General features: G+C 72.3%; 57 protein-coding genes (2 of these 57 only partly in view). 26 read left to right on the top strand and 31 right to left on the bottom strand.

Annotated features, from left to right (window positions below; all coding sequences use genetic code 11):
• The 4 genes from meaB to AB0G59_RS11455 form a co-directional block, all read left to right on the top strand.
• Nucleotides 1–597 carry the 3' portion of a methylmalonyl Co-A mutase-associated GTPase MeaB gene (gene meaB / locus AB0G59_RS11470; protein WP_360910380.1) on the top strand. The gene continues 393 nt to the left of window position 1, outside the view, so 597 of the gene's 990 nt are visible here — the last part of the coding sequence; its start codon lies beyond the left edge, outside the window; the stop codon is at nt 595–597.
• A 110-nt stretch (nt 598–707) separates the two neighbouring features.
• A complete protein-coding gene (locus AB0G59_RS11465; protein ID WP_360910378.1) occupies nt 708–1,586 on the top strand; it encodes a hypothetical protein in 879 nt (292 codons plus the stop codon).
• A complete protein-coding gene (locus tag AB0G59_RS11460; RefSeq protein WP_360910376.1) occupies nt 1,583–2,410 on the top strand; it encodes an alpha-L-glutamate ligase in 828 nt (275 codons plus the stop codon). The genes AB0G59_RS11465 and AB0G59_RS11460 overlap by 4 nt, the downstream gene beginning before the upstream one ends.
• Nucleotides 2,411–2,510: 100 nt before the next feature.
• A complete protein-coding gene (locus tag AB0G59_RS11455; RefSeq protein WP_360910374.1) occupies nt 2,511–3,098 on the top strand; it encodes a glycoside hydrolase family 25 protein in 588 nt (195 codons plus the stop codon).
• 17 nt (nt 3,099–3,115) lie between these two features.
• Here AB0G59_RS11455 and AB0G59_RS11450 read toward each other — a convergent pair whose 3' ends face one another.
• The 4 genes from AB0G59_RS11450 to AB0G59_RS11435 all read right to left on the bottom strand — a co-directional run bounded on the left by AB0G59_RS11450 (nt 3,116) and on the right by AB0G59_RS11435 (nt 6,487).
• Nucleotides 3,116–3,805: an HAD-IA family hydrolase gene (locus AB0G59_RS11450; RefSeq protein WP_360910496.1), complete on the bottom strand. Its 690-nt coding sequence runs from the start codon at nt 3,803–3,805 to the stop codon at nt 3,116–3,118.
• 114 nt (nt 3,806–3,919) lie between these two features.
• Nucleotides 3,920–5,284: an MBL fold metallo-hydrolase gene (locus AB0G59_RS11445; protein WP_360910372.1), complete on the bottom strand. Its 1,365-nt coding sequence runs from the start codon at nt 5,282–5,284 to the stop codon at nt 3,920–3,922.
• Between the two features lie 31 nt (nt 5,285–5,315).
• The gene (locus AB0G59_RS11440; protein ID WP_360910370.1) at nt 5,316–5,813 is read right to left on the bottom strand and encodes a DUF1772 domain-containing protein; all 498 of its coding nucleotides are present in this window, start codon (nt 5,811–5,813) and stop codon (nt 5,316–5,318) included.
• A 5-nt stretch (nt 5,814–5,818) separates the two neighbouring features.
• Complete coding sequence (locus tag AB0G59_RS11435) at nt 5,819–6,487, bottom strand: maleylpyruvate isomerase family mycothiol-dependent enzyme (RefSeq protein ID WP_360910368.1); 669 nt, start codon at nt 6,485–6,487, stop codon at nt 5,819–5,821.
• Between the two features lie 72 nt (nt 6,488–6,559).
• Between AB0G59_RS11435 and AB0G59_RS11430 the strand changes: the two genes are divergently transcribed.
• Entirely contained in the window at nt 6,560–7,486 is a 927-nt protein-coding gene (locus AB0G59_RS11430) for a LysR family transcriptional regulator (protein ID WP_360910366.1), read from the top strand.
• On the opposite strand, the gene AB0G59_RS11425 is transcribed toward AB0G59_RS11430, so the two are convergent.
• The 5 genes from AB0G59_RS11425 to AB0G59_RS11405 all read right to left on the bottom strand — a co-directional run bounded on the left by AB0G59_RS11425 (nt 7,483) and on the right by AB0G59_RS11405 (nt 10,412).
• Nucleotides 7,483–7,860, bottom strand: a complete 378-nt coding sequence (locus AB0G59_RS11425) for a hypothetical protein (protein ID WP_360910494.1) — start codon at nt 7,858–7,860, stop codon at nt 7,483–7,485. The genes AB0G59_RS11430 and AB0G59_RS11425 overlap by 4 nt on opposite strands.
• Nucleotides 7,861–7,865: 5 nt before the next feature.
• Nucleotides 7,866–8,441: an RNA polymerase sigma factor gene (locus AB0G59_RS11420; protein WP_360910364.1), complete on the bottom strand. Its 576-nt coding sequence runs from the start codon at nt 8,439–8,441 to the stop codon at nt 7,866–7,868.
• Between the two features lie 276 nt (nt 8,442–8,717).
• Nucleotides 8,718–9,284, bottom strand: coding sequence for a hypothetical protein (locus tag AB0G59_RS11415; RefSeq protein ID WP_360910362.1), 567 nt, complete (start codon nt 9,282–9,284; stop codon nt 8,718–8,720).
• A 160-nt stretch (nt 9,285–9,444) separates the two neighbouring features.
• Nucleotides 9,445–10,011 carry a hypothetical protein gene (locus AB0G59_RS11410; protein WP_360910360.1) on the bottom strand — a complete coding sequence of 189 codons (567 nt, stop codon included), beginning with the start codon at nt 10,009–10,011 and terminating at the stop codon, nt 9,445–9,447.
• Nucleotides 10,008–10,412 (bottom strand): hypothetical protein, encoded by a 405-nt coding sequence (locus tag AB0G59_RS11405; RefSeq protein WP_360910358.1) that lies wholly within the window; start codon nt 10,410–10,412, stop codon nt 10,008–10,010. Before AB0G59_RS11405 ends, AB0G59_RS11410 begins: the two co-directional genes overlap by 4 nt.
• Nucleotides 10,413–10,642: 230 nt before the next feature.
• On the opposite strand from AB0G59_RS11405, the gene AB0G59_RS11400 reads away from it, so the two are divergent.
• Nucleotides 10,643–11,608 (top strand): pirin family protein, encoded by a 966-nt coding sequence (locus AB0G59_RS11400; protein ID WP_360910356.1) that lies wholly within the window; start codon nt 10,643–10,645, stop codon nt 11,606–11,608.
• An 88-nt stretch (nt 11,609–11,696) separates the two neighbouring features.
• Here the strand turns inward: AB0G59_RS11400 and AB0G59_RS11395 are convergent, their stop codons facing one another.
• The 3 genes from AB0G59_RS11395 to AB0G59_RS11385 all read right to left on the bottom strand — a co-directional run bounded on the left by AB0G59_RS11395 (nt 11,697) and on the right by AB0G59_RS11385 (nt 13,920).
• Entirely contained in the window at nt 11,697–12,635 is a 939-nt protein-coding gene (locus AB0G59_RS11395; RefSeq protein ID WP_360910354.1) for a M56 family metallopeptidase, read from the bottom strand.
• Nucleotides 12,636–12,717: 82 nt separating this feature from the next.
• Nucleotides 12,718–13,323, bottom strand: coding sequence for a DUF5134 domain-containing protein (locus AB0G59_RS11390; RefSeq protein ID WP_360910352.1), 606 nt, complete (start codon nt 13,321–13,323; stop codon nt 12,718–12,720).
• Nucleotides 13,324–13,527: 204 nt separating this feature from the next.
• Nucleotides 13,528–13,920, bottom strand: a complete 393-nt coding sequence (locus AB0G59_RS11385; protein ID WP_360910350.1) for a VOC family protein — start codon at nt 13,918–13,920, stop codon at nt 13,528–13,530.
• Between the two features lie 86 nt (nt 13,921–14,006).
• On the opposite strand from AB0G59_RS11385, the gene AB0G59_RS11380 reads away from it, so the two are divergent.
• Nucleotides 14,007–14,555, top strand: a complete 549-nt coding sequence (locus AB0G59_RS11380) for a GNAT family N-acetyltransferase (protein ID WP_360910348.1) — start codon at nt 14,007–14,009, stop codon at nt 14,553–14,555.
• Nucleotides 14,556–14,570: 15 nt separating this feature from the next.
• Here the strand turns inward: AB0G59_RS11380 and AB0G59_RS11375 are convergent, their stop codons facing one another.
• The 3 genes from AB0G59_RS11375 to AB0G59_RS11365 are packed head-to-tail and all read right to left on the bottom strand — an operon-like array spanning nt 14,571 to nt 17,157.
• Nucleotides 14,571–15,332: an amino acid ABC transporter ATP-binding protein gene (locus AB0G59_RS11375; RefSeq protein ID WP_360910346.1), complete on the bottom strand. Its 762-nt coding sequence runs from the start codon at nt 15,330–15,332 to the stop codon at nt 14,571–14,573.
• Nucleotides 15,329–16,258: an amino acid ABC transporter permease gene (locus AB0G59_RS11370; RefSeq protein WP_360910344.1), complete on the bottom strand. Its 930-nt coding sequence runs from the start codon at nt 16,256–16,258 to the stop codon at nt 15,329–15,331. Before AB0G59_RS11370 ends, AB0G59_RS11375 begins: the two co-directional genes overlap by 4 nt.
• A complete protein-coding gene (locus AB0G59_RS11365) occupies nt 16,255–17,157 on the bottom strand; it encodes an ABC transporter substrate-binding protein (RefSeq protein WP_360910342.1) in 903 nt (300 codons plus the stop codon). Before AB0G59_RS11365 ends, AB0G59_RS11370 begins: the two co-directional genes overlap by 4 nt.
• A gap of 383 nt (nt 17,158–17,540) precedes the next feature.
• Between AB0G59_RS11365 and AB0G59_RS11360 the strand changes: the two genes are divergently transcribed.
• From AB0G59_RS11360 to AB0G59_RS11350, 3 genes are read left to right on the top strand one after another with little or no spacing between them, the layout of a single operon-like run.
• Entirely contained in the window at nt 17,541–18,938 is a 1,398-nt protein-coding gene (locus AB0G59_RS11360) for a DUF6421 family protein (RefSeq protein ID WP_360910340.1), read from the top strand.
• A gap of 38 nt (nt 18,939–18,976) precedes the next feature.
• Nucleotides 18,977–19,738, top strand: coding sequence for an SDR family NAD(P)-dependent oxidoreductase (locus AB0G59_RS11355; RefSeq protein WP_360910338.1), 762 nt, complete (start codon nt 18,977–18,979; stop codon nt 19,736–19,738).
• A gap of 20 nt (nt 19,739–19,758) precedes the next feature.
• Nucleotides 19,759–20,826, top strand: a complete 1,068-nt coding sequence (locus tag AB0G59_RS11350) for a low specificity L-threonine aldolase (RefSeq protein ID WP_071963240.1) — start codon at nt 19,759–19,761, stop codon at nt 20,824–20,826.
• A gap of 101 nt (nt 20,827–20,927) precedes the next feature.
• On the opposite strand, the gene AB0G59_RS11345 is transcribed toward AB0G59_RS11350, so the two are convergent.
• A complete protein-coding gene (locus AB0G59_RS11345) occupies nt 20,928–21,656 on the bottom strand; it encodes a lysophospholipid acyltransferase family protein (RefSeq protein WP_071963190.1) in 729 nt (242 codons plus the stop codon).
• A 242-nt stretch (nt 21,657–21,898) separates the two neighbouring features.
• Between AB0G59_RS11345 and AB0G59_RS11340 the strand changes: the two genes are divergently transcribed.
• From AB0G59_RS11340 to AB0G59_RS11310, 7 genes are all read left to right on the top strand, one after another.
• Nucleotides 21,899–22,240 carry a thioredoxin family protein gene (locus tag AB0G59_RS11340; RefSeq protein WP_360910492.1) on the top strand — a complete coding sequence of 114 codons (342 nt, stop codon included), beginning with the start codon at nt 21,899–21,901 and terminating at the stop codon, nt 22,238–22,240.
• 233 nt (nt 22,241–22,473) lie between these two features.
• Nucleotides 22,474–22,980 carry a flavin reductase family protein gene (locus AB0G59_RS11335; RefSeq protein ID WP_360910336.1) on the top strand — a complete coding sequence of 169 codons (507 nt, stop codon included), beginning with the start codon at nt 22,474–22,476 and terminating at the stop codon, nt 22,978–22,980.
• Between the two features lie 188 nt (nt 22,981–23,168).
• Nucleotides 23,169–23,957, top strand: a complete 789-nt coding sequence (locus tag AB0G59_RS11330; RefSeq protein WP_360910334.1) for an electron transfer flavoprotein subunit beta/FixA family protein — start codon at nt 23,169–23,171, stop codon at nt 23,955–23,957.
• A gap of 56 nt (nt 23,958–24,013) precedes the next feature.
• Nucleotides 24,014–24,976, top strand: coding sequence for an electron transfer flavoprotein subunit alpha/FixB family protein (locus AB0G59_RS11325; RefSeq protein ID WP_360910332.1), 963 nt, complete (start codon nt 24,014–24,016; stop codon nt 24,974–24,976).
• A gap of 195 nt (nt 24,977–25,171) precedes the next feature.
• Nucleotides 25,172–25,393 (top strand): hypothetical protein, encoded by a 222-nt coding sequence (locus AB0G59_RS11320; RefSeq protein WP_360910330.1) that lies wholly within the window; start codon nt 25,172–25,174, stop codon nt 25,391–25,393.
• Nucleotides 25,394–25,517: 124 nt separating this feature from the next.
• On the top strand, nt 25,518–26,804 hold the full coding sequence (locus AB0G59_RS11315) for an aldolase/citrate lyase family protein (RefSeq protein WP_360910327.1): 1,287 nt from the start codon (nt 25,518–25,520) through the stop codon (nt 26,802–26,804).
• A gap of 121 nt (nt 26,805–26,925) precedes the next feature.
• A complete protein-coding gene (locus AB0G59_RS11310) occupies nt 26,926–28,452 on the top strand; it encodes an RICIN domain-containing protein (RefSeq protein ID WP_360910325.1) in 1,527 nt (508 codons plus the stop codon).
• Nucleotides 28,453–28,503: 51 nt separating this feature from the next.
• Here the strand turns inward: AB0G59_RS11310 and AB0G59_RS11305 are convergent, their stop codons facing one another.
• Both AB0G59_RS11305 and AB0G59_RS11300 read right to left on the bottom strand, forming a co-directional pair.
• On the bottom strand, nt 28,504–29,007 hold the full coding sequence (locus AB0G59_RS11305) for a hypothetical protein (protein ID WP_360910323.1): 504 nt from the start codon (nt 29,005–29,007) through the stop codon (nt 28,504–28,506).
• Nucleotides 29,008–29,037: 30 nt separating this feature from the next.
• The gene (locus tag AB0G59_RS11300) at nt 29,038–30,135 is read right to left on the bottom strand and encodes a hypothetical protein (protein WP_360910321.1); all 1,098 of its coding nucleotides are present in this window, start codon (nt 30,133–30,135) and stop codon (nt 29,038–29,040) included.
• Between the two features lie 325 nt (nt 30,136–30,460).
• On the opposite strand from AB0G59_RS11300, the gene AB0G59_RS11295 reads away from it, so the two are divergent.
• Together AB0G59_RS11295 and AB0G59_RS11290 are read left to right on the top strand one after the other, a co-directional pair.
• Entirely contained in the window at nt 30,461–31,180 is a 720-nt protein-coding gene (locus tag AB0G59_RS11295) for a hypothetical protein (protein ID WP_360910319.1), read from the top strand.
• 67 nt (nt 31,181–31,247) lie between these two features.
• Nucleotides 31,248–33,080, top strand: a complete 1,833-nt coding sequence (locus AB0G59_RS11290) for an FG-GAP-like repeat-containing protein (protein WP_360910317.1) — start codon at nt 31,248–31,250, stop codon at nt 33,078–33,080.
• Nucleotides 33,081–33,175: 95 nt separating this feature from the next.
• On the opposite strand, the gene AB0G59_RS11285 is transcribed toward AB0G59_RS11290, so the two are convergent.
• Entirely contained in the window at nt 33,176–34,165 is a 990-nt protein-coding gene (locus AB0G59_RS11285) for a LacI family DNA-binding transcriptional regulator (protein ID WP_360910490.1), read from the bottom strand.
• A 235-nt stretch (nt 34,166–34,400) separates the two neighbouring features.
• On the opposite strand from AB0G59_RS11285, the gene AB0G59_RS11280 reads away from it, so the two are divergent.
• Together AB0G59_RS11280 and AB0G59_RS11275 are read left to right on the top strand one after the other, a co-directional pair.
• Nucleotides 34,401–35,363 carry an ROK family protein gene (locus AB0G59_RS11280; RefSeq protein ID WP_360910315.1) on the top strand — a complete coding sequence of 321 codons (963 nt, stop codon included), beginning with the start codon at nt 34,401–34,403 and terminating at the stop codon, nt 35,361–35,363.
• Between the two features lie 122 nt (nt 35,364–35,485).
• A complete protein-coding gene (locus AB0G59_RS11275) occupies nt 35,486–36,523 on the top strand; it encodes an NUDIX domain-containing protein (protein ID WP_360910313.1) in 1,038 nt (345 codons plus the stop codon).
• A gap of 70 nt (nt 36,524–36,593) precedes the next feature.
• Here the strand turns inward: AB0G59_RS11275 and AB0G59_RS11270 are convergent, their stop codons facing one another.
• Nucleotides 36,594–37,979: a dipeptidase gene (locus AB0G59_RS11270; protein ID WP_360910311.1), complete on the bottom strand. Its 1,386-nt coding sequence runs from the start codon at nt 37,977–37,979 to the stop codon at nt 36,594–36,596.
• Between the two features lie 268 nt (nt 37,980–38,247).
• On the opposite strand from AB0G59_RS11270, the gene AB0G59_RS11265 reads away from it, so the two are divergent.
• Nucleotides 38,248–39,477: a geranylgeranyl reductase family protein gene (locus AB0G59_RS11265; RefSeq protein ID WP_360910309.1), complete on the top strand. Its 1,230-nt coding sequence runs from the start codon at nt 38,248–38,250 to the stop codon at nt 39,475–39,477.
• Nucleotides 39,478–39,690: 213 nt separating this feature from the next.
• On the opposite strand, the gene AB0G59_RS11260 is transcribed toward AB0G59_RS11265, so the two are convergent.
• Together AB0G59_RS11260 and AB0G59_RS11255 are read right to left on the bottom strand one after the other, a co-directional pair.
• Nucleotides 39,691–40,596 (bottom strand): DUF2797 domain-containing protein, encoded by a 906-nt coding sequence (locus AB0G59_RS11260; protein WP_360910307.1) that lies wholly within the window; start codon nt 40,594–40,596, stop codon nt 39,691–39,693.
• A 59-nt stretch (nt 40,597–40,655) separates the two neighbouring features.
• On the bottom strand, nt 40,656–41,885 hold the full coding sequence (locus AB0G59_RS11255) for an MFS transporter (RefSeq protein ID WP_360910305.1): 1,230 nt from the start codon (nt 41,883–41,885) through the stop codon (nt 40,656–40,658).
• Nucleotides 41,886–41,902: 17 nt separating this feature from the next.
• On the opposite strand from AB0G59_RS11255, the gene AB0G59_RS11250 reads away from it, so the two are divergent.
• Nucleotides 41,903–43,126, top strand: coding sequence for an ROK family protein (locus AB0G59_RS11250; RefSeq protein ID WP_360910303.1), 1,224 nt, complete (start codon nt 41,903–41,905; stop codon nt 43,124–43,126).
• A 74-nt stretch (nt 43,127–43,200) separates the two neighbouring features.
• Here the strand turns inward: AB0G59_RS11250 and AB0G59_RS11245 are convergent, their stop codons facing one another.
• Nucleotides 43,201–43,776, bottom strand: coding sequence for an ATP-binding protein (locus AB0G59_RS11245; protein WP_360910301.1), 576 nt, complete (start codon nt 43,774–43,776; stop codon nt 43,201–43,203).
• 241 nt (nt 43,777–44,017) lie between these two features.
• The gene (locus tag AB0G59_RS11240) at nt 44,018–44,347 is read right to left on the bottom strand and encodes a hypothetical protein (RefSeq protein WP_071963214.1); all 330 of its coding nucleotides are present in this window, start codon (nt 44,345–44,347) and stop codon (nt 44,018–44,020) included.
• A 237-nt stretch (nt 44,348–44,584) separates the two neighbouring features.
• Here AB0G59_RS11240 and AB0G59_RS11235 point away from each other — a divergent pair, with 237 nt between their 5' ends.
• Nucleotides 44,585–45,667 (top strand): PLP-dependent cysteine synthase family protein, encoded by a 1,083-nt coding sequence (locus tag AB0G59_RS11235; RefSeq protein WP_360910488.1) that lies wholly within the window; start codon nt 44,585–44,587, stop codon nt 45,665–45,667.
• An 11-nt stretch (nt 45,668–45,678) separates the two neighbouring features.
• Here AB0G59_RS11235 and AB0G59_RS11230 read toward each other — a convergent pair whose 3' ends face one another.
• From AB0G59_RS11230 to AB0G59_RS11205, 6 genes are all read right to left on the bottom strand, one after another.
• Nucleotides 45,679–46,539 carry a DeoR/GlpR family DNA-binding transcription regulator gene (locus AB0G59_RS11230; protein WP_360910299.1) on the bottom strand — a complete coding sequence of 287 codons (861 nt, stop codon included), beginning with the start codon at nt 46,537–46,539 and terminating at the stop codon, nt 45,679–45,681.
• A gap of 78 nt (nt 46,540–46,617) precedes the next feature.
• Nucleotides 46,618–49,023 carry a right-handed parallel beta-helix repeat-containing protein gene (locus AB0G59_RS11225; protein ID WP_360910297.1) on the bottom strand — a complete coding sequence of 802 codons (2,406 nt, stop codon included), beginning with the start codon at nt 49,021–49,023 and terminating at the stop codon, nt 46,618–46,620.
• A 277-nt stretch (nt 49,024–49,300) separates the two neighbouring features.
• Nucleotides 49,301–49,699 (bottom strand): hypothetical protein, encoded by a 399-nt coding sequence (locus tag AB0G59_RS11220; protein ID WP_360910295.1) that lies wholly within the window; start codon nt 49,697–49,699, stop codon nt 49,301–49,303.
• Between the two features lie 145 nt (nt 49,700–49,844).
• A complete protein-coding gene (locus AB0G59_RS11215) occupies nt 49,845–50,447 on the bottom strand; it encodes a hypothetical protein (RefSeq protein WP_360910293.1) in 603 nt (200 codons plus the stop codon).
• Between the two features lie 142 nt (nt 50,448–50,589).
• Complete coding sequence (locus AB0G59_RS11210; RefSeq protein ID WP_360910291.1) at nt 50,590–51,423, bottom strand: MOSC N-terminal beta barrel domain-containing protein; 834 nt, start codon at nt 51,421–51,423, stop codon at nt 50,590–50,592.
• Nucleotides 51,424–51,503: 80 nt separating this feature from the next.
• On the bottom strand, nt 51,504–51,959 hold the full coding sequence (locus AB0G59_RS11205; protein ID WP_360910289.1) for a DUF6643 family protein: 456 nt from the start codon (nt 51,957–51,959) through the stop codon (nt 51,504–51,506).
• A 176-nt stretch (nt 51,960–52,135) separates the two neighbouring features.
• Here AB0G59_RS11205 and AB0G59_RS11200 point away from each other — a divergent pair, with 176 nt between their 5' ends.
• Entirely contained in the window at nt 52,136–53,443 is a 1,308-nt protein-coding gene (locus AB0G59_RS11200) for a TerD family protein (protein ID WP_360910287.1), read from the top strand.
• A gap of 22 nt (nt 53,444–53,465) precedes the next feature.
• On the opposite strand, the gene AB0G59_RS11195 is transcribed toward AB0G59_RS11200, so the two are convergent.
• Nucleotides 53,466–54,626: a glycosyltransferase gene (locus tag AB0G59_RS11195; RefSeq protein ID WP_360910486.1), complete on the bottom strand. Its 1,161-nt coding sequence runs from the start codon at nt 54,624–54,626 to the stop codon at nt 53,466–53,468.
• A 167-nt stretch (nt 54,627–54,793) separates the two neighbouring features.
• Here AB0G59_RS11195 and AB0G59_RS11190 point away from each other — a divergent pair, with 167 nt between their 5' ends.
• Nucleotides 54,794–55,257: the 5' portion of an aspartate/glutamate racemase family protein gene (locus tag AB0G59_RS11190; RefSeq protein WP_360910285.1), read on the top strand. Its footprint extends 325 nt past the window's final position; the window shows 464 of its 789 coding nt (coding positions 1–464); its start codon is at nt 54,794–54,796; its stop codon lies off the right edge, out of view.

Raw genomic sequence — 55,257 nt, 5'->3', positions numbered from 1 at the left:
GCCAAGGCGACCCGCGAGACCATCGTGGTGATGGAGGCCGCGGGCTACGACGTGGTCCTGGTGGAGACCGTCGGCGTCGGCCAGTCCGAGACGGCCGTCGCCAACATGGTCGACACCTTCCTGCTGCTCACCCTGGCCCGCACCGGCGACCAGCTGCAGGGCATCAAGAAGGGCGTCCTGGAGCTGGCCGACCTCGTCGCCGTCAACAAGGCGGACGGCCCCCACGAACGCGATGCCAAGGCCGCCGCCCGGGAGCTGTCCGGCGCCCTGCGCCTGCTGCAGTCCCCGGACGCCGCCTGGAACCCGCCTGTCCTGACCTGCAGCGCCCGCGAGAACACTGGCCTCGACACCCTGTGGGAGCGGGTGGAAGCGCACCGCAGTGTCCTCGGGGCCACCGGCGAACTCGCCGGCCGCCGTCGCGAGCAGCAGGTCGACTGGACCTGGACGATGGTCCGCGAACAACTCCTGACGGAGCTGCTCCGGCACCCCGAGGTGCGCCGCCTGGGGCCGGGCCTCGAACAACAGGTGCGGGAGGGCACCCTGACGGCGAGCCTGGCCGCCGAGCGGCTCCTGGAGGCCTTCCGCTCGCCCGGCTAGGGCCGACGGGCTCCGTGTGCGGGGGGCGGGGGTTCCCATGACATCCTGAGGCGTCACACTTCTGCCGGGCGGATCGGCGGATGTCCGGGATTTCGAGGGTGATGCGGCACATGAGACTCTGCTTCCTGGTGGAGGAGCAGTACCGGTACGACGGCATGCCGGTGGACGTGATCCGCCAACTGACCGCCTGGGGTCACCGGGTGGACGTGCTGCGGCCGGGCAGTTCGCTGATGCGCCTCTCCGAGGTGGTGCGCGCCGGGCAGCACGACGCCTGGGTGCTCAAGACCGTCTCCGGCGGCCCGGGGCTGACGCTCCTCGAGGCCGCCGCGTCCGTCGGGCTCACCACCGTCAACGACGCCCGCGCCATCCGTGGGGTGCGGGACAAGGCGCTGGCCGCCGTGATCGCCGAAGCCCGTGGGCTGCCCGTGCCGGTCACCTACGCGGCCGCGCGGGCCGAGGAGTTCGCCCAGCTGCCGGCGAGCGCGTACCCGCTGGTGGTCAAGCCCGCCGACGGCAGTTCCGGGCGCGCGGTACGGCTCGTACCGGACCCAGGTCGACTGGCCCCGCAGGACGGTGCGGAGGGCGGCGGCGGAATGCTGATAGCCCAGCCCTATGTGCCCAATTCGGGCATCGACCTCAAGGTGTACAGCGTCGACGGCGAGCTGTACGCCACCGAGCGCCGCAGTCCCCTCCACCCCGATCAGCCGGCCCGCGAGCGCCACGTGCCCCTGACGCCCGAGGTCGCGGCGATCGCCGCCGAGGTCGGCGCCGCCTACGGGCTCGACCTGTACGGCGTCGACATCGTCTTCGGCCCCGACGGCCCGGTGGTCGTCGACGTCAACGACTTCCCCAGCTTCCGTCAGGTGCCCGACGCCGTCGCCCGGGTGGCCTCGGCGATCCTGCGGCTCGCGGGGGCCGGCCACGGCTCGGTGCCCTCCCCGCGGCCGCCGCTGACGGCACAGGCCCCGCTCGCCGGCGGCGGCGCATGAGGATCTGCCTGCTGACGCCCGCCCCCGACCACCCACTGCTCGCCGAGACCACCGCCCTGCTCACGCCCCGGCACGACGTGGAGTGGCTGGATCCGGGGACGGCGCGGCTTCCGGACCCCGGCGCGCTGGCCGACGTCTATCTGCTCAAGACCCGCACCCCGCGGGCGCTGGCCTACGCCCGTTTCCTGGAGGAGCACGGGGCACCGGTGATCAACACCGCCGCGGCCACCGAGCTGTGCCAGGACCGCACCGCCATGGCGGAGGTCGCCCTGCGGGCCGGGCTGCCGTTCGTCGCCACCCGCACGGAGGCCTCGCTCGGGCGGCTCGTCGAGGCCGGGGCGGAACTGCCGGATCCGGTGGTGGTCAAGAGCCGGCACAGCCGCCGCCACGACCTGGTCGCCCGCGTCGACGACGCCGAGCGGTTGCGGTCGCTGGCGCGGCAGTGGCCCGACGAGCCGGTCGTGATACAGCCGTTCGCGCCCAACGACGGCTGGGACCACAAGCTCTGGGCGGTCGCCGACGAGATCTTCGCCGGCCTGCGCCGGTCCGAGCTGGCCACGGCCGTCCCCGACAAGCGCACCCGCACCCTGGGAACCGGCGAGCTGCCCCCGCGCTGGCTCGACGTCGTCCGGCGCGTGGGCGAGGTGTTCGCGCTGGACGTGTACGGCGTCGACCTGCTCGACGCCGGGGGAGAGCCCGTGATCGTCGACATCAACGCCTTTCCGGGCATACGGGGACAGGCCGGCGCCCCCGAGGCCCTGGCCGCGCTGGCCCTGCGCACGGCGGCGGGCAGCCGCCCGCCACGCGTCACGGTAGGTCCCTAGCGGGGTCCCACAGAAGAACTGTGGCCAAAACCCTCGCTCTCGCGCCCGTTCCCCTCGATACTGCGGACGCCTGTCGTGCGCAGTTTCGAAGGAGGCCGGCATGCTTCACGGCATCGATGTCAGCAGCCACAACAGCGAGAACTACGCCCTCCAGGGCCTGGACTTCGTCTTCGTCAAGGTGACCGAGGGGACCTCCTACACCAACCCCAAATGGGTCGTCCAGCGCGACCGGGCCCGGCGGGCCGGGCTCGTCGTCGGCTACTACCACTACGTCTCACCGGGCTCGATGTCCGCGCAGGGCAACTACTTCCTCGGCAAGATCGCGTTACGCGCCGGGGACGTCCTGGCCCTCGACTGGGAGCACCCCGACGTGTGGTGCGCGGACAAGGACCGCTGGCTGGCCCACGTACGGGCCAAGGCCCAAGGGCACCGGGTGGTCCTCTACTGCAACCGCGACTACTGGTTCAACCGGGACACCACGAACAACGCGGGCGACGGCCTGTGGATAGCCGACCCCGCCCACGCCGCGGGCCACCCGGCCGTACAGCACCCGTGGACCTTCCACCAGTACAGCTGGGCCGGCGGACTGGACCGCAACGTCGCGCGGTTCGACACCCGGGCCGCGCTGCGGTCCTGGGCCGGCGCCTCCAGGGAAGCCGAAGCCCCGGAACCGGCGGAACCGGAGTAGACCCGCCGGGGCCGCGGTCAGCCGACCAGGTCCAGCACGGGCAGCAGCCCCCGCGGTCGCTCCCGGACGGGCAGATGCTCCACCAGCCGCACCGCACAACCGATCCCGGCCGCCCCCGCGTCCGCACGCGGGTCGTCGCCGACCATCAGCGCCTGGCCGGGCGGCACGCCGAGCGCCTCGCACGCCGCCCGGAACAGCTGCGGATCGGGCTTCTGCACCCCGTGCTCGTAGGACAGGACGTACGCGTCCACCAGCTCGTCCAGGCCGTGCTCGCGGAAGACCGGACGCAGGTCCCAGCCGATGTTGCTCACCACGGCGGTCCGTATGCCACGCCGCCGCAGCTCACCGAGGACCTCGGCGGCATCGGCGTACGGCCGCCACGCGGCGGGCTCCATGTGCCGGGCGTACAGCACGTCGTACAGCGCCGGGTCCGGCAGCGGAACCTGCCGGGCCACGCCCACGTAGGCGGCCCGGTGCTGCTCCCGGCTGGCGTCGCGCCCGGCCCACGCCTCCGCCAGCTGCGGCGGCACGGCCCGCGGCGCCACCCCACCGGGCAGCGCACCGGCCTCCTCCAGCCGCCGCACCAGCTCCGCGAACTCCCCCTCCGGCAGCCGGATGCCGGACCGCTCGAGCGCGGCCCGCAGCCAGGAGGCGGTGGACTCGACGCGGAAGAGGGTGCCGGAGAAGTCGAACAGCACGCCCTTGATGCTCTGACGGTCGGTGGTGCGCGGCTCTGTCGTTTCTGTCGTCTTTGTCGTCGTCACAGGTCAGGAGCCTAGGGGCGGGGGTGGGTTTCGTACATGCGGACCGCTCGGGGATGTTCAGGAGTTGCCCTCGAGGGTGCGGCCGGTGGCCTCGGCCCAGTCGTGGGCGCCGCCGACCAGGACGGCGAGCCCGTCGGCGCCGGCGCGGGCGAGGAGGCTGGCCGCGGTCATGGCGCGTTCGCCGTGCCCGCACGTCACCACCGTTCCGTCCACCGTGGCGGGGAGGTCGGCGGGAAAGGTGCCGAGCTCGGCGTGGGCGGCGCCGGGGATGTGGCCGCCGGTGAACTCGGAGGCCTGCCGCACGTCGAGGACGGGCCGGTCGCCGATCCGACCGGCGGTGACCAGGGAGATGGTGGCCACCGGCTGATGGTCGGAGCGCCAGGCGTCCATGCCGCCGGCCAGCTGTCCGGCGAGCCGGTCGTAGCCGATCTTCGCGGCCTGCCAGGCGAGTTCGGCCGCATCCTGGCCGGGGCCGAGGACGAGGACCAGCGGGACGTCGTCGGGCAGCAGCCAGCCGAGCCAGGTCGCGAACGCCGGCCGCAGCGCATTGGACACGGCGCCGGGGATGTGCCCGGCGGCGAACTCCTTTACGGGGCGGGCATCGACGAGGTACGCGCCGGAGGCGAGCAGGGAGCGGACGACGGCCGGGGTGAGCGGCTCCAGGTCGGGGGCGGCGGCGAGGAGGGCCGGGCCCCGGCGGTTGATCTCGGCGAGACGGTCGAAGTACGCCGGGTACGAGCCGAGCGAACCGAGCAGGCGGGCCACGAAGGCATCCTCGTCCGGCGCCGCCAGCAGCTCGTTGGCGGCCTTCTGCGCGCCGATGGTGGTGGTCCGCTCGACACCGGGCGGGGCCGAGCAGAACGACCCCGCGCCGTGGGTGGGCCACACCGCGGTCTCGTCGGGCAGCTCGGTCAGCCGCCGCAGCGAACGGTACTGGGCGCGGGCCAGCTCCTCCGCCCGGTCGGCCCCCTGCAGGTCGGTGCGGGCGGCGGAGCCGACGATCAGGGAACCGCCGGTGAACACGCCGAGCCCGCGACCGCCGTCCAGGAGCAGGAAGGACAGGTGCTCGTCGGTGTGACCGGGGGTGGCCAGCGCCCGTAGCGTCAGCCCGCCGAGGTCGACCTCGCCGCCGTCCGCGAGCGGGGTGTGGGGGAAGGCGCGACGGCCGGCGGCGGAGGCCAGCACGGTGGCGCGGTCGTCGGCGGCGAGCTGGAGCGCGCCGGTCAGGAAGTCGGCGTGCAGGTGGGTGTCGGCCGCGAACGCCACGCGCAGACCGCGCTCCCCGGCGGCTGCCCGCAGGGCGCGCAGATCACGGCTCGCGTCCACGGCCAGGGCGCGGCCGTCGCCGAGGTCGACGAGATAGGCGCTGTTGCCCAGCCCCACGTCCACCAGGGGAATCAGGTGCTCGTCGGTGAAGCTCACGGCGTCCTCCACTGACCAGCATGCGGGGTGCCTATGGCGACGGCAAGCGGCTGGAAGTGGTGGACCTTCTCTCGCCTGTCTGCCGCAGGGCAAGAGAGATCAGGACGGCGAACGCGGCTATGGCAGTGAGGGTACGGGCATCGTTGAACAGCTCCCAGCGGCGCAGGATCTCCGCATGGTCGGCCGGCGGCGTAGTGGCGGCCCACTGCTTGATGCGGCCGTTGATCGGGACGTTTCCGAACCGGGTGATCAGGAAGGACACGACCGTCAGGAGCCCCGCCACGCCTGCGAGGACCCGGGCCCGTCCGCGGGTCAGGGCGGCCAGGGCGAGGGCACTGAGAGCTGAGACCGCCATTGCCCCCTGCATGGTGATGCCGTTCATCTTCATCAGCTCGGTGTGGAAGTCGAGTCTCATGTCGAGCGGCACGGAGTTGAAGGTCGGGACGAGGTTGGCGGCGCCGTAGCCGAAGGCTCCGGCGAGCAGGCCGGTGGACAGCAGGGCCATGCCCAGGAGGAGCCGGGTGCGCATACGGTTCATGCCGCGTCGGCGGGCCGGGTGAAACGGCTGCTCGGTTCTCCTCGGAGCCGGCCGTGCGGAAGCCTGCGACCGTAGGCCAGCAGCAGGAGGTCCTGGGCGGCGCCGTACACGGGCGAGCCGGAGCCGGAGCCGTACGACCAGTCGAGGTCCTCGGCGCACAGCCGCACTCCGTCGAGGTCGGCGCCGAAGAACTTCAGGCCGCTGGGCCGGATCTGGTCGAGCAGGATGCGCAGCCGGTCCTCGGGGACGCGCCGGTCGAGGCCGAGGGCGACGGTGATGTCCAGCCCGTGCACCACGTCGTGGCCGAGCGCCGCCGCGAACCCGCCGACCGGTGGTGTCCAGGGGTGGTGGGCGTTGTCCCGCAGGAAGGCGGCGAGTGCGGCGGTGGAATGGGCGGTCGCGTCCCTGCGCGCGACCCGATCGGTCATGCGGTGAAGGTTCCCGCCCGCCTTGACCAACTCGCCGAGCGTCATGGGCAAGGAGAGCCGGAACCCCATCGACATGTGCGCCGCGACCTCGCGAACGCGCCATCCCGCGCAGAGGCTCTGCTCGTTCCACTGCTCGGTTCGCAGAGTGTCGAACAGGTCGGCCAGTTCTCGGCGTTCCGCCGCGATCGCGGCCCTGACCTCGGTGCTCTTCCCCTTGCGGGCTGTCGCGTTTCCCATGTGATCAAGTCTGCGGCCTGAAGGAGCGATAGCGCCAATAGATGGTTTTGCTGCTCCCTAGAATCATTGGTTATGGAGCTTCGTCAGCTGCGCTACTTCGTCTGTGTCGTCGAGGAAGGCGGTTTCACCCGGGCCGCCGCCCGGCTGCATCTGGCCCAGCCCGGCCTCAGCGCCCAGATCCGCCAGTTGGAGAAGGAGGTGGGGCAGTCCCTGCTCGACCGCTCCGGCCGGTCGGTGACCTTGACCGAGGTGGGCCGGGCGGTCCTGCCCCACGCCCGCGCCGCACTGGCCGCCGCGGACGCGGTGCGGCAGACGGTGGACGCGTACACGGGGCTGCTGCGCGGCCGGGTCACGCTCGGGCTGGTCTCCGGCGCCACCGGCCACGCCTTCGACATCGCCGCTCTCCTCTCGGACTTCCACGACGCCCACCCCTCGGTGGAGGTGGCACTCACCGAGGACACCACGGAACGGATGCAGGCCGCGCTCCTGGCCGGCGAGCTCGACATCGCCGTCCTCGGGACGGCAGAGGAGACGCCCCCGCCCGGAGCGGCCTTCCAGATGCTGATCGACGTTCCGCTGGTCGCCGCTGTCGCGCCCGGCGATCCGCTTCTCGACCGCGTCGACCGAGTCGACGGCGCGAGCGTCCCGCTTGCCGATCTCCGCGATCGGCCGCTGATCTGCCTGCCGCGCGGCACCGGGGTGCGCGCGGCGCTCGAACGCGGCTGTGCGCAGGCGGGATTCCGGCCCCGCGTCACCTTCGAGGCGGCGGCCCCGCACGTGCTCGTACAGCTCGCCGCGCGGGGCTTGGGCGTTGCCGTGCTCCCCGCCGGCGAGGACGAGTCCACCCTCGACGGGCAGCTGCGCACCCTGCGGATCGTCCGGCCCGAGATGCGCGCCCGCATCGCGCTCGCCTGGCAGGCCACCGGCCCCTCGAGCCCCGCGGCCCGGGCGCTCCTCGACCGCCTGCGCGAGGCCTTCCCGAAGCCGTCCGGTCCCTAACGGGCTGTCGGCTCGTCCGTGGCCTTCGCCGCCGGGTGCGCCTTGGTGAGGGTGCACACGCCGTCCACACACTGGCGCTCCAGACGGCCGCGGGAGATGGTCTGCGCCAGGCCGACCATCCAGCAGGTAGGGCAGCCGCGGAAGGCGATCAGGGCCAATGGGGCCGCCAGCAGGGCGGCCGGGCCGGCGGCGGGCACCAGGGCGATCGAGCCGATGATCAGGCCGAAGCCGATGGCGCCGCGCGCCAGATGGCGCGGGACGGACTTGCTGGCGAAGTTCCTCCCGGGCGCGGCGGACTGTGCGGCGGCCCGGTCCTTCGCGCCCTGCGCGGGCTTCATTGTGTTCGCGACGTTCATGGTCTTCACGGTGTTCATGGTGTTCACGGTCGTGAGACTCCTCCGACTGGTTGGTCTGGCACTGCCAGAGAGTGACGTAGTGCCGCGCGTGCTCTGTGCAGCCGCGACTTCATCGCGGCGCTGCTCAGACCGAGCGAATGGGCGACGGTCCTGCCGGGCAGGCCCTGTACGTCCCGCATGATCAGGACCTGCCGCTGGTCACGGGGAAGGGCGCTGACCGCAGCCGCGATGCGCTCCGCCTCCAGCCTGCGCAGCACCGCGTCCTCGGCGGACGGTTCCGCGGTCGCCTCCGGTTCGGCTGTCGCCTCGTCGCTCCGCGAGACAAGCAGCCGTACCTGCCGGAGGCATTCGTTGCGCACGATCCGGAACATCCATGAGGCGAGCGCGCCAGTGGCCCGCAAGGTGCCGATCTTCCGATAGAGGATGATCAGCGCCTCCTGCGCCGCGTCCTCCGCGTCCTGCGGTGAGGAACACAGCGATATGGCGAACCTGCGCACATGAGGCTGCGATTCCATGACGACGGTGGTGAGCGAAGTGACGTCGCCGTCCTGAGCGGCCTTGATCAGCCGATCGTCCGGCCAAGTGAAGCGTTGGTTCATCTGGGACTCCTACCCGGAAGGCGCCCTACGGGCAGGTGCTGGTCAGCTTCGGCTCTTGTAGCGCCGCATCAGGTGCCAGCTGCACGCGCCCACGAGCAGGGCTCCGATCACTACGAGGCTGGTGACCATCATCGGTGGGTTCCTCCCGGTTCTGCCGGCCCGTTCGGCCGGTACACAGACAAGAGGCGGGGAGATCCGAAAAGGATTCGCCTCCAGCCGAAGTCTTTTTGAACCCCGCTCCCACCGTCACGGCATGCGCCCCGCCACGTCGCCGAGCTATGGAGCCGGCATGGCCGACTCTCGGGTCGCGTAGATGTCCCGGAGCCGGGCGGACAGGGCTTCGTACGCGGCATTGGCCCGCGCGCCCAGGGCGCCGGGGTCGACCGGTTCGTCGAGCAGGACGGCCGCCGCGGCCAACGTCAGGTCCTTCTCCGCGGTGTCGGCGAGCGCCCGGACGTCGTCCGCCAGGATGAAGCCGATCTGGGACCGCAGGGCGTCGAGGGCGGCGTCCGACGCGGCGGACGCGTCCAGCATCGGCTGCCGGTGGGTCTCCGGCGGAGCGGACGGGTCCTCCCGCAGGCGCGACCGGTAGTGCCGCCTGGCCGTAACGAAGGCGTGGAGCGCCATCATGGCGTTCCGCAGCAGGGTGTTCACCTCGACGAGCTGGGCCAGCTCGAACGTCTCACGGCGTTCCGCGGTCACTTTGTACCGCTCGGCCGCCCTGGCCTGCGCTTCCCGCCTGGCCTGGGAGCGGTTGTTGACGAAACCCATCGTCACGACCGTGGCCTGGCCGATCAGGATCGACACGACAGTGGTGAACCATCCCCAGCCCCCCGAAGCCATGCCAGCAGTCTAGATATCCGGCGCGGGAACACAGAAGCGCCGACCGTGCCCCTCCCGGGGCACCAGCGGTCCGGCCAAGCGCCTGCCACGGCCCGGTGCACGCCTCGACCACACCACCGCTTCCGCCGGTCGTCCGCCGTCCACGAGTTCGTCCGCCCGGCTATCCGGGAGTGGTGATGAAGAGCGTGCCGGCGACCGTCATGGACTTCAGCCCGCCGGGGGCCGCGCAGTCCGCGAGGCTGATGTCGGAGCGCTGCGGGTCGAGCGTCGCGGTCCAGGTGCCGCCCTTGTACCGGCCCTCGGTGATGCCCCCGCTCAGCGGGGTCGTGACGCTCAGCAGGTCGGCGACCGGCCGCATCGACCAGCTGTAATTCATCGCGTGCTCACCGCTCTTGGCGTCCCAGGCAACGCGATTGGCCGCTCCGGGGCGATCGCCGTACGTACCGGCCGCACAGGTCACGTCGGTGCCGACGCCCTGGGTCACGAAGCTCGCCCGGGAGATGGCCGCGTCGCCGGTGCAGCCGCGCAGCGCGCCGTCGGGAGAACCGACCTTCGCCGTCACCTGGGACTGGGGCGTGAGCGTCAGAGCGGGCTCGAAGGTCATCGTCCATGTGTGATCACAGGCGATGACCTGCGCCGCTCTGGCCGAGGAGACGTCGCGGAGGAAGAACGCGCCGAACAGCGCGGCGGCCGTCACGGCGCAGGTGAGATGCCAGGGGATTCTCATGTCCCTATCCCTTTCGGAGATATCGCTGATATCGCTTCGCGAGGTGACCGGGCGATCAGGGCGATCAGAGCCGGCAGACAGCCGACGGCCAGTACGGGCAAGGAGCCGGTCCGGTGCCCCCGGACCAGCACGGCGACCGGCCGCTCGGCACGCGAGCCCGTCGTGACCAGCGCCTCGAAGGGCCGCGTCCCGGCGATCCGTACGCGCGCCCACAGCCCGGCCGCCACCAGCGGCCCCGAGAACAGGAATGGCACCCGCCAGCCCCAGGCCAGGAACTCGCCCGGCGTCATCAGGCCCGACACGGCCGCCACCACCCCGAAGGCCAGCAGATTGCCGCCGGTGCCCCGATCTGCGCCCAGCTCGACACCCACCCGCGGCGTTCCGGAGGCGTGGCCTCCCACGACATTTCGTACCAGACCAAGGTGGTGCCGATGAGGCCGACGACGATCGAGCGACGATCGGCCCCCTCGACGGTGGCGGGGCACCGACACCGGACACGGTGTCGTTTTAGCGACATATGGTGATAGTGATCCGTACGGGGCCTCCCTGCTATCCGAGACCCCGCACATGACCGCCATCCGGTCGAACTGTTAGGTGCTGTCAGGCACCCCGCACGGCATACGTTGTCGCCATGAGCAACCTTGATCGTCAGGCCACACTCTCCGTCTGCGGCGGCCGTGGATTCGTCCCCGGCGAACCAGTACACGAACTGCTCAGCCCACGCCACGTGAAACTCGGCGAATCGACTCATGTACGCCGGCTGCTCCCGAACCTCGGCCGCCGCATGGTGGGTGGTTGGGCATTTGTCGATCATTACGGACGCGATGACATCGCCGACGAACCCGGCATGCAAGTGCCGCCGCACCCGCACATGGGGCTGCAGACCGTCAGCTGGCTGCATGAGGGCGAAGTGCTGCACCGCGACAGCCTCGGAAGCCTGCAGACTGTCCGTCCGCGAGAGCTCGGCCTGATGACGTCCGGCCGGGCCATCTCCCACTCCGAAGAAAGCCCGAAGCCTCACGCTCGCTATCTGCACGGCGCGCAACTCTGGGTCGCTCTCCCCGAAGCCCACCGGAACGTGGAGCCGCACTTCGAGCACTACCCGGACCTGCCGGTGATCACCGCGCCCGGCCTGACCGCGACCGTCATTCTTGGCGAGCTCGACGGCGCGCTCTCGCCCGGCACCACGTACACCCCGATCGTCGGAGCGGACCTGGCGCTCGCCCGTGACGCGACCGCGAGCCTGCCGCTCGACCCCGACTTCGAGTACGCGGTGCTCTCCATGTCGGGCGAGGCCCATGTCGACGGCGTGCCGGTTCTGCCGGGTTCCATGCTCTACCTCGGGTGCGGCCGCACCGAGCTGCCGTTGCGGGCCGAGTCGGAGGCCGGTCTGATGCTGCTGGGTGGCGAGCCTTTCGAGGAAGAGATCGTGATGTGGTGGAACTTCATCGGCCGTACGGGGGAGGAGATCGCACAGGCCCGTGAGGCGTGGATGACCGGCGACCGCTTCGGTAACGTCCATGGGTACGACGGCGGCCGACTGAGGGCGCCCGAGCTGCCGCCGGTGCCGCTCAAGCCGCGTGGCCGAGTGCGCTGAGTGGCCTGCGTTTGAAGCTGTGGCTGGTGAAGTGTGCGAGTGGGGGACAAGCTCCCCCTTGAGTCGGCGGGGTGGAAACCCCGCGCCGTCAGCCCCCCAGCGCGCTCAGGCCCGGCACGAACGTCACCAGCAGCGGCACGAACGGCACCAGCGACGCCACGGCCGTCAGTCGCAGGCGGCGGGCCGCCGTCAGGCGGGGAGCGGGGGCCAGCAGGCGTTCGACGCGGTCCGGGACCTGGGAGAGGGAGGGGCAGGGGCCGAACACGCCGCGGTCCTCGTTGAGTTCGACCAGGGCGAGGGCGGTGGTCAGGCGGCCGAAGCGGCGGGAGGCGGAGTCGTCGGCGGCCAACTCCACCAGATGGTGCACCTGGTCGCGGAAGGCCGCGAACACGGGCACCTGGGGGAAGCCGTTCGCCAGTGCCGAAGAGCAGTGCAGCAGCCAGTCGTGGCGGGCCCGCGCGTGGCCCTGCTCGTGCGCCAGCACCGCGTCCAGCTGGGAACCCTTCAGCCGGCGCAGCGCGGAGGTGGTGATGACCAGCTGGGGCGCGGCCCCGGCCCGCAGCAGCCAGGCCTCGGGCCGCTCGCCCTCCAGGACCACCAGCCGCTCCCCGCCGCGCTCCTCGCCGGGCAGGCGGGGGGAGCGTACGAGCAGGTCGGCGCGGCGATGGCGGCGGCGGGTCCGGGCGTCGCGGACCTCGCGGGTGAGCATTGCCGCCGTCCACAGGGCTCCGGCGGCGAGGGAGACGGCCAGAGGGGCCGCCCAGGAACCGTAGGCGGCGAACGCGTAGGCCTCCACGACGCCGTGCGGCGCGGGGGCGAAGACGTTGCCGCGCACGGCCTCCCAGGCGGCGGAGGCGCTCAGCGACATCGCGAGCGCACAGCACAGGAGCACGCCGGCCACGACGCACTGCCACACCCACAGGGCCAGTACGGGCTCGCGGCGGGGCCAGTCGGCACGGGTCAGCACGCGCGGCGCGATCGCCGCGGCCAGGCCGCCGAGGGCCAGCAGCGCGAGCGGGACCATCATGGTCAGCAGCCTATGAGTGCGGCGCCGCGGCGGGTACGTTCCCGGCGGGGAAGTGACGCAGGACACGGCGGCCCGGCGTCGCTCACATGGTGAGCAGCATCGCCAGCATCCCGATGCCCATGGACAGCCGGCACGCGTGGGTCAGCTCCCGCCCGCCCGGCGCCCGGCCCGGCCCGCCGGCCTCGGACGGCGCGCCCGCCGGGACGGGGACCATCTGGGCCGCGCCGCGGACGACGTACACCGCGAAGTACACCAGCAGCAGGCCGGTGAGCAGCGGCGTGCCCGCCGGCTCGTGCGCGGCCGCCGCGTGCCCGGCATGGGCGGCGCCCGCGGATGCCCGGGCAGCCGTGGCCGCCGGGGTCCCGGCCATCGCCAGGGCCATGTAGACCATGGCGAACGCGCCCACCGCGTGGTGCAGGTGGTGCGCCTCGGGCTCCCTGCGGGCCCGTATCAGCGTGTGCAGCCCGGCCGCCCCGAACACCACGGCGAACAGGGCGTACCCCCAGGGCCGGGTGTGCAGCACGGCGGCCGGCACGGCCATCGCGGCCATGCCGAGCCCCATGAGTGCGTCGCCTCCCGCGGCCCGGCGCTCCCCCGCCGCGCCGGCCCGCGTACTGACGAGGCCGTACGCGCCCGTGGCGGTGCAGAGCACGACCAGCAACCACCCGACCAGCGGTGGTCCGTGCACGGCACACCTCCCCGGGACGCGCGTCCACCCCCGGAGAATGCCCGCCGGGGCCGCCTCACACGGGAGCGCACAGGCGCACAGGGGGAGCGCAAGCGGCCCGGTTCGTGCCCCGGCGCAGCGCGGGCACAGGCGGCGTCGGCGCCGGGGCGCTCCGGAGCACGCGACGTGGCGCGACACGGGCCCGACCCTCGGCGGGCGGACCCGTCAGATGCCCGGCCGGTACCGCAGCGGGTGTCCCTCGGGCACCTCCACCACCGCGATGCGCACCCCGTCCGGGTCCGCGATCCACATCTCGATCAGGCCCCACGGCTTCGTCTCCGGCGGCTCCAGCACCTCCACCCCGCGGCTGACGAACTCCTCGTGCGCCCGCGCCGCGTCCGCGACCTGCAACCACAGCTCGATCCCCGGCCCCGGCGGCGCCTGCGACCGGCCCGAGACCTCCAGGAAGCCGCCGCCCAGGAAGTAGACGACCCCGCGCTCGGGGCCCGTGCCGAACTCGCGGTAGACCGCGAGGCCCAGGGCCCCGCCGTAGAAGGCCCGGGTCCGCTCCGGATCGGTCGGCCTCAGCAACACCCTGCTGCTCAGTACGTGCACCATGCCCGCGACTGTACGCATTCCCCTCCTGTTACGTCCGTTAGGGTCGTACATGCGCCCGAAACCGCACGGAGAGGACCTCGCAGCACATGGAGACCACCACGACCCGTACCTCGGAGCCGGTCTTCCGGACCGCTGCCGTCGCCGACGTGCCCGTCCTGGTCGAGCTGGTCGAGTCGGCCTACCGGGGCGACGCCAGCCGCGCGGGATGGACGACCGAGGCCGATCTCCTGGAGGGGCAGCGCACGGACCCCGAGGGCGTCCTGGCGGTGGTCACCGACGCGAACAGCCGGCTGCTGGTGGCCGAGCAGGACGGCGAGACGGTGGCCTGCTGCCACCTCGAACACCGCGGCGACCACGTCTACTTCGGTATGTTCGCGGTCCGCCCGACGGCCCAGGGCGGCGGCCTCGGCAAGCTCGTCATGTCCGAGGCCGAGCGCCTGGCGCGCGCCGAGTGGGACGCCGCGGCGATGCACATGACGGTGATCCGGCAGCGCACCGAGCTGATCGCCTGGTACGAGCGCCGCGGCTACCGGCGCACGGGGCGGATGAGCCCCTTCCCGTACGGCGACGAGCGCTTCGGCATCCCGCAGCGCGACGACCTCGAGTTCGAGCTGCTGGTCAAGGAACTGGACTGACGCGGGGGCCGGCCCTCACAGCCGGCCCGCCTCGACGAGCCGTCGCAGGAAGCGCCGGGTCCGCTCCTGCCGCGGCTCGCCGAAGACCTCGCCCGGGGTGCCGCGCTCCAGCACCACGCCGCCGTCCAGGAAGCACACCTGGTCGGCGACGTCCCGGGCGAAGCCCATCTCGTGCGTGGCCAGGACCATGGTCATGCCCTCGTCCTTGAGGTCGCGCACGACGCCCAGCACCTCGCCGACCAGCTCCGGGTCGAGGGCCGCGGTGATCTCGTCGAGCAGCAGCAGCCGGGGACGGGCCGCCAACGCGCGGACGATCGCCACCCGTTGCTGCTGGCCGCCGCTGAGCCGGTCCGGGTACTCGTCCGCCTTGCCGCCCAGGCCGAGCCGCGCCAGCAGCTCGCGCGCCCGCTCCTCCGCCTCCGCGCGCGGCACGCCGTGCACCCGGCGCGGGGCGAGGGTGATGTTCTCCAGCACGCTCATGTGCGGGAAGAGGTTGTACGCCTGGAAGACCACGCCGATGCGGCGGCGCACGGTGTCGGGGTCCACGCGCGGATCGGTGATCTCCTCGCCGTCGAGGAAGATCGCGCCGTCGTCGATCTCCTCCAGCAGGTTCGCGCACCGCAGCAGCGTCGACTTGCCCGAACCCGATGCGCCGATCAGCGCGGTGACGGTGTGCGGGGCGACCTCCAGGTCCACGTCCCGCAGGACGACCGTGCTCCCGAAGGTCTTGCGCACCGCTTCCAGGCGCAGCACCGGCTCGTCCGGACGCTCGCTCATACGATCCCTCCCTGGGCCCGGCGGCGGTCCATCCGGGCGGTGACGGAGTCGGTGAACCGGGTCATCGGAATGGTGAGCGCCACGAAGATCAGCCCGGCGACGACGTAGGGGGTGTAGTTGAAGCTCTTGCTCGCCGTGATCTGCGCCGCGTACACGGCGTCGACCGCGCCCGCGATGGAGACCAGGCCGGTGTCCTTCTGCAGCGAGACCAGGTCGTTGAGCAGGGGCGGCACGACGCGCCGCACGGCCTGGGGCAGGACCACGAAGCGCAGCGTCTGCCCGCTGCCGAGCCCCAGCGAACGGGCGGCGGCGCGCTGGCTGGGGTGGACGGACTCGATGCCGGCGCGGAACACCTCGGCCACGTAGGCGGAGTACGTCAGCACCAGCGCCGTCCCGCCCAGCAGCACCGGATCGGTGGTGACGCCCTGCAGCCGCAGCGCCGGGATGCCGAAGACCACCATGAGCAGGCAGATGATCAGCGGCAGCCCGCGGAAGAAGTCCGTGTAGGCGGTGGCGAGGGCGCGCAGCGGGAAGAACACCGGGCCGCGCAGGGTACGGGCGACCGCGATCAGCATGCCCAGGACGAGCACCGCCGCCCCGCAGACGAGCAGCAGCCGGAAGTTGAGCCAGAGCCCGTCGAGGATCTCCGGCAGGGCCTCGCGTGCGTAGTGGGCGCTGAAGAACGTCTCGCGGGTGCGCGGCCAGCCGGGGGAGTTGACGATGACGAGGAAGAGCACGACGCCGGTGACCAGCGTGCTGACCGCCGCGACGGCGGTGGCCCGGCGGGTCCGCGCCCGCTTGAACCGCTCCCGCTCCAGGCGGCGCGCGGACGGTACGTACCCGTCCTCGGTCACCGGCGGCGCGTCCTGTGTCTTGCGCGGCTCCTGTGCCCCCTGCTGCGTGGGCACCGCGTCCCCGGCCGTCATGAGAGCACCGGCGCGCCGACGGTCGCGGACAGCCACTGCTTCTCCAGCCGGGCGAGCGTGCCGTCCTTGCGCAGCGCGTCGACGGCGTTGCTGACGCAGCCGGTGAGGGGGCTGCCCTTGTCGAGGACGAGCCCGAACTGCTCCTGCCGCCCGTTCGCGGCGCCCTTGGCGTCCTTCGGGTCGAACTGACCGACGATCTTCGCCTCGGGCACCTCGGCGGAGGTGATGAAGAAGGCGGTGGGCAGGTCGACGACGATGGCGTCGACCTGGCCGTTCTTGAGCGCGGTCTTGGCGTAGTCGTTCTTCTGGAAGACGGCGGGCTTGTGGTCCGGCTTGATGACCTCGTCGACGATGTCCAGGCTGGTGGTGCCCACCTGGGCGCCGAGCCTGGCGTGCCTCAGGCCGTCGATCGTGGTGGCCTTGGCCGCGTCCGAGGTCTTCAGGGCGATGACGGCCTGCCGTACGTCGTAGTAGCCGGAGGAGAAGTCCACGGCCCGGCGGCGCTCGTCGCTGACGGAGATCTGGTTGATGTCGAAGTCGAACTTCTTGGCCCCGGGCGCGACGGAGGTGTTGAAGGGCACGGTCTGCCAGAGGACCTCGGAGCGGCCGTAGCCGAGCTTGTCGGCGACCGCGTAGGCGACGGCCGACTCGAAGCCCTTGCCGTTGGCAGGGTCGTCGTCGACGAACCAGGGGGCGTAGGCGGGCTTGTCCGTCCCCACGGTGAGCTTCCCGGCGGCCCGGGTCGCCAGCCGTTCCTTGGCGCACGCGGCCGCCTGCGCGGCGGGGGAGCCGGGGGGCTTCGCCGCGCCGGTCTCCTCCTGCGGGGCGCAGCCGGTGGCCGCGGCGAGGAGGACGAGGAGGGCTGCGGCCAGGCGTCTGGGCTGGGTGGCGACGGACATGGCGTGAGACTGGCAGCGCGCGCTGTGATCTGTCCAGGTCAAGGCCATGAACCGTCCGAATGGCGGACGGTTGTTTCCGGATCATGAACGCGCGGCCGACGGACGTACGCGCTCCCGACCGAAGAACGGCCGAAGACCGACCGGAGACCGACCGAAGGCCGGTCGAAGCAAGAGATGGCCGGAAACAGTCGGTGCGACGGGCGGGTCTGCGGTGTTGCGAGTGAGGATTGAGCGCCCACGATGCCCTGAACGGCCGAGGTCGACAGGAAAAAAGGCTGTACGACGGGGGCTCGACAGGATAATTTATGGCTCAACCCCTTGAGTCGAAGAACCGCGCATGGATACGGTGTCTTAACGCCAGGTTCTCCCGAGGAGGGGTAGTCGTGACGGAAATTCTTGCGTCGACAGCCGCAAAATCCGACATTTTGTCTGTTGATCGCGTCGTGGAGCACCCGGCTTGGGCCGAGCTCAAGGCCGCTGTGGAGACGATTCGGCCGTGGCAGTCCGCCGACGGCTCCATCGACCTCGCGACCGAGGACGCACCACCGGGCGCGACGGTCCGCGCCCAGGTCGACACGGTCATAGCCGCGGTCGAGCAGCTCTCGCCGCTCCTCCCGCACGACGCCGCGTACCACGCGGCACTCGTGGCGGACCTGCGCCGCTGGGCCGACACGGGCTTCGGCGTGCCGGACTTCCTCGACTCGCTGCTGGCCTTCCAGCCGGCCGCCCGCCGCGAGGACGGCCGCCAGCACCTGGTTGTCTTCCCGATGTACACCCAGAACGGCAACCCCAACCGCAACTTCGAGGCCGTCGTCCTGCGCATGGTCTGGCCCGAGTGGCTCTCCGAGCTGGAGCGCACCCGCTACGACAACCCGCTCTTCCTCGGCATCACCTTCGAGGACTTCACCGCGGGCTACGACACCAACTCCGCGGTCCTCTTCCCCGAGACCATCGCCGTCCGCGAGGCCCCCGAGCGCTTCACCTGGGGCGGCATCTTCTGCGACCGCGAGGCCGCCCGCTTCCGCCGCATCACCGAGTCCGCCGTCGAGACGCTGCGCCTCGACCTGCCGGCCGACATCGCCGAGATGGTCGGCGACCAGGACCGCTGCGAGCAGGCCTTCGTCCTGTGGGACATGGTCCACGACCGCACCCACAGCCACGGCGACCTGCCGTTCGACCCCTTCATGATCAAGCAGCGGCAGCCGTTCTGGATGTACGGCCTGGAGGAGCTGCGCTGCGACCTCACGGCCTTCAAGGAGGCCGTGAAGCTCGAGGCCGACGGCTACACCCAGGCCCGTGACGTGCAGTTCGCCGTCCTCTTCGACCGGATGTTCCGCTTCCCGATCACCGGCGAGCGCGTCCGCAACTACGACGGTCTGGGCGGCCAGCTGCTCTTCGCCTACCTCCACAAGCACGACGTCGTACGCTGGACGGACAACACACTGCACATCGACTGGGAGCGTGCTCCGCAGGTCACCAACCAGCTCTGCGGCGAGATCGAGAAGCTCTACCGCGACGGTATCGACCGCCCCAAGCTGGTCCACTGGTTCGCCGCCTACGAACTCGTCTCGACCTACCTCGCCCCGCACCCCGGATCCGTGTGGGCCAAGGGCCCCGACGCCCTCGACCTCTCCCTTCCGCCGCGCAAGCTGGTGGACGACGTGCTTCCGGACGAGTTCCCGCTCAGCATGTTCTACGAGGCCCTTGCCAAGAAGCTGCGTGGCGTGATCGCCTCGACCAAGGGGATCACTGCTGCGGACATGGCGCAGGTGGCCGCGTGAGCGAGAACGAGACCGGGCAACAGGAGGAGGCGACCAGCATGAGCACTGCGACCAACGGCAACGGCCCGCTGGAGGGTGCCGTCGTGGCGGTGGCGGGAGCGGCCGGCCCGGCGGGCCGGGCGACCCTGCTGCGCCTGGCGGAGGCCGGGGCGACCGTGGTCGCCTCCGACGCGGACGCGGCCCGCCTCGCCGAGGCCGTGGACGCCGCCCGCTACGCCCACGGCGGCGCCACCGTCACCGGTGACACCGTCGACCTGCTCGACCTCGACGCCGCCCGCGCCTGGGCCGACCGCACCGAGAAGGAATTCGGCCGCGTCGACGGCCTGATCCACCTCGTGGGCGGCTGGCGCGGCTCGGCGACCTTCGCCGAGACCGACCTGGCCGACTGGGAGCTGCTGGAAAGGCTCCTCATCCGCACCGTCCAGCACACCTCGCTGGCCTTCGAGGGTCCCCTGGCCCGCAGTGGCAACGGCCGGTACGTGCTCGTCAGCGCCGCCGGCGCCAGCAAGCCCACCGCCGGCAACGCCGCCTACTCCGCCTCCAAGGCCGCCGCCGAGGCCTGGACGCTCGCCCTCGCGGACTCCTTCCGCAAGGCCGGCGGCGACCAGGAGCCGCCCGCCGCGGCCGCCATCGTGGTGGTCAAGGCGCTGGTGCACGACGCCATGCGGGCCGAACGACCCACCGCCAAGTTCGCGGGCTTCACCGACGTCAAGGACCTCGCCGAGGCCATCGCCGGCCTCTGGGACAAGCCCGCCCAGGAAGTGAACGGAACCCGTCAGTGGCTCACCCCGCACGTCTGACCGACAACCCCGGCACCGCCCTGCCGGCCACCGACGCGATACGCCGCCACGACCCCGCGGTGCGCGGCTTCGCCAGCGACAACTACGCCGGCGCGCACCCCGAGGTCCTCGCGGCGCTCGCCCTCGCCAACGGCGGCCACCAGGTCGCCTACGGCGAGGACGACTACACCGCGCACCTGCAGGACGTCATGCGGGCCCACTTCGGGCCCACGGCCGAGGCCTTCCCGGTCTTCAACGGCACGGGCGCCAACGTCGTCGCCCTCCAGGCCGCCACCGAGCGCTGGGGCGCGGTGATCTGCGCCTCCTCCGCGCACATCAACGTCGACGAGTGCGGTGCGCCCGAGCGCGTCGGCGGCCTGAAGCTGCTCCACGTGCCGACCGAGCACGGCAAGCTCACCCCCGAGCTGATCGACCGCGAGGCGTGGGGCTGGGACGACGAGCACCGGGCCCAGCCGCAGGTCGTCTCGATCACCCAGACGACCGAGCTGGGCACCTGCTACACGCCCGAGGAGATCCGCGAGATCTGCGATCACGCCCACGAGCGGGGCATGAAGGTCCACCTCGACGGCTCCCGCATCGCGAACGCGGCGGCCACCCTCGGGGTGCCGCTGCGGGCCTTCACCACCGACGCCGGCGTGGACCTGCTCTCCTTCGGCGGCACCAAGAACGGCATGGTCTTCGGCGAGTGCGTCGTCGTCCTCAACCCGGACGCGGTGCGGGCGATGAAGCACCTGCGCAAGCTGTCGATGCAGCTCGCCTCGAAGATGCGCTTCGTCTCCGTCCAGTTCGAGGCGCTGCTCTCGGGCGACCTGTGGCTGCGCAGCGCCTCCCACGCCAACGCCATGGCGGCGCGCCTGGCCGAGGGCGTACGGGACGTGGAGGGCGTCGAGGTGCTGCACCCGGTGCAGTCCAACGCCGTCTTCGCCCGGCTCCCGCACGACGTGAGCGAGCGCCTGCAGAAGCGCTACCGCTTCTACTTCTGGGACGAGACGGCCGGCGACGTGCGCTGGATGTGCTCCTTCGACACCACCGAGGCCGATGTGGACGCCTTCACCGCGGCCGTCGCCGAGGAGATGGCCAAGCAGTAGCAGCGCGTAGCAGCCCTCCCCACGGTGACGTACGACCGTGGAGACGCCGGAGCCCCCGGCCGCTCATCGAGCGGCCGGGGGCTCCTGGGCGTTTGCGCGTACTAGCGCCGGTCCGTGCCCGCGGCCTGGGCCGGGGTCGGGGCCGTGCCGCCGAGGTGGGCCGGGATCCACCAGCTGTCGCCCGGGCCCTCGGTCCGCACCGGATAGGCCCGCTGAGCCGACTCCAGCAGGCCCTGGACACGGGAACGCACGCGCTCGGTGACGGTGTCGGCGGACTCCTCCGCGCCGGCGGTCACCGGCTCGCCCACCCTTATGGCCACCGGGATGTGGTCACGGCCCAGATTGCGCTTCTGGCCCTTGGTCCACAGCCGCTGGGTGCCCCACAGCGCCATCGGCACCAGCGGCACCCCGGCCTCCTGCGCCAGCCGCGCCGCGCCGGACTTGAAGTTCTTGAGCGTGAAGGACGTGGAGATCGTCGCCTCCGGGAACACGCCGATGATCTCACCCGAACGCAGGGCGGTCAGCGCGTGCCGGTAGGCCTCCAGGCCCGCCGCGCGGTCGACGGGGATGTGCTTCATCGCCCGCATGAGCGGCCCGGACACCTTGTGCCGGAACACCGAATCCTTCGCCATGAAGCGCACCAGCCGCTTGGCGGGGCGCGCCGCCAGACCGCAGAAGACGAAGTCGAGGTACCCGATGTGGTTGCTCACCAGCACCGCCCCGCCGCGCTGCGGAATGTGCTCGGTGCCCTGGATGTCGAAGCGCAGATCGAGCGCCTTGAACATGGTGCGGGCCACTCCGATCACCGGGGGGTAGACGAGCTCTGCCATATCGGGAAGTTCCTTCCGGGCCTGGGGAGGGTGCTCCCACGGAAATGGTGAAGGGGTGCGGTTCTCAAGTTACGCGGCCGTAGGGTGTCGGCTTCCGGCAGATCGTGCCTGAATGCCCGGCCCGCGGGCCAGCGGGGAGGCCCCATGGGCCGGGAGATCCTCGTCACGTCGCGAAATTTTCCCGGTTCGGACGGTGCTGGAGGAAGGGAGTCGGACACGGAAGAAGGAGGACGCGCGTGCCCGTGCGGTACGAGGACGCCCGCGAGGGGGACGGGGCCCGGTGGCTCGGCGCCGACGGGATCGGTGCGGAGCTCGGGCGGCGCGCCACGCTCGTACAGTTCTCCAGCGCCTTCTGCCGGCCCTGCGCGGCGACCCGGCGCGTCCTCGCGGACGTCGCCGCCATGGTCGAGGGCGTCACGCACGTCGAGGTCGACGCGGAGGCGCACCTGGAGCTGGTGCGCGCCCTGGACATCGGCGCCACCCCCACCACGCTCGTCCTCGACGCCGCCGGCCGCGAGGTGCGGCGCGCCGTCGGCCAGCCGCGCAAGGCGGACGTCATCGCGGCACTGGGCGCGGCGGTCTGACGGGCCGTGATCCACCTCCCAGATCGCAGGCGTCCCTTGACGTCGCACGCCCTGAATCGTCACTGTGACGCTATGTGGCCTGGGCTCCTTCTCCATGGACGCGCGTACGTGGATCTCCTGCGGACCGCGAGCGCGCGCTGTCCGAGTCCGTGAGCACCCGCACCGCAGCGCCCCCGGCGCCGCTCCCGGCTCGATCCCCCGGCAGCCCCGACCTCCCGGCAGAAGGACCCCTCATGACGGCCTCGCCCGACCTCGGCACGCACCGCACCGCCACTCCCGAACTGCTGCGCTCGGTCTTCCGCAGGCATGCGGCCGGCGTCGCCGTGATCACGGCCCGGGGCGCCCGCCCGGCCGGCTTCACCGCCACGTCGCTGACCTCGGTGGCGGCCGAGCCCCCGCTGATCTCCTTCGGCGTCGGCACCGGCTCCTCCAGCTGGCCCGTCCTGGCCGAGGCGGAACACGTCGGCGTGCACATACTCGGCGAGCACCAGCAGGAGCTGGCCGCCACCTTCGCGCGCAGCGGCGCCGACCGCTTCGCCGCCCCCACCCGCTGGTACTCGGGCCCCCACGGGGTGCCGGTGCTGGAGGACGTCCTGGCCTGGATGGTCTGCCGTGTGGTGGCCCGGGTGCCCGCCGGCGACCACCGCCTGGTGCTGGCCGAGGCGGTGGCCGGCGACCCCACCGGGGACGGCCGCCCGCTCCTCTACCACCAGGGCCGCTTCAACGGATTGCGGGACTGATACATCCCCCTCCGCCGCGTTGGGCAGATCACAGTCGAGCGGCCTTGCGTTCGGCGCACACCCTCGATGTACTGACGAGTAACATTCCGGTGGGAGCGGGGCCCGCACCCGACCGGGGTCCGCCCCCAAGGCGCCTATGCTGCCTGCCAAGGCAGCTTTGATAGAGACGATGCAGTAGGAGAGCCGGCGTGAGCTTGAGGATCGTTGTCACTGTGAAGTACGTGCCCGACGCCACCGGCGACCGGCACTTCGCCGAGGACCTGACCGTCGACCGTGACGACGTGGACGGTCTGCTCTCGGAGCTCGACGAGTACGCGGTCGAGCAGGCGCTGCAGATCAAGGAGGCGAACGACGACGAGGCGGAGATCACCGTCCTGACCGTCGGCCCCGAGGACGCCAAGGACGCCCTGCGCAAGGCGCTGTCCATGGGCGCCGACAAGGCCGTCCACGTCGAGGACGACGACCTGCACGGCACCGACGCGCTGGGCACCTCGCTGGTGCTGGCCAAGGCCCTCGAGCACGTCGGCTACGACCTCGTCATCTCCGGCATGGCCTCCACCGACGGCGGCATGGGCGTCGTCCCGGCGATGCTCGCCGAGCGCCTGGGCGTCCCGCAGGTGACCCTGCTCTCCGAGGTCGCGGTCGAGGGCGGCAAGGTGACCGGCCGCCGTGACGGCGACGCCGCCAGCGAGCAGCTGGAGGCCTCCCTCCCGGCCGTCGTGTCCGTCACCGACCAGTCCGGCGAGGCCCGCTACCCGTCCTTCAAGGGCATCATGGCCGCCAAGAAGAAGCCGGTGGAGTCCCTGGACCTCTCCGACCTCGGCCTCGAGGCCGAAGAGGTCGGCCTCGAGGGCGCCTGGACCACGGTCGACGAGGCCACCGAGCGCCCGGCCCGCACGGCCGGCACGATCGTCAAGGACGAGGGCGAGGGCGGCAAGCAGCTCGCCGAGTTCCTCGCGGGCCAGAAGTTCATCTGAGCTCCTGACACCCGATCCCTCAACCGCCCTCGCAATTCCCGCAGGAGTGCAGATCCATGGCTGAAGTCCTCGTCTACGTCGACCACGTGGACGGTGCCGTCCGCAAGCCCACCCTCGAGCTGCTGACCCTCGCCCGCCGCATCGGCGAGCCCGTCGCCGTGCACCTGGGTGCGGGTGCGGACACCGCCGCCGCGACGCTCGCCGAGTACGGCGCGGTCAAGGTCCTCACCGCCGACGCCGCCGAGTTCGCCGACTACCTCGTCGTACCGAAGGTGGACGCGCTCGAGGCCGCGTACAACGCCGTCTCCCCGGCCGCCGTGCTCGTCCCCTCCTCCGCGGAGGGCAAGGAGATCGCGGCCCGCCTCGCGGTCCGCATCGGCTCCGGCATCATCACCGACGCCGTCGACCTGGAGGTCGGCGACGAGGGCCCGGTGGCCACGCAGTCCGTCTTCGCGGCCTCGTACTCCACCAAGTCCCGCGTCACCAAGGGCACCCCGGTCATCACCGTCAAGCCCAACTCCGCCGCCCCGGAGGCCGCCCCGGCCGCCGGCACGGTCGAGCAGCTGGCCGTCTCCTTCGGCGAGAAGGCCACCGGCACCAAGGTCGTCTCCCGCACCCCGCGCGAGTCCACCGGCCGCCCCGAGCTGACCGAGGCCGCGATCGTGGTCTCCGGCGGCCGCGGCGTCAACGGCGCCGAGAACTTCCCCGTCATCGAGGCCCTGGCCGACTCCCTCGGTGCGGCCGTCGGCGCCTCCCGCGCCGCCGTCGACGCCGGCTGGTACCCGCACACCAACCAGGTCGGCCAGACCGGCAAGTCCGTCTCGCCGCAGCTCTACATCGCGGCCGGCATCTCCGGTGCCATCCAGCACCGCGCCGGTATGCAGACGTCGAAGACCATCGTCGCCGTCAACAAGGACGCCGAGGCCCCGATCTTCGACCTCGTCGACTACGGCGTCGTCGGCGACCTCTTCCAGGTCGTCCCGCAGCTCACCGAGGAGATCACCGCCCGCAAGGGCTGATCCCGCACGGCACGCGTGTCGCCCCGCCGCCCCCGGCCACCGGCCGGGGGCGGCTGCGTCGTGCCGCACGTCCGCCGCGTCCGTTCGGGTGACCTTGGCCGGTACGGGGGTGTCCGGCCGAGCCGGTCGCTGGAAGAGATGACCGTGGACCACCGGAATCTGCGCACGGCGCCGCACGGACGACGAGGAAGCCCCATGCCCAGTGAACAGACCGACACCGTGGCGCGGTTTCTCCACGCCCTGAGCCCCGCCAGCCGGGAGGACGTCCAACAGCTCTCCCGCGAACAGCAGGAGAAGCTGGCGCAGGAGTGGGAGAAACACCTGCGCGACGACACCGATCTGATGGCGCTGAGCGAACTCGACCCGGCCACCGCGGAGCACCGTGCCGCCGAGGGCGTCGCCAAGGAATTCTTCTGACGCGGCTTCTGACACGGCTGACGCGGCTTCTGACGCGGCCGGGGTGTTGACCCCCTCACCGCCCCCTCGCTAACTTCGCGCTGCGGATGGTCGATTCCGTTCAGCGGAAACGCGGAGGAGTGGCATGGGGCAGCAGCGCGTCGCGACGACCTTCGGAACCACCGTGAGCGAGGGCGTCGGCGCCCTGCTCGCGGACGTCGACACCGAGCTCGCCCGGCGCTACCCGGGCGACCCCGGCACCCGCCAGCCCGTGCACACCGTCTACGTCCCGGCCGACGCCTTCGACGCCGGCACCCTCCGCTCCTGGGGCGATGCCGCCCTCGCCGCCCTCGATGAACACGCCCCCGACGCCGCCGCGTTCGCCGCCGTGCTCGGCCTGTCCGACGAACTCGCCGGCCCGGTGTACGAGCGCGTGCGCGCCAAGCTGGAGCGCGAGCCGGTGGAGGACCTGCGCATCGACTTCGAGGACGGCTACGGCCCGCGCCCGGACGCCGAGGAGGACGCCGCGGCCGCCCGCGCGGCCGCCCTGGTGGCCGAGGCCTGCGCGCAGGGCACGGCTGCCCCGTACATGGGCATCCGCATGAAGTGCCTGGAGGCGGCCGTCCGCGACCGGGCGATACGCACCCTCGACATCTTCCTCACCGGCCTCATGGAGGCGGGCGGGCTGCCCGGCGCCCTCGTGCTGACCCTGCCCAAGGTCACCTACCCCGAGCAGGTGACCGCGATGGTCCGGCTGACCGAGGAGTTCGAGAAGGCCCACGCCCTGCCCACCGGGCGCATCGGGTTCGAGATACAGATCGAGACCACCCAGGCCGTCCTCGGCGCCGACGGACGGGCCACGGTCGCCCGGCTCATCGACGCCGGACAGGGCCGCGTCACCTCGTTGCACTACGGCACCTTCGACTACAGCGCCGCGTGCTCGGTCGCCGCCGCCCACCAGGCGCCCGACCACCCGGCGGCCGACCACGCCAAGGCCGTCATGCAGACGGCGGCCGCCGGCACCGGCGTACGGCTCTCGGACGGCTCGACCAACGTGCTGCCCGTCGGCACCACGGAGCAGGTCCACGCGGCCTGGCGCCTGCACCACCGGCTCGTACGCCGCTCCCTGGCCCGCGCGTACTACCAGGGCTGGGACATGCACCCGGCCCACCTGCCCACCCGCTACGCCGCCGTCTACGCCTTCTACCGCGAAGGGCTCGAAGCGGCCGCCGCCCGCCTCGTGGCGTACGTCGGGAAGCGCGGCGGCGACGTGCTGGACGAGCCCGCCACGGCCCGCGCGCTCAGCGGCCACCTGCTGCGGGGGCTGGACTGCGGGGCCGTGGACGCGGACGAGGTGGACCGTCTCACCGGGCTGGACCGGGCCGCCCTGGAGAGTCTGGCCGGGCGTACGGTCGCCGGGCGGGCCGACTAGTCAACGTGCTCCATAAGGATCACTCGGAAGTGGGCTTGCCGCCTCGATGCTCTTGTTACTATCTGGAATCAACCAACAACTGACTGTAGTAGGCGGTCGGTGAACGGTGAGGGGGATGACGATGAGCACTGCCCACGCGGCAGCCACAGGTGGCGAGCACTCCGCCCCTCCGATCAGCACGGTCGCGGGGACCGGGGTCGCGGGGTTCAAAGGGGACAACGAGCCTGCGGTTAAGGCTGAGTTGAACCGTCCGTACGGAATCGCGGTGGACAGTGCCGGCACCCTCTACGTCTCCGATCACAGCAACCACCGGGTTCGGAAGGTCACGACTGACGGGAAGATCAGCACAATCGCGGGGACCGGGGTCGCGGGATTCAGCGGGGACAATGGCCCCGCTGTCTCGGCCCAGTTGAACGGCCCGCGTGAGGTGGCGGTGGATGGCGCAGGCGCCGTCTACATCGCCGATGCCAGCAGCCACCGGATCCGGAAGATCGCGACCGACGGAAAGATCAGCACTATCGCCGGCACGGGCACCGCGGGGTTCAGTGGTGACGGCGGCCTCGCCACCGCCGCCTGGTTGAACACCCCGTTGGGGGTGGCGTTGGACAGCGCCGGCATCCTCTACATCGCCGACTACGGCAACCACCGGATTCGGAAGATCTCGACCGATGGGAAGATCAGCACGGTCGCGGGGACCGGGTCCGGGGGCTTCGCGGGAGACGGCGGCCCAGCGCTTTCCGCCCAGCTGAACTACCCGTACGGAGTGACGATTGATGGCGCGGGCGACCTCTACATCGCCGACCACAACAACCATCGGGTCCGGAAGGTCGCGGCGGACGGGAAGATCAGCACCCTCGCCGGCACGGGCACCGCAGGCTTCAGCGGCGATGACGGCCTCGCCACCGCCGCCCGGTTGAACACTCCGTTGGGGGTGGCGGTGGACAGCACCGGCGACCTCTACATCGCCGACTACAACAACCACCGGGTCCGGAAGGTCGCGGCGGACGGGAAGATCAGCACGGTCGCCGGCACGGGCAGCGCGGGCTTCGGCGGTGACGGCGGCCCGGCCGCTTCGGCCCAGCTGAACTACCCGCTCGGGCTCGCTGTGGACTGCGTCGACACCCTCTATATCGCCGACTACGTCAACAACCGGGTTCGGAGGGTCGCGTCGGCGAAGATGGCCGGGCGGCCCGAATCGGGCACGGTGGTCTCCTGGGCCAACGTCCGGAGCAGGCTGCGGATGGGGGTCCTGCGCGAGTCCACCAAGGACGGGGCCGAGATCCATCAGTTGCTCGCCACCTCCAGGGACCACCAGCGGTGGCGGCTGGTCGCGGCGGGCCAGGACAACGGCGACGTCCTGTACAGGATCGAGAACGTGCGCAGCGGCAAGGTCCTGGAGGTCGTCGGAGCGCAGGAGGCGGCCGGGGCGGTGGTCGCGCAGCGCGCCTACGAGGGTGGTGACGCACGCCACCAGCAGTGGAGGCTGATCCCGGTGGGCTCGGTGACCGACACCCCGCGGGTGTACGAGATCGCGAACCGGAACAGCGGTCTGCTCCTGCAAGTCGACACCAACGCCCGCACGGCGATCAAGCAGCACGGGGCGGAGGGCGACCACCGGGACCGGCAGTGGCAGCTGCTCCCCGTGTGACGGACGAAGGGTCAGGGGCGACCTCGCCCCTGACCCTTCGGAACTCGGGCCCTACTCGGAACGGGACGGTTTCTCGGCGGTCGCCTTGGATGCCTTGGGCGCCTCGGCCTTGGGCGCTTCGGGGGCCTTGGGGGCCTTGGTGTAATCGCTCTTCTTCGGCTTGTCCTCCAGGTCCTCGTTCCTCTGAAGGCCGCTGTGCCCCGTCACCGTCGCGCTCGACTCCTGCATGCCGGCGGCCGCCACCGTGGACACCGAGCCGGGATCCCGGGCGTACCGGGCCTGCGCACCGGCCGCCGCCTGGGTGGTCTGGATGAACGAGCCGAGGAAGCCCAGGACGGCCCGCGCTTCGGGCGACTGCTCCTGCACGACCTTCGCCCGGGAGGAGGCCCCGTGGATGGCGCTGTTGAACAGGCTCGTGCTCGTGTCGTCGTATGTGTCGTCGTCGGCGTCCTCGAAGTCGACGCCTGCCCCCGGCTGCGGCTTGGCGCGGTCGGTGGTCACCGAGAAGAGTCCCGCGCCCTTGCCCGCGAAGCCGAAGATGTTGTCGAACACCATGGTCGTCACCCCTGGTCGTCGTCCGCCCGGTCAAGGCTGCTTGTGCAGCGCTCGTTGGCTGTCGGTCAGGCTCTCGCCGTCGAACATCGTGTGGTGGACCTCCAGGGCGGAGACGACCTCGGCCAGCCCCTTCATGCGGAAGCCGCCGCCCGCCAGGTCGAGGTCGCCGATGTCACGGGCGACCACCTGGTCGAGGCCGGGGTAGTCCCCGGGCTGCGGGGGAGACAGGACCGCCACCGGCACGTCGTACTTCACCGCGATCAACCCGGAGAAGGTCACCGGGATCTCGTAGCAGTACTGCTTGCGGGTACGCCGCTGCGTGGCGATGGTCTGCACGCGGGAGCTCGGCGGGACCTGTCCGGAGACCTGCGATCGCGAGGTCCAGCTGGTGGTCAGGGAGCCGCCGACGGAGGCCGTGATGCCCAGCATCAACTGCGCGTTGAGTGTCGCGGTGCCGGTGGCGCTGCCCGTGGTCGTGAACGCCACCGAGTTCGTCACCGAGTTCGTCGCGGAGTTCGTCATCGCGTTCCGCATGGCCATCTCGGTGGCGTTGGCATTGTCCACCCCGATGTTGTCCTTGCTGTTCTTGTTGGTCACCGTGTTCGTGTTCCTGTTCGCCACCTCGTTCTGGAGCTGTGTCTGAAGCTGCGTCTGGAGGTCCATCCGGAGCTGGTTCTGCAACTGCAACTGGAGCTGCGCGCTGACGCTGCCGCCGAAGGTGAGCTGGGCCGTTCCCTGGAGCGACCACGTGACCCCGTTCGACACCGTGAAATCGACCGAGTCGGTGAAGGTCATCGAGGACGCCTGGCTGCGGTTGACGTAGGCGCGCGAGGAGAACGTGTCGGGCGGGGGCTGGCTGATGTCGCACCGCTCCTCGATCAGCGGCTCCCCGAGATTCATGTAGGCGAGCCAGCCCAGCTGGAACGCGGTCCCGGGGAAAGAGCCGAAGCTGGACTTGTTCACGGAGAACCCGACGGGCTTGTGCCGCGCACCGTAGTCGTCGACGTAGACCAGGTTGGGGTGGTCCAGGATCGACTGCCAGGTCTGCTCGATGTTGAGTTCCCGCAGGTTCTTCTTCGTCAGCGGCTGGCGCTTGGCCCGGTCCAGGTTGTACGCGTTGGAAGACATTCCCCGCCCTCGACTAATCTGGCCGATTGTGCTCGGTGAAATGTAAACAAGAATCTTCGCGCGTTCCGAAAAGCGAAACTAGCATGGGCTCCGCCGTCTGGGAAGGTATCTCTGTATTATGTGCTCAATCGAGTGACAAGGCTCGGCTACTGCACCAACTCTCTTGAGTTAAAGGTAACTTGAGGCCTGACGGTTACTCGATCGATGGCTTTCGAAGTCGTATCGAGCGAATGCGGTTGAGTGTGCGGTAATGCCGCGCGAAAGGCCACTGCATTGAGCGTCCGGCCCATTGTTCTCCACGTTCAGGAGAGGTGAGGTTTCCGCGATGTACACCCAAGAACGCACGGCCATGTCGAATTTGGTGGTCGGCGGCCCGGTGGCAGTGAACAGCTATGACAACGCAATCGTGGCAGCGCTGGTCGAGAATCGTCCGGTCATGCTCGTCCACGCCTTCAACGGCGGCTACCTGCGGCCCGCCGAACTGAAGGAGGAGAGCCACGACAAGGGGGTCAAGCTGGCCACTGCGCTCGACCCGGCCACCAAGGACGCGCAGGGTCACCTCTGGCACATCACCCCCGCCGGCTTCTTCGGGCAGCGGCCGCTGTACTTCATCGAGAGCGCCGCGGGCCAGGTGTCGCCCGTACCCGCCGGTGCGGGAGGAGCCGACGCCGGGCGCGGCGACGACGGCGCGCCCAAGCCGCAGCGCAGGCGCGTCACCGTCCACCAGGAGGCCCCCAAGAGCACGGCCGACACCGTCCAGGTCGGCCTGCCCGACAAGGTGGGCGACAAGTGGCGGGGGAAGAACGGCGCGATCGAGGACACCCAGCTCTGGGTCGTCACGGTGACGCCATGGGGCGGGATCACCTTCGTGCCGATCACCCACCCCGACGCCATCCTCGGGTTCAAGGATCACGCGGTGGCGGCCGACAGCGAGGTGCGCCTCACCTACAACTGGGGCGGGGACTTCACCGGGACGGTCATCAACACGTTCTACCCACGGCTGCCCAACGAGTGGAGCGTGCCGTACCACCACGTCTTCACGTGATCCGCGGCCACCGCCGCACCCCACCCGTCCCGAGCCGACGCCCCAACCGTCTGGAAGAGGCACCACGATGCCCGTGCCCACGGAAGAAATGAAGCTGGAGATCGTCCACGCCGCCACGGGGAAGACCCTCGGTACCAAGGCCGCGCCGAGCGCGGACGGGGCGCTCGTCGTCCGCGACTTCCCCGATGGCGGCCCGAGCCCGGAGCGGTGGCAGCTCACCCCCGTGCCGGCCGCGCAGGACGGCCAGGCATATGTGATCCGCAACGCGGTCGGCGGCAAAGTGCTCGACAACCCCGCCGCCACGGACCGCGGCGTCCGCCAGTGGGACGCCGCCGCCGGCAAGAAGGGCCAGCAGTGGCACGTCGTCCCCGTCGAGGGCGAAGCGGGCCTCTACTTCATCGAGGGCGCGACCGACGGCGCCGTTCTCGACCTCGACGACCCCGGCGCGGACGACACCCGGGTCGTCCTGCGCGAGTACGACGAGGGTGCGGAAAGCCAGCGGTGGCGGTTCGTCCCGGCCGAGCCCGAGCGCATCAGCGACCCGGTGCTGCGCTGGGCACCACTGAGTCACTGGAACGGCCGCCGGTCCTGGCGGCTGGGCCGCTCGACCGCGCTGCGGCCGGTACCCGACGCGACGCCCTCCTTCAGCGACATGCTGCTGGTCCTCGAACGGTTCGGGAGCGACCAGGACGCCGGCGGGTGGAAGAGCGACGGGGCCAACCGCTCCTGCAGCGGGCAACCGGGCTGGTGGGCCGGGCTCGGTGCGCGGTTCCTCGCCGACACCACGGGAGCAGGGCGAATGGACATCGTCGGACTCAAACCCGCGAAGGGGGCTGTGACGTCGTCCAGCCGCGGCGACGGTACGTTCGACGGCGACGAGCGCGTCCTGCACCAGCCCGCGCCCTCCCCGAGTCCCGCGGACCTGTGGACCCTCGTGGACACGACGGGTGACGGCAAGCCCGACGTCGTCGTGCTTTCCGCCGACGGTGTCCGGGTGTCCTCTCAAGACGAGGCCGGGACGTTCGCGCCTGCGGGCGGCGAGCCGGTCCTCAAGGCGTTCGGACACGGCCGGCAGGCCGGCGGGTGGCTTGCGGACAAGCACCCCCGCTTCCTCGCCGACACCACCGGTGACGGCAGGCTCGACATCGTCGGCTGCCACGACGACGGCGTCCGGGTGGCACTCCAGGACGAGGAGGGAAAGTTCGCACCGATCGCCGACGAACCGGTCCTCCGGGCGTTCGGCCACGACGAGGACGCGGGTGGCTGGCTTGCGGACAAGCACCCCCGCTTCCTCGCCGACACCACCGGTGACGGCAGGCTCGACATCGTCGGCTGCCACGACGATGGTGTCTGGGTGTCACTCCAGGACGAGGAAGGCACCTTCGCCGACCCTCTGTACGTCCTTGACGACTTCGGGACCGAGCGAGGATGGAGCTCGGTCAAGGAGTACCCCCGGTTCCTGGTCAGGACCACCGATGGCGGAGCAGTGGACATCGTCGGGTTCGGCCCACAGGGCGTCGTCCTCTCACGCGGGAGCGGCGACGGCACGTTCGAGCCGTCGAAGCTCGTCCTGAACGACTTCGGGCTCGCCCAGGGGTGGACCAGCGGGAAGCACCTTCGCTTCCTCGCCGACGTCACCGGCGACGGCAACCCGGACATCGTCGGCTTCGGCGACGAGGGGGTCTGGGTGTCGCACAGCCGTGGCGACGGCCAGTTCGAGCAGGCCCAGCTGGTGTGCCGCGGGTTCGGGTACAACGAGGACGCGGGCGGCTGGCGGGTCGACCGCCACCCCCGCTTCCTCGCCGACATCACCGGTGACGGACGCGTCGACATCGTCGGCTTCGGCGGCCCCGGTGTGTACGTGGCCCGAAACCTCTTCCGCCGCTTCAGGACCCGATAACCCCCGGAGGGCCTCCACAGCCGCACCACGGCGACCGGCCATCGGCGTGCCGGAACCGGTCACCTACGGTGCTCGACGAGGGTGGCTGACACGCCCTAGTCCTGCGCGGGCGGGAGTTCGCCCGAGCCCCGGGCGATGAGCCGGGTCGCCAGTTCCACGCGGCGCGGGGCGTCCTCCGCCCCGTCCAGTCGGCGGAAGAGCAGCTCCGCCGCCGTGCGGCCGAGCCGCGCCGCGTCCTGGGCGATGACGGTGATGCCGGGGGAGAGGAGATCGGCGAGCTCGAGGTCGTCGAAGCCGACGAGGGCGACCGTGCGGGGCAGGCGGGATATGACGCGCACGGCGGTGAGGGTCACGCGGTTGTTGCCCGCGAACAGGGCGGTCACCGCGTGCGGACCGGTCAGCATGCGCTCCGCCTCCGCCCGTACGCGACCGGGTTCGGTGGGGCCCAGGGAGACCCACGCGTCGTCCACGGCCAGGCCCGCGGCGGCCATCGCGGCGCGGTAGCCGCGCAGCCGCTCGGCGGCGGTGTGGATGCGGGGCCGGTCGCCGATGAAGCCGATGCGGCGGTGGCCGTGGGCGATCAGATGGGCCACCCCCTCGCGGGCACCGCCGAAGCTGTCCGAGAGCACCGCGTCGGCCTCCAGCAGCCCGGCCGGGCGGTCGACGAACACCGTGGCGATGCCCGCCGCTATCTCGGGCTCCAGATAACGGTGGTCGTGGCCCGCCGGGATGACGACCAGTCCGTCGACGCGGCGGGCGCAGAAGGCCAGGGCCAGCTCCCGCTCCCGCTCGGGGTCCTCGGCGCTGGAGCCGTTGATGAGGAGCGCGCCGTGGGCGCGGGCCACCTCTTCGACGGCCCGGTTGAGCGGGGCGTAGAACGGGTCGGCGAGGTCCTCGAGGACCAGCCCGATGGAGGCGGTGCGGCCCTTGCGCAGGACGCGGGCGCTGTCGTTGCGGCGGAAGCCGAGGGCCGTGATCGCCTCCCGCACGCGCCGCTCGGTGTCCTCGGTGACGCCGGATTCGCCGTTCACCACGCGCGAGACGGTCTTCAGGCCCACTCCGGCACGGGCCGCGACGTCCTTCATCGTCGGGCGGCTGCCGTAACGGGGCCGGGGGACGGGGGCGGCGCCGTCGGCGCGGCGGGTGTCGGTCACGGGCGCTCGTCCTTTGCGCGGAGGGGCCTCTGATGCACGGAGGTGAGGTCGAGCATAGAGCCTGGACAACGTTGTCAGACCCGGGAAGACTGACGCCCTGACACCCCCCTTTGTCACCCCCCTTCGTCACCCCTCCACCCCCACCGGACCAGGAGCGAGCGTCACTGTGCACACCGTCCCCGGCGACCTCGTCGCCGCTCTCGACATCGGCGGCACCAAGATCGCCGGGGCGCTGGTCGACGGCGGGGGCCGGCTGCTGGTCCGTGCCCGGCGCGCCACCCCGGCGGGGGAGGACGGGGCGACGGTCATGGCCGCGGTGGCGGCCGTCCTCGGCGAACTGACCGCGTCCGCCGACTGGTCCCGGGTGCGGGCCGTGGGCATCGGCAGCGCGGGCCCCGTCGACGCCGCCGCCGGCACGGTCAGCCCCGTCAACGTCCCCGGCTGGCGCGCCTTTCCGCTGGTCGCCGAGGTGGCTGGGCGTACGGACGGGCTGCCGGTGGTGCTGGTCGGCGACGGCGTGGCGATGACCGCCGCCGAACACTGGCAGGGCGCGGCACGGGGACGGGCCAACGCCCTGTGCATGGTGGTCTCCACCGGTGTCGGCGGCGGACTCGTCCTCGACGGCCGGCTGCACACCGGACCCACCGGCAACGCCGGCCACATCGGGCACATCAGCGTCGACCTCGACGGCGACCCGTGCCCGTGCGGAGCCCGGGGCTGCGTGGAGCGCATCGCCAGCGGCCCCAACATCGCCCGCCGGGCGCGGGAAGCGGGCTGGCGCCCGGGCCCGGACGGCGACACCAGCGCGGCCGCCGTCGCCGCGGCCGCGCACGCCGGCGACGCGGTCGCGCTCGCCTCCTTCGCCCGCGCGGCCCAGGCGCTGGCGGCGGGCATCGCGGCGACCGCGGCACTCGTCGAGATCGAGGCGGCCGTCCTGGGCGGCGGGGTCGCGGGCGCCGGAGAGGTCCTCTTCGCCCCGCTGCGCCAACGCCTGCGCGACTACGCCACGTTGTCCTTCGCCTCCGGCATCGAGGTGCTGCCCGCCCGGCTCGGCCCCGACGCGGGCCTGGTCGGCGCGGCCGCCGCCGCGGCGCAGCACCTGGGGCTGTGGGGGACGGCCCGCGCCTGAGCCCTTCCCCCTCCCGGCCGCCCCCGGACAGGGCCCCATCCCGCTCGTACACGTTTCCGTGGCAAGGTGTTGCGGGCACTGTGTCCGGGGCACGTCACCGGGGCTACGGAGAAGGGGGAACCGTGATCGTCTGGCTGAACGGTGCGTTCAGTGGGGGTAAGACCAGTACGGCGAAGGAACTGGCCGAACTCATCCCGGGCAGCAACCTCTACGACCCCGAGATGACCGGCGGGATGCTGGGGTACCTGCTGCCGCCGAAGAGGATGAACGAGGTCGGCGACTACCAGGACCTGCCGATATGGCGGCGGATGGTCGTGGACACGGCCGCGGCGCTGCTCGCGGAGCTGGGCGGGGTGCTGATCGTGCCGATGACGCTGCTGCGCCAGGAGTACCGGGACGAGATCTTCGGGGCGCTCGCGGCGCGCCGGATCCCGGTGCGGCATGTGGTGCTGACCCCCGATGAAACGATCCTGCGGGGGCGTATCGACGGCCGGGTGGACTACCCGGACGACCCCGCGCGCAGCGAATCCATCCGGCAGTGGGCCCGCGACCACCTCGACCCCTACCTCGAGGCGCTGCCCTGGCTGCGCGACGACGCCCTCGCCGTCGACAACGGCCGCCTGACGCCGCGCGAGACCGCCGAGCGCATCGCCGAGGCCGTGCGCAACGGCACCGCGGGCTTCTGCCCGATCGTCCAGACCCCCGAGCCGACGGCCCAGACCCTCGCCTCGGGCGTGCTGCTCTTCGACGAGCACGACCGGGTGCTCCTCGTCGACCCCACCTACAAGCCCGGCTGGGAGTTCCCCGGCGGCGTCGTCGAGCCCGGCGAGGCGCCCGCCCGCGCGGGGATGCGCGAGGTCGCCGAGGAGCTCGGCATCGAACTCACCGCCGTGCCGAAGCTGCTGGTCGTCGACTGGGAGCCGCCGAAACCACCCGGCTTCGGCGGACTGCGCTTCCTCTTCGACGGCGGACGGCTGACCTCGGCCGACGCCCACCGGCTGCTGCTGCCCGGCTCGGAGCTGCGCGGCTGGCGGTTCGTCACCGAGGACGAGGCGGCCACGATGCTGCCGCCGGTACGGCTCAGCAGGCTGCGGTGGGCGCTGCGCGCCCGTGAACAGGGGCGCCCGCTCAACCTCGAGGCGGGGGTTCCCGTGGGGTGACCCGCGGGAACCCCGGCACCGCGATGCGCGCCGCCGAGTACCAGCGCTTGCTCTCCGCGTAGCGGGTGGGCTAGCGCTTGCTCTCCGCGTAGCGGGTGAGGAAGACGGCCTCGGCCAGGGACAGCCGCTCCAGCTCCTCGGGGGAGACGCTCTCGTTCACCGCGTGGATCTGGGCCTCCGGCTCGCTCAGGCCGATCAGCAGGATCTCGGTGTCGGGGTAGAGCTCGGCCAGCGTGTTGCACAGCGGGATCGAGCCGCCCATGCCGGCCGTCTGCATCTCCTCGCCCGGGTAGGCGATCCGCATCGCCGCGGCCATCGACGCGTACGCCGGGCTGGAGGTGTCCGCGCGGAACGGCTGGCCCTGGCCGACCTGCTCGAGCCTGACGCGGGCGTTCCAGGGGGTGGCCTTCTCCAGGTGCGCGTTCAGCAGCTTCGTCGCCTCGGCGGCGTCCACGCCCGGCGGGACCCGCAGGCTGATCAGCGCCCGCGCGCTCGCGTGCACGGACGGCGTGGCGCCGACGACCGGCGGGCAGTCGATGCCGAGCACCGTGACGGCCGGACGGGCCCACAGGCGGTCGGCCACCGTGCCCGAGCCGATGAGGCCGACGCCGTCGAGGACCTTCGCGTCCTTGCGGAAGTCCTCCTCGGGGTACTGCAGACCCTCCCAGACGCCGTCGGACTCCAGGCCGTCCACGGTCGTCGAGCCGTCCGCGGCGCGCAGCGAGTCCAGGGCGCGGATGAGCGCGGCCAGCGCGTCCGGCGCGGCGCCGCCGAACATGCCCGAGTGCAGATTGCCCTCCAGCGTGTCCACCGTGACCCGGACCAGGGTCATGCCGCGCAGCGTCGCCGTCACGGTCGGCAGCCCCAGCCGGAAGTTGCCGGCGTCGCCGATGACGATCGCGTCGGCCGTCAGCAGCTCGGGGTGTGCCTCGGCGTACTCCTGGAGGCCGCCGGTGCCCTGCTCCTCCGAGCCCTCCACGATCACCTTGACGTTGACCGGGACGCCGCCGTGCTCCTTGAGCGCCCGCAGGGCGGTCAGGTGCATGATCACGCCGCCCTTGCAGTCGGCGGCGCCCCGCCCGTACCAGCGGCCGTCGCGCTCGGTCAGCTCGAACGGCGGCGAGAGCCAGGCGTCCTCGCCCAGGGTGGGCTGCACGTCGTAGTGCGCGTACAGCAGCACGGTGGGGGCGCCGGCCGGGCCCGGCAGATAGCCGTACACCGACTGGGTGCCGTCGGGGGTGTCGAGGAGGGCCACATCCTCGAAGCCCTCCGCGCGCAGCGCGTCGGCCACCCAGTTCGCGGCGCCCTCGCACTCGCTCTTCGGGAACTGTGCCTCGTCCGCGACCGACTTGAAGGCGACCAGCTCGGCCAGTTCGGTCCTGGCGCGGGACTGCAGCGAGGCGACGGTCGTCGCGAGCGCGGCCGGGTCCGGCTGACGGATCGAGGACGTGTCCATGGAACGCTCCTTGTGGGCGCGGCGTTATGTCCGTACGTACGGGCGATTGCGGTACCGATCCTGTCATGACCTGACTCCGGATCCACCTGGTGGTCCGCACGTGGTCTGCACTTGGTTCGCGCGATGGTTCGCGTGGTGGTCCGCATGCGGTCCGTGTGGTGGTCCGCGCGTGGTCCGCACGTGGTTCCCCCGGGCGGTGCGCCGGACGGCGGGCCTTAGGATGCGGCGATAGCGGTAGCCGGTGATCGAGCGGGGAGTGGAAGCACAGGTGAGCAGCGACAACGCAGCCCGGGAAGCGGGCCGGGACGCAGCCGGGGACAGCGAGCGGGTCTGGGACGTCGTGGTGGTGGGCGCCGGGCCGGCCGGCGCCTCGGCCGCCTATGCGGCGGCCTCCTCGGGCCGCCGGGTGCTGCTCCTGGAGAAGGCCGAGCTACCGCGCTACAAGACCTGCGGAGGCGGCATCATCGGCCCCTCGCGCGACGCGCTGCCGCCGGGCTTCGAACTGCCCCTGCGCGACCGTGTGCACGCCGTGACCTTCTCCCTCAACGGGAAGCTCACCCGCACCCGGCGCTCCAAGCGGATGCTCTTCGGGCTCATCAACCGGCCCGAGTTCGACGCCGGCCTCGTCGAGGTCGCCAAGGCCGCCGGCGCCGAGGTGCGCACCGGCGTGTCGGTCTCCCGCGTCGAGCAGCACGGGCCGTCCGTGCCCGACCGGCGCACCGTGGCCGTCGTCCTGGGCGACGGCAGCACGGTGCACGCCCGCGCCGTCGTCGGCGCGGACGGCAGCGCCGGGCGCATCGGGGCACACGTCGGAGTGAAGCTCGAGCAGGTGGATCTCGGCCTGGAGGCCGAGATCCCGGTGCCCGCCACCGTCGCCGAGGACTGGGCCGGGCGGGTCCACCTCGACTGGGGCCCCATTCCCGGCAGTTACGGCTGGGTCTTCCCCAAGGGCGACACCCTGACCGTCGGTGTGATCTCGGCGCGCGGCGAGGGCTCCGCCACGAAGCGGTACCTGGAGGACTTCATCGCCCGGCTGGGGCTGGCGGGCTTCGAGCCGAGCATCTCCTCCGGCCACCTGACGCGTTGCCGCTCCGACGACTCGCCTCTCTCCCGCGGTCGTGTCATCGTCTGCGGCGACGCGGCGGGTCTGCTGGAGCCCTGGACCCGCGAGGGCATCTCCTTCGCCCTGCGCTCGGGGCGCCTGGCGGGGGAGTGGGCCGTACGGATCGCCGAGGCGCAGGACGCGGTCGACGCGCGCCGCCAGGCCCTGAACTACGCCTTCGCCATCAAGGCGGGGCTCGGCGTGGAGATGGGCGTCGGACGTCGCATGCTGACGCTTTTCGAGCGGCGCCCCGGCCTGATACACGCCGCGGTCACCGGCTTCCGGCCGGCCTGGCGGGCCTTCGCCAGGATCACCCGGGGCTCGACCACGCTCGCCGAGATCGTCCGCACCCATCCGTTGGCTCGGCGCACGCTCTCGGCCATGGATCGGGGCTGAGCCGGGTCCCCGTCGGTGCGGTCGTCCCTGCCGGGCGGGGGCGGGGCGGGGAGGGCCCTTCTGGGGCTGCATTATTTACGGCCCGTTGCCCGGTGTTTCTTGTGTTGCCCCGCACTTGGGCCGCAAATAACGCTTTACGCCCCTGCCAGGGCCCTCCCCGCCCCGCCCCCTCACGCCGGATTCGGGCAGGGGGCTGGGGTCGGAGTCGGTGGGTCAGAACAGGGCCTCCGGGGTGGGGGGCGGGTCGGGTATTCGTAGCGTGGTTGTCCTGGCTGTTGTCGGTGCGTCCGGCGCGGCCGCCGTCAGCGTCCATCCCGCCAGTTGGCGTGCGTCTATCAACAGTGGTCGTGCGTCCGTCGCGTCGAGGTATACGTCCGGACCCGCCACAGCCGTCACCCGGCCCGCCACCGTGCGTCCGGCCTCCGGCTCCACCAGGCCATGACCCGGCCGTATCCCGTCCAGGTGGAACGCCTCGTCGTGGTGCACCGGCGCGAAGTCCCGTACGGCCAGCGACTCCGGCAGGCCCGCCAGTCCCCGCGCCCGTTCGTGCAGCTCCGCCAGCTCGGCCACCCGGCTCTCCTGCGGGGGTGCGGGGACGCGGGCGATCCGCTTGGCCGCGTACGGGAAGCGGTCGGGCACTGCCAGGGCCGTGCCCAGCACCGCCTCCGCGCGGCGCGCCGCCATCAGGGGGCCGCGCCCGAGCAGGGCGTAGGACAGCGCGGCCTGCTCCAGCAGCCGCACGCCTTCCCGCTCCGCGGCCGTGATGCCGACCTTGACCAGGCCGGGGCCGAACCACGCCAGGTACACGTCGTACGGGCGCGGATCGTCGGCGATGGTGTCGGCCGCCACCGAGTGCGCGCGGTCCAGCCGGGCGCACTCCGCGCACTGCGCGGACACGGCGCTGTCCGGCACCTCCGCCCGATCCGGGCAGGGGGTGTGTTTGCTGTTTCTGCGCACTCCTACGCAGCGCCGTTGTTCACCCGTGGTGAACGCCAGCGTCCGTCCTTGCGGCAACGCCGACAGCCGCTCGCCGTGGACGGGATGCCGCCACACCAGCGCCGGGCCCTGGGTGCTCCATCGCAGTCCGGCGCACTGCCACAGTCCGCTCTCCGCGCTCATGCCCGCACCCCTTCCGTCTGCCGGTGTGTTCATGGTGGCAGCGACCACTGACAACGCCGTCACCCCCGCGTCGGTACTCCCGCCCGCCGGGTCGCGTACGCGATCAGCGCCGCCATGGCCGACAGGGCGGCCACCGTGGTCAGGGCCACCGGCAGGGAGAACCAGTCCGCCAGGAAGCCGATGGCCGGCGGGCCCAGCAGCATGCCGCCGTAGCCGAACGTGGAGGCGGCGGCGACCCCCGCCGGGCCCGCCAGTTCACCCGCCCGGCCGATGGCCACGGGGAAGATATTGGCCAACCCCAGGCCGGTGACGGCGAAGCCGGCGAACGCCACCCACACCGTCGGCGCCAGCGAACCGATCAGCATGCCCAGGGCCGCCGTCGCACCGCCCGCGACCAGCACTCTCGTCTGGCCCAGGCGTTCTAGGAGCGCCGTGCCGGACAGCCGGCCGACGGTCATGGCGAGCGCGAAGGCGGAGTAGCCGACGGCCGCGAGGCCCGGGCGGGCGGAGAGGTCCTGTTCGAGGTGGAGTGCGCCCCAGTCGGCGAGGGCGCCCTCGCCGTACGCCGTGCACAGGGCGATCACGCCGAACACGGCGATCAGTCGGCGCTCCCGGCCGGTGGTGCGCCCGCCGGTCGTCTCCGGCGCGGCCCCGGTGCGCGGTGCGCGGCCGGGCGCGGGGTGGGCGAGGAGGGCCCGGCCCGCCGCCGCGGCGACGACGAGTCCGATCGCGGTCAGGAGCAGCAGGTGGCGCGTGGCCGAGAGGTGGCCGGCGAGGAGCCCGCCGAGCCCGGCGCCGAGCATCCCGCCCACGCTGAACGCGGCGTGGAAGCCGGGCATCACGGGCCTGCGCAGCGCCGCGACGAGGTCGACGGCCGCGCTGTTCATGGCGACGTTGATGCCGCCGTAGGCGGCGCCGAAGACGAGGAGGACCAGTCCGAGCGCGAGCGCGGAGTGGGTCAGCGGGGGCAGCGCGATGCCCAGGGACATCAGGAAGGCGGCGGCGACCGTGATCGGATGGCTGCCGAAGCGTTGGCACAGGCGGCCTGTCACCATCATGGTGGCGACGGCACCGGCCGACACGCCGAGCAGGGCCATGCCGAGGCCTCCGGCGGAGGCTCCGGTCTGCTCCTTGATCGCGGGGATGCGGACCACCCAGCCGGCGAAGAGGAAGCCGTCGAGGGCGAAGAAAAGGGTCAGGGCGGTACGGAGGCGGCTCAGAGCGAGGGTGTCCGAAACCGGACGTTGTCCCCGCAGAATGGCCGTCCGTATTTTGTTTAGCGTCGGCACAAAGTCAGAATAGGGGCGTGACCCAGACTCGGACAACACGTTTGGAGCGGGGCCGGGGCGCCCTCGGCCCGGCACTGGCGCTCGTACACACCGGTCGCGCGCCCACGCGCGCCGTGCTCACCGCCGAGCTCGGCGTGACCCGCGCGACCGCCGGCGCCGTGGCGGCCGAGCTGGAGGCGCTGGGACTGATCCAGGTCGACCCCCGCCCGGTGGCCCCCGCCGGTGCCCAGGGGCGGCCCTCGCACCGGCTCTCCATCGCGCCGAACGGCCCCGTCGTCCTCGCCGCACAGATCCACTTCGACGGCTTCCGTGCCGCCCTCGTCGGCCTCGGCGGCCGGGTGGTCGCCACCGCCCCCGGCTGCATGACGGTGCCCGCGGACCCCGCGCTCATCATCGACGCCGTCGTCGAGGCCGGGGCCGGGCTGCTGCGGGAGACCGGACGGCGCTGCCTGGGCGCGGGGCTCGCGGTGCCCTCGGCCGTCGCCGAGCCGGACGGTACGGCGCTCAATCCGCTGCACCTGTCCTGGCCCGCGGGCGCTCCCGTGCACGAGCTGTTCGCCGAGGCCCTCGCCAAGTCCGCGGTCCTGGGCCCCGGAGGCGCCCTGGTCACCGGGGTCGCCGGCAACGACGTCAACCTCGCCGCCCTCGCCGAGCACCGGCATGGCGCGGGCCGTGGCGCCCGCCACCTGCTGTGCGTGGCCACCGGCCACCGCGGCGTCGGCGGCGCGCTCGTCGTCGACGGCCGCCTGCACACCGGCAGTTCCGGCCTTGCCCTGGAGGTCGGCCACCTCACCGTCAACCCGGCGGGCCTGCCCTGCCACTGCGGCAGCCGCGGCTGCCTCGACGTCGAGACCGACCCGCTGGCCTTCCTCACCGCCGCCGGCCGTGAACCCGGACCGGCCGTGTCGCTGCTCCAGCAATCCCGCGACCTGCTCCGTTCGGAGTACGCGGATCCGGCCGTCCGGGGCGCCGCCGGGACTCTCATCGACCGGCTGGGCCTGGGCCTGGCGGGGCTGGTCAACATCCTCAACCCGGACCGCATCGTCCTGGGAGGGCTGCACCGCGAGCTGCTCGAGGCCGACCCCGAGCGGCTGCGCGCGGTCGTCGCCGACCGCAGTCTGTGGGGGCGCAGCGGAAGCGTTCCCATCCTGTCCGGCACCCTCGACTTCAACAGCCTCATCGGTGCCGCGGAGGCGGCCTGGCAGCCGGTCCTGGACGATCCGCTGGGGGCCCTCGGCTGAGCCGGGACCCATGGCCGAAGACCTGCGCGGCCGGGCCCTGCCGGGCCCGGCCGTCGTCCCTGCCCGCCGCAGGGTCAGCCGCCGACGGCGGACCTGGCGGGGGAGTGTGTGCGCAGCGCCGTCGGCCGCAGCCTGACGGGGGCACCACCCGCGAAGGCGGGTTCGTCGAGGGTCGCCAGGGAGAGCGCCGGCCGGTCGAACGCGAGCGCGCCCTCGGTGCTCCGCGCGACCTTGGGGGCGGGGGCCGGGGCGGTCTGCGGGACGGGAAGGGTGAACCAGACGACCTTTCCGCCGTCGTGGCTCTCCTTGACGCCCCAGCTCGAACTGACCGCGGCGACGAGGGCGAGGCCGCGGCCGTGGGTGCTGTCGGTCCCCACGTCACCGAGGGTCGGCAGCCGGGGATCGTGGTCGCGTACCGAGACCGTGAGCCGGTCCAGCATGAAGTCGATCTCGACCGTGCAGCGCTTGTCCGGCTCCGCGTGCTGGTGAACATTGGTCAGGAGCTCGGTGACGCCGAGCGCGGCAAGGTCGATGAGCGGATCGAGATGCCAGTAGCGCAACTGCGCAGATACGATTCTGCGGACCTGGCCGATCCGCGGCGGCAGAGCCTGGAGCTCCACGGTGCAGTGCTTGTTCACTCGGCTGATCACGGCTGCGACTCCCTGGAAGAAGTAGGGCTAGCCTGATTCAGATACGCGTGGCGATACGCGCGGATACGCGTGGCGATACGCGCCTTGTCCACCGGACCGGCGGCGCCCGGCCGCCCGCCCGGTCGGCGGAAACCGGCCCGATGCCACCACTGGCCCAGAGCGTGACCGCCGACAACCCTCAGTGATGCCGGTACGAATAAAGCGTCGACTCTCGCGGCGACCTTCGCAACTCCTGCACCCCTCAGTGCTTCGCCGTGCTTCCGTGCGCCGATCGCACGACCTCCAGGAAGCGGTTGACCGCGGCCGCTCCACCGTTCTCGGCGACGGCACCGGGGCCGGCGAGAGTGAGCACGTAGCGGTTGCCGTTCACCGTCGCCCGCGCCCGGTCACGGGCGGAGAACCACGGCTTGCTCGCCTGGACCGAGTCCACCGGCGCACTGTCGATCTCGCGGCCGTAGCTGGTCAGCAGCTCCAGCCTGCCGTCCTGGATCTTCACCTGTCCGGCCCGGGTGAGGGAGCGGCGGGAACGCTCGATCCGCACCCCTGTCGCGTTGAACTCCGGTTCTGCCACGGCGCACCGCCTCTCCGGCCGAATGGGCTCCTCTCGTGCGCAGTCTGCCCGCGAGCAGGCCCGGGCACCAGTGCACCTTTATGATCGAAACGCCCGAGTGATCCATATGAGCCCGTCCGGACCGTGTCCGGCGGCCACCGGAATCGTGAGGAGCGCCGCGTGAACGGCACAGCGCACCCGGGGGAGTCCGGCGCCGCGGGGCCGCCCGCGGACGGCCCCGCCGCCCCGACCCTCGACGTGGACCGCAGCGACCCGGCGTACCGGGCCTGGCTCAAGGAGGCGGTCCGCAAGGTCCAGGCCGACGCGAACCGCTCCGCCGACACCCACCTGCTGCGCTTCCCGCTGCCCCCGGAGTGGGGCATCGACCTCTACTTCAAGGACGAGTCCACCCACCCCACCGGCAGCCTCAAGCACCGCCTGGCCCGTTCGCTGTTCCTCTACGGCCTGTGCAACGGCTGGATCCGGCCCGAGGCGTCCGTCATCGAGGCGTCCAGCGGCTCCACGGCCGTCTCCGAGGCCTACTTCGCCAAGCTGATCGGCGTGCCCTTCATCGCCGTCATGCCGCGCACGACGAGCCGCGAGAAGTGCCGGCTGATCGAATTCCACGGCGGCCGGTGCCACTTCGTGGACGACCCCCGGGCGATGTACGAGGAGGCGGCCTCCCTCGCCCGGCGCTCCGGCGGCCACTACATCGACCAGTTCACCTACGCGGAGCGCGCCACCGACTGGCGCGGCAACAACAATATCGCCGAGTCGATCTACAGCCAGCTCCGGCTGGAGCGCTACCCCGAGCCGGCCTGGATCGTGGCCACCGCGGGCACCGGCGGCACCTCGGCGACCATCGCCCGCTACACCCGCTACATGCAGTACGACACGCGCGTGTGCGTCGCCGACCCGGAGAACTCCTGCTTCTTCGACGGCTGGCGCCACCGCGACCCGGCCGCGTGCAGCGAGAGGGGCTCGCGCATCGAGGGCATCGGCCGGCCGCGCATGGAACCCAGCTTCGTACCGGGCGCGATCGACCGGATGATGAAGGTCCCCGACGCCGCCAGCGTCGCGGCCGTACGCGCCCTCGAGCACGCCATCGGCCGCAAGGCGGGCGGCTCCACCGGCACCGGCCTGTGGAGCTCGCTGAAGATCGTCGCGGAGATGGTCAACGAAGGCCGTACGGGCAGCGTGGTCACCCTCATCTGCGACCCGGGCGAGCGCTACCTCGACAAGTACTACTCCGACGCCTGGCTGGCCGAACAGGGCCTGGACATCCAGCCCTACGCCATGACCATCAGCACCTTCCTCGCGACAGGCCACTGGTCCGGCTGACCCCGCGCCCGTCAGTCCGCAGGACGGCGCACCGGCGCCGGCTCCTCCGACGGATGGGCCACCACCAGCTCCGGCAACCGCTCGGCGATCTCCGCACGCACGGCCACCGGCAGCCCGGCATCCGTCACCAGCGCGTCGACATCCTCCAGCGCGGCGAACGAACTCAGGCCCACCGTCCCCCACTTGGTGTGGTCCGCCAGCACCACGACCCGGCGCGCCGAGCGCACGAAGTGCCGGTTCGTCTCGGCCTCCGCGAGATTGGGCGTCGACAGCCCAGCCTCCACGGATATGCCGTGCACCCCGAGGAACAGCACGTCGAAGTGCAGCGACCGGATCGCCGCGTCCGCCACCGGCCCGACCAGGGTGTCGGACGGCGTGCGCACCCCACCCGTCAGCACGACCGTCGCCGCCCCCGGCCTGGCCGCCGGGCCCGACGCCGTCATCGACCGCTGGGCGCTGTGGAACACATCGGCCACCCGCACCGAATTCGTGACGACCGTCAGATCCGGGATGTCCACCAGCTGATGCGCCAGGGCGAAGGCCGTCGTCCCGCCCGCCAGCGCTATCGCGCTGCCCCGCACGGCCATCCTCGCGGCCGCCCGCGCGATGTCCTCCTTGGCACTGAGCTCCAGCGCCGACTTCGCCTCGAAACCCGGCTCGTGCGTGGTCGCCTCGGCCACCGGAACCGCACCACCGTGCACCTTCTCCACGACCCCCTGACGCGCCAGCGCGTCCAGGTCGCGACGGACCGTCATGTCCGAGACCTTCAGGCGCCGCGTCAGCTCATTGACCCGCACCCCGCCGCGCCGCCTCACCTCGTCGAGGATCAGGGCACGTCGCTGCTCCGCCAGGAGGTTCTGGTTGTCGCTCACCCGGCCCGTCCCTTCAGGTCGGCCACCGCTCACCATGTGCGCACATCCTCCCACGCACATATGACAGCGGTCCTTCCCTCAAGCCGACGGCAGCTCCGGCAGGTCCTGCGGGTACAACAGCGTCAGGTCGTCGGTGCTCGGCGCCGGCAGCTGCGCCACCCTGCCCGCGTGCCGCTCCACCATCGCCTCGAACGTCTGCCGCGCCGTACGGCCGTTGCCGAACGCCGGGCCCTTGGGGATGGCCGTGAAGTAGCGCAGCAGCGCCTCGGCCGCGCCCTCGCCGATGCGGTACTCGTGCTCGTCCGCCTGCTGCCGCACGATGCGCAACAGCTCGTCGGGCGCGTAGTCGCCGAAGGTGATGGTGCGTGAGAAGCGGGACGCCACCCCAGGATTGACGGTCAGGAAGCGCTGCATCTCGGCGGTGTAGCCGGCGACGATGACCACGACCTCGTCCCGGTGGTCCTCCATCAGCTTCACCAGCGTGTCGATGGCCTCGCGGCCGAAGTCCCGCCCCGAGTCCTCCGGGCACAGTGCGTACGCCTCGTCGATGAAGAGCACCCCGCCGCGCGCCCGGTCGAACGCCTCCTGGGTCCGCAGCGCGGTCGAGCCGATGTGCTCGCCCACCAGGTCCACGCGCGACACCTCCACCAGATGGCCGCGCTCCAGCACGCCCAGGGAGGCGAGGATCTCGCCGTAGAGGCGGGCCACGGTGGTCTTGCCGGTGCCGGGGGAGCCGGTGAAGACCAGATGCCGGCGCACGGAGGCGGCCTTGAGGCCCGCCTGCAGGCGGCGACGGCCGACCTCGATCATGTCCGTCAGGGCCCGCACCTCGCGTTTGACGCTCTCCAGGCCCACCAGCGCGTCGAGTTCACCGAGCACGGACGCCGAGCCCCGCACGCTCTCGGCGGCAGCGGCGGCAGCGGGCTGCCGCTGCGCCGGCACCGAGGGGGCCGCGGGCCGCACGGCCGTCTGCACGGCGGCCACCGGCGTGCCGCGGGCCGCCGCCGGGGCGCCCTGCACCGCGCCCTCGTCGCTCGTACAGCCGTGGCTGACCGGCCCCTCCTCGGCGAACTCGTAGCCGCCGCGCGCGCACCGCTCCGTGCGGCACCCCGTCAGGGTCGTGCGGCACCCGTCGATGACGTGGAAGCCGTAGCCGGCGCTGCCCGTCACCCGGCAGCCGTCGAACGTGCCGCGGCCCTCCGCCGAGACGTAGAAGCCCGCCTCCGTCGGCGAGGTCACCGTGCAGCGCTCGACGACGGGATCCGCGCCCTTGGTGACGATGACGCCGGTCGAGGTCGCGTCGAGGGTGCAGCCCGCCAGCCTGCCGCCGCTGCCGTGGCCGCGGAACCACACGCCGGTGGTGGCGTCCCGGATCCGGCTGTCCTCCAGGCGGGCCTCCGCGCCGCCGCTCACCGACACGGCGGTGCCGCGCACCGCGGACAGATCGCTGTCCGAGACGTCCGCGCGCGAGCCCCGGTCCAGGACGAACAGCGCGTCCGGCACGTCGTGCACCCGGCAGGAGGCGAGGTCGGCGCTCGCCCCGTCGCTCACCCAGACCGCCGGATAGTCGCCCGTACTGTCGTGGATCTCGCACCCGGACGCCTCCACCTGCGTGCCCGGGTCCCACACCGACAGGCCGTTGCGCCCGAACCGGCGCACGGCCGAGCGCGTCATCGTCAGCACCGAGCGCGAGCGCAGGTCGACCGCGTTCTCGGGGACGTCGTGGATGTCGCAGTCGGCCAGGGTCAGCACGGCGTCGGTGTCCAGCGTCACGCCGTCGGCGGACGTGCGGTGCACCCGGCAGTCCGTCAGGCGCCCGGTGGCCCGCGACGCCACCTGCACCCCGGTCCCGGTGATCTCGTAGACCTCGCAGCCGACCGCCTCCAGGGCGCTGCCCTCGCCGGTCAGCGACAGCCCCGCCCCCCGCGCGTGGTGCACCCGGCAGCGCTCCAGGCGCGGTTCGGCGCCGCCGCGCACGCTGACGCCCGACTGCCCGGCCGCCACGACCTCGCACTCCTCGAAGACGCCGCCGGCACGGTCCAGCACGCTGATGCCGACGCCGCCGGGGTTCTCGACGGTGCAGCGGCGCACCGTCGGCCGCGCCCCGCCGCGCACCTCGATGCCGGCCGCCGAGCGCGTCACCACCCGCAGGTCGGCCAGGTCCGGTTCCGCGCCGCCGTCGACCAGGAGCGCGGGCTCGGCCGCGTCGTGGCCCTCGATCCACAGGTCCCGCAGCGTCGCCGAGGCCCGAACGGTCACGGCCACGCCCTCGGACGGGGCGATCCGCACCGAGCCGCGCGCGCCCTCGCTGCCCCGCAGCGTGACGGCGCGGGCCACGACGATGTTCTCCCGGTAGGTGCCGGGCGCCACCGACAGCACGTCGCCGTCGGCCGCGGCCTCGAGGGCGGACGCGAGGGAGTCGTACTCTCCCGTGCGACGCCGCCAGCGGGACGTGCCGGTGTGCGTCACCTGGACGGTTCCCACGCCCTTAGACCTTCCCGGCTGCGGGCCGCTCCCGCCGCTCCCGACGCTCAGAGGGTTGAAAGACGCGGGACGTTCGCCCACCGGTGGACCTCCTCCTTCGGAACAGCAAGATCGTGAGGGAGGGAGAGACCGCCCTGACCTTCCGTGCTCAAGAGGATAGGGGCCGACACCGGGCCGACGAGCCGGGATACGAAGGACGAAAGGCGGGGAAGCGGAACACCGGCGCCCGCGCCCGTCCCGAGCGCCCCGCCCACGGCGCCGCTCCGCACCCCCGGCGTCAGGCCCGGATCTCCACGCAGGCCCGTCCCCGGGACTGGACCTTCTCGTCGATGTGCTCCCACGCCTCGGCGCAGATCTTCGTACGAGGCTCGACCCGTCGGCCCAGGGCGATGGTGTACCGCGAGCCCTCGTGCCAGTGCTGCAGCGCGCTGTCGCCGTTCAACCCGCCGCCGGCGAGGTGGAAATGGCCGAAGAACGAGCTGCCCGGCGAAGGCGTGACGTGCGCCTTGGCGACATAGCGTCCGCTTCCCTCGATGCTGAGGCAGGTGTAGCCCGTACACGTGCCGCCTTCCGCGGAGGCCGGGGGAGTGAAGGCGGTGAGGAGGGACAGGGCGCCCGTCAGGCTCGCGCCCGTCCGCAGCAGAGCCCGGCGTGCCCGTGCGGCGATTCGCTTCATGAGGCCGGTCCGTCCGATCGTGTCAGGGGAGCCACCCGGGATGGCCCCGACGTCTGGGGTCTGTTGCATGCCCAAGCCGTCCGGATCGATCCGGCCTGTCACCCGTGCGGCGGAACCGCGAACCGGCGCGCCCCGCAGGGCGCGTTCAGCTGCCCGCGTCCGCCCGGCCCCAGGTGTGGGCGGCCCGTTCCCAGGACCGTTCCCATTGCGCGTACCGGCGTTGCGCCAGGCGCCAGACGACCAGACGGCGCGCCCCCTCCAGCAGGCCGGCCGCGGCGGCGGCGGAGCCGAGCCCGGCGAGGACGGTGTGGACGGTGGCTGTGGCGTCGTCCATGGGGCGGCCGGTGACCTGGCCCCGGTCGTCCGTCCACAGCGGGAACCGCTCACCGGGGCGCGCGGGCTGACGGACGGCCACCAGTCCGGTGCGGAGCCGGCCCGCCGGGTCCTGCCAGCGGGCGAGGACCCTGCGGTAGTCCTCGCGGCCGGCGGTGGACTGGTGGTCGGTGCCGTCGGATCCGCCCGATACCGAGCGCACGGTGGTGGCGCTCACCAGGTGCCGGTGCACCTGCTGCTCGTGCACGGCCCGGCGCAGCGCTTCATGGGCGAGGGAGCCGGTGACCCAGCCGACGGCCGGTCCCACCAGGAGCATCAGCACCACGGCGGTCACCCCCACCCAGGCTTCGAGGACATCGCTCCGGCGGCGCAGCGCATTGCGCCGCCACCGCCATACGATCGCCGTCGCACGCATGGTGCTCACCCCCTACGCGTCCGTAAATACCTCACACAGGGCATCGCATGCGGAGGAAGGCGGCGGAGAGAGCAAAATCACCCCTCGCGGATGTCGGCGGCGGCGACGCGTTGACGCCGGGCGTGAGGGGAGCAGGGGGAGGTCAGTCGAGGATCTCCACGGGGTCCCCGACCCGTACGACGCCGGTGTGTTCCGGGATCAGGTTCTGGCCGAACACCAGCGACTTGCCGATGCGGTGGTGCCGGGCGAGCGTACGCAGCGGCTCCTTGCCGCGCTCGGCCGTGTGCTGGTCGGTGGTGGTGATGACGCAGCGGCCGCACGGCTTGACGACGCGGAACGTGACCTCGCCGATGCGCACCCGGCGCCAGTGGTCCTCGGCCCAGGGCTCGGTGCCGTCGACGACCACGTTGGGCCGGAAGCGGTCCATGGGCAGCGGGCCCTCGCCGGGGTGGTCACCCTCGGCGATCAGGGAATTGAGCGCCCGCAGCGAGGCGGTCGTGGTGAGCAGCAGCGGAAAGCCGTCGGCGAAGCTGACCGTCTCGCCGGGGTCCGCGTAGTCCGGGTCGATCGGGCGACGCCGGGCGGGATCGTCCATGTACAGCAGCTGGGCCTCGGTGCCCAGATAGGCGCTCAGCCACGCGTCGGCGGCGGCCCCCGCCCGTATCGTCTCCACCTTGTCGTGGAAGAGCTCCACGGTGGTCGTCGGCTCCCCGGCCGCCGGCGCCGGCACGGCGACGTCGAGCGGCGCGACCCCCGGGGCCGTGAGCCGGATCCCGCCGTCCGGCAGCGGCTCGGCCGACGCCAACGCGAGCGTCGGCTGCTGGCGTTGGGTGATGAACCGGCCGTCCGGCGCGGCCAGCATCCATCTCCGGTCCCCGGCGAGCCCCCACGGCTCCACGGCCGCCTCGCCCGGTGCACACCCCGCCATCGACTTGACCGGATAGAAGTGGACCGCGTTCAGTACAGGATTGGACATAAGCCCATCTTGCCAGCCGGATATGACAGTTGGCAGGACCGGCCGGTCCGCCGGAACGACGGACCTCGCCCCAGTCGCGGTCAGTAGCCTCCCTGCTCCGGGTAGGGGCGGTTGCCGTACGGCTCCTCGTACGAAGCCGGACGGGGCGCCACCGGGCGCATCCCCTCGTATCCCCCGGGCGCCGGGCGCTGCTGCTGGTACTGCTGCGGTCCCGGGTAGCCGCCGCGCGGGGCCGAGGCCTGCTGCGGGATGTACGGGGCGGGCGCCTGCTGCAGAGCGCCGCCCTGCTGGCCGTACTGCGGGGCCTGGCCGGTGTAGCCGCCCTGCGGAGCCTGCGGCCCCGCGGAGGACGGGCCGGAGGGCAGGGCCGGCAGCGCCGGAAGGTTGCTGTTGCCGAAGTCGTACGGCGACGCGACACGGATCGGCGCGATCTGGGGGGTTCCCCGCTCGGCGACGAGGCTGTCGTAGATGGGGGTGTCCGGAAAAGACGACGAGGCGTAGTAGCCGCCGCCGTAGGTGCTGCGGGGGGAGGTCATAGCCCATAAGTTAAGCCCATGGTGTGCCGGTTGGGGAGCCCGGTATGGGGGTTGATTCCGGAGGTCGCGAGGGCCGTCGATGACCAATGCGAGCGAACCCGGGAAAATCGGTCGCCAAGGTACGTTGGAATCGTGTAAAGACCGGCTCATTTCGGAGCCGGACGGAGGGGTGGGGCATGGGCATGCTGAAAGGCGCCAATATCCGGATTCCTGCACAGGTGCTACGGATCGAACTGGGCTGGCGCACGGGCCCCGGTGTGCCCGACGTCGACGCCTCGGCCCTCCTGCTGGCGGCCGGAAGAGTCCGCTCGGACGCCGATTTCGTGTTCTATAACCAGCCAACCCACGCCTCCGGTGCGGTGCGGCACGACGGCAAGCGACCCGCGGGCGACGGAGTGACCGACACCCTCACCGTCGATCTCGGTGCCGTCGAGGGTGCCGTCGGCAGCATCGTGCTCGCGGCGTCGGCCGACGGCGGCAGCTTCGGGCGGGTGCCCGGACTCCACATCCGGGTCCTGGACGCGAGGAGCGGCGCCGAGCTGGCCCGCTTCGACAGCCGGGACGCCACCGTCGAGACCGCCTTCGTCCTCGGCGAGCTCTACCGACGGCAGGGGGAGTGGAAGTTCCGCGCGGTGGGACAGGGCTACGACAGCGGTCTCGCCGGCCTGGCGACCGACTACGGCATCACCGTCGACGAACCGCGGCAGGCGCCCGTACCGCCGGCCCGTACCGCTCCTCCCCCCGCACCGGCACCCGCCGCGCCACGGCCCGCCGCGGCGTCGCCCACCGTCCCGCTGCGCGGCATCCCCTCAGCCTCCGCGCCGGCCGCCGCCCCCCGCCCCGCGGGGCCGGGCAAGGTCACGCTCACCAAGGACGCCCCGACCGTCTCCCTGGCCAAACAGGGCGGCACCTCCGGCGCCATGCGCGTCAACCTCAACTGGCAGATGGTCAGGCCGGCCGCCACCGGCTGGGGCCGGCGGCTGAGTCAGGCCATGGCGTCCCTCGGCGGCCTGGACCTCGACCTCGGGGCCCTGTACGAGCTCAGCGACGGCAGCAAGGGCGTGGTGCAGGCCCTCGGCAACGCCTTCGGCTCGCTCCACCAGCCGCCCTACATCCATCTCGACGGCGACGACCGCACCGGCGCGGTGGAGTCCGGCGAGAACCTCACGATCAACCTCGACCACATCGGCGACTTCCGGCGCATCCTCGTCTTCGTCACCATCTACGAGGGCGCCACCAGCTTCGCCGGCCTGCACGCCACCGTCACCCTCCAGCCGCAGCGCGGCGCGCCCATCGACTTCTCGCTCGACGAGTGCACCGTGCAGTCCAACGTCTGCGCGCTCGCCCTCATCACCAACAACGGCGGCGACCTCGTGGTCCAGCGCGAGGCCCGCTACCTCGTTCCCGGCCGAGGCGTCGGCCCGCAGCGTGCGGTGGACCAGGCCTACGGCTGGGGCCTGAAGTGGACACCCGGCCGCAAGTGAGCCGACACCTGTCGCGGCGGACCTAGGGCAGGGCCTCGGGACGGGCGTACGTACGCCCCTTCCAGGCCGCCCCCCGCCCCCGGTAGTGCTGCACCGCCGAGTCCACCGTCATCAGCAGGTACAGCAGGGCCGTGACCGGCAGCAACGGCGCCAGCCACAGCGGCTGCCGGTAATAGCGCAGCATCGGCAGATACGTCCCCGTCATCACCGCCCACGCGCCCGCCCCCAGCATCGCCGGCACGACGGCACCGGACAGCGCGCCCGCCACCACGGCCACCGGCGGCGCGAGGTAGATCACGGCCATTCCCGCGACCGTCCCGGCGAGCAGCAGCGGATGGTGCAGCAGCTGCGCGTAGGCGCTGCGCGAGACCATCCGCCACAGCGGGCCGAGCCCCCGGTACGGGCGCACGCTCTCCACGCCCTCCGCCAGCCCCAGCCAGATCCGGCCGCCGGAGCGCTGGACCGCCCGGGCCAGCGACACGTCGTCGATGACCGCCTGCCGGATGGAGTCCGGGACCCCCGCCCGCTGCGCGGCCTCCCGGCGCAGGAGGACGCATCCGCCGGCGGCCGCCGCCGTCCGCGCGCCCGGCCGGTTGACCCAGCGGAAGGGGTAGAGCTGGGCGAAGAAGTACACGAAGGCCGGGACGATCAGCCGCTCCCAGAACGTGGCCACCCTCAGCCGCGCCATCTGCGACACCAGGTCCAGCCCGCCCGAGCGGGCCGCCGCCACCAATTCCCGCAGGCTGTCCGGGGCGTGCGCGATGTCCGCGTCCGTCAGCAGCAGGTACTCGGCGTCCATGCGCTCGCGCGCGAGCGCCATGCCGTGCCGGACCGCCCACAGCTTGCCGGTCCAGCCCGGGCCGGGCTCCCCGGGCGAGTCCACGGTCAGCGGCAGCCCCCCGCACGAGTCGGCGAGCGCACGGGCCACCTCGCCCGTTCCGTCCGTACTGCCGTCGTCGACGAGATAAACCTCCGCCCGTCCCGGATAGTCCTGGGCCAGCAGCGACGGCAGGCTCGACGGCAGCACCGCCGCCTCGTCCCGGGCGGGCACCACGATCGCGACCGCCGGCCAGTCCCCGGGCGGGGTGCGCTCCGGAAGCCTGACGTCCGTGCGCCAGAAGAAGCCCTGTCCCAGGAGCAGCCATCCCCAGGCGGCCAGGGAACCGGCAGTGATCCACGTCAGCGCGCTCACCCGTCGCAGTCTGCCGCACGGACGCCGGCCGCGGGCGGAAAGCGGCCACCGGGGGACGGAGGGTGTCACCGGGCCGGCGGTGCCGGGTGGTGCCCGCGGGGGCCGGGGGCAGGAGCCCGCGAGCCCGTCTCCCTGGGCGGATCGATTAAAGTGAGCGGGTGAAGATCGCGCTCATGGACTCCGGCAATGGCCTACTGGCGGCGGCTGCCGCCGTGCACCGGCTGCGACCCGACGCCGATCTCGTCCTCTCCTCCGACCCCGCCAGCATGCCCTGGGGCCCCCGGACCCCCGAGGACGTCACCGAGCGCGCCCTGGCCTGCGCCCGGGCCGCCGCGGCGCACCGCCCGGACGCGCTGATCATCGCCTGCAACACCGCCTCCGTCCACGCCCTGGCCGCGATACGCGCCGAGCTGGAACCGGAGCTGCCGGTCATCGGCACCGTGCCCGCGATCAAGCCCGCCGCCGCCGACGGCGGCCCCATCGCCATCTGGGCCACCCCGGCCACCACCGGCAGCCCCTACCAGCGCGGCCTGATCCGTGACTTCGCCTCCCACGTCGAGGTGACCGAAGTGCCCTGCCCGGGCCTCGCCGACGCCGTGCAGCGGGCCGACACCGACGCCAT

Origin of the sequence: Streptomyces sp. NPDC021096, assembly GCF_040641275.1 — a bacterium.
GTDB lineage: Bacteria > Actinomycetota > Actinomycetes > Streptomycetales > Streptomycetaceae > Streptomyces.
The sequence above is the reverse complement of the archived record's forward strand: the minus strand, read 5'-3'. Positions and strand labels throughout refer to the sequence as shown.

Bases quoted from the DNA above. Each gene is read 5' to 3' on its own strand.
- AB0G59_RS11465 (WP_360910378.1), top strand. From the start codon at position 708: ATGAGACTCTGCTTCCTGGTGGAGGAGCAGTACCGGTACGACGGCATG.
- AB0G59_RS11460 (WP_360910376.1), top strand. From the start codon at position 1,583: ATGAGGATCTGCCTGCTGACGCCCGCCCCCGACCACCCACTGCTCGCC.
- AB0G59_RS11455 (WP_360910374.1), top strand. From the start codon at position 2,511: ATGCTTCACGGCATCGATGTCAGCAGCCACAACAGCGAGAACTACGCC.
- AB0G59_RS11440 (WP_360910370.1), bottom strand. From the start codon at position 5,813: ATGCGCACCCGGCTCCTCCTGGGCATGGCCCTGCTGTCCACCGGCCTG.
- AB0G59_RS11435 (WP_360910368.1), bottom strand. From the start codon at position 6,487: ATGGGAAACGCGACAGCCCGCAAGGGGAAGAGCACCGAGGTCAGGGCC.
- AB0G59_RS11430 (WP_360910366.1), top strand. From the start codon at position 6,560: ATGGAGCTTCGTCAGCTGCGCTACTTCGTCTGTGTCGTCGAGGAAGGC.
- AB0G59_RS11425 (WP_360910494.1), bottom strand. From the start codon at position 7,860: ATGAACACCGTGAAGACCATGAACGTCGCGAACACAATGAAGCCCGCG.
- AB0G59_RS11420 (WP_360910364.1), bottom strand. From the start codon at position 8,441: ATGAACCAACGCTTCACTTGGCCGGACGATCGGCTGATCAAGGCCGCT.
- AB0G59_RS11415 (WP_360910362.1), bottom strand. From the start codon at position 9,284: ATGGCTTCGGGGGGCTGGGGATGGTTCACCACTGTCGTGTCGATCCTG.
- AB0G59_RS11410 (WP_360910360.1), bottom strand. From the start codon at position 10,011: ATGAGAATCCCCTGGCATCTCACCTGCGCCGTGACGGCCGCCGCGCTG.
- AB0G59_RS11400 (WP_360910356.1), top strand. From the start codon at position 10,643: ATGAGCAACCTTGATCGTCAGGCCACACTCTCCGTCTGCGGCGGCCGT.
- AB0G59_RS11395 (WP_360910354.1), bottom strand. From the start codon at position 12,635: ATGATGGTCCCGCTCGCGCTGCTGGCCCTCGGCGGCCTGGCCGCGGCG.
- AB0G59_RS11385 (WP_360910350.1), bottom strand. From the start codon at position 13,920: ATGGTGCACGTACTGAGCAGCAGGGTGTTGCTGAGGCCGACCGATCCG.
- AB0G59_RS11380 (WP_360910348.1), top strand. From the start codon at position 14,007: ATGGAGACCACCACGACCCGTACCTCGGAGCCGGTCTTCCGGACCGCT.
- AB0G59_RS11375 (WP_360910346.1), bottom strand. From the start codon at position 15,332: ATGAGCGAGCGTCCGGACGAGCCGGTGCTGCGCCTGGAAGCGGTGCGC.
- AB0G59_RS11370 (WP_360910344.1), bottom strand. From the start codon at position 16,258: ATGACGGCCGGGGACGCGGTGCCCACGCAGCAGGGGGCACAGGAGCCG.
- AB0G59_RS11365 (WP_360910342.1), bottom strand. From the start codon at position 17,157: ATGTCCGTCGCCACCCAGCCCAGACGCCTGGCCGCAGCCCTCCTCGTC.
- AB0G59_RS11355 (WP_360910338.1), top strand. From the start codon at position 18,977: ATGAGCACTGCGACCAACGGCAACGGCCCGCTGGAGGGTGCCGTCGTG.
- AB0G59_RS11345 (WP_071963190.1), bottom strand. From the start codon at position 21,656: ATGGCAGAGCTCGTCTACCCCCCGGTGATCGGAGTGGCCCGCACCATG.
- AB0G59_RS11335 (WP_360910336.1), top strand. From the start codon at position 22,474: ATGACGGCCTCGCCCGACCTCGGCACGCACCGCACCGCCACTCCCGAA.
- AB0G59_RS11325 (WP_360910332.1), top strand. From the start codon at position 24,014: ATGGCTGAAGTCCTCGTCTACGTCGACCACGTGGACGGTGCCGTCCGC.
- AB0G59_RS11320 (WP_360910330.1), top strand. From the start codon at position 25,172: ATGCCCAGTGAACAGACCGACACCGTGGCGCGGTTTCTCCACGCCCTG.
- AB0G59_RS11315 (WP_360910327.1), top strand. From the start codon at position 25,518: ATGGGGCAGCAGCGCGTCGCGACGACCTTCGGAACCACCGTGAGCGAG.
- AB0G59_RS11310 (WP_360910325.1), top strand. From the start codon at position 26,926: ATGAGCACTGCCCACGCGGCAGCCACAGGTGGCGAGCACTCCGCCCCT.
- AB0G59_RS11305 (WP_360910323.1), bottom strand. From the start codon at position 29,007: ATGGTGTTCGACAACATCTTCGGCTTCGCGGGCAAGGGCGCGGGACTC.
- AB0G59_RS11300 (WP_360910321.1), bottom strand. From the start codon at position 30,135: ATGTCTTCCAACGCGTACAACCTGGACCGGGCCAAGCGCCAGCCGCTG.
- AB0G59_RS11295 (WP_360910319.1), top strand. From the start codon at position 30,461: ATGTACACCCAAGAACGCACGGCCATGTCGAATTTGGTGGTCGGCGGC.
- AB0G59_RS11290 (WP_360910317.1), top strand. From the start codon at position 31,248: ATGCCCGTGCCCACGGAAGAAATGAAGCTGGAGATCGTCCACGCCGCC.
- AB0G59_RS11285 (WP_360910490.1), bottom strand. From the start codon at position 34,165: ATGAAGGACGTCGCGGCCCGTGCCGGAGTGGGCCTGAAGACCGTCTCG.
- AB0G59_RS11270 (WP_360910311.1), bottom strand. From the start codon at position 37,979: ATGGACACGTCCTCGATCCGTCAGCCGGACCCGGCCGCGCTCGCGACG.
- AB0G59_RS11260 (WP_360910307.1), bottom strand. From the start codon at position 40,596: ATGAGCGCGGAGAGCGGACTGTGGCAGTGCGCCGGACTGCGATGGAGC.
- AB0G59_RS11220 (WP_360910295.1), bottom strand. From the start codon at position 49,699: ATGAAGCGAATCGCCGCACGGGCACGCCGGGCTCTGCTGCGGACGGGC.
- AB0G59_RS11215 (WP_360910293.1), bottom strand. From the start codon at position 50,447: ATGCGTGCGACGGCGATCGTATGGCGGTGGCGGCGCAATGCGCTGCGC.
- AB0G59_RS11210 (WP_360910291.1), bottom strand. From the start codon at position 51,423: ATGTCCAATCCTGTACTGAACGCGGTCCACTTCTATCCGGTCAAGTCG.
- AB0G59_RS11205 (WP_360910289.1), bottom strand. From the start codon at position 51,959: ATGACCTCCCCCCGCAGCACCTACGGCGGCGGCTACTACGCCTCGTCG.
- AB0G59_RS11200 (WP_360910287.1), top strand. From the start codon at position 52,136: ATGGGCATGCTGAAAGGCGCCAATATCCGGATTCCTGCACAGGTGCTA.